Here is a 54,468-nt window from a genome sequence, read left to right as displayed (position 1 = left end):
GAGCGCGCCTGCCACGCCCTGACGGCGGAAGAGGCGACGCCGGTCGCCCTGATCCTGCTGGAATGCGTCAACAACGCCCTGGAGCACGCCTTCCCCGGCCGCCCCGGCCGGATTGACATCCGTCTCTACGAGGTGGACGGCGAACGCCGGCTGGAGGTGCGCGACGACGGCGCCGGCCCGCCGCCCGCCTTCGACCCCGGCCAGAGCCGCAGCCTGGGCCTGCGGATCGTTCTGGGCCTGGCCGAACAGCTGCGCGGTCGGTTCAGTCTGGTCGACGGCGCGCCCGGCGCCCTGTGCCGCCTGACCTATCCGCGTCCCGCCGATCACTGATCGACCGGCCGCCGTTTCTGTGGACAGCCCAAAGCCCTGATCCGCAAAAGCGAATTTGATCCGTCCACCGATATTCACAGGCTTGTCCACCGCCGCCGGGCCGGTCATGCACATGGGGGCGAGTTCGGGCGCTTGCCTCATACCGGCTTTCGCGAGAACGTCAACAGGCCGAGGGACACGGCGGCGCGGAAAACGGGGGAGACCCCGGCTTCAAGCGGACCGGCCCGGCTCTCCGACCCGGCGTAACGGGCGATCTTCAGGATCGTAACGGGCGTCAGGCGGGATCCAGGCTTCCGGCCTTCGACGGTCTTTCAAGACCGGCGGACGCAGGGAGAACCGGATCGGGATCGACGGACGACGCGGACGCAATCCGCGGGACGCCTGAGACCAGGAGCGCGACAGGATACAGCCGACCGTCTTCGCGGGCTCCCGCCCCGACGACGCCCAGGCCGAGGTCCGAACCCGCCCGGCCAAGTCCAACCCGGACTTGGCGAGGGGACGAAGCACACGGGCTCCCCCGCACGCTTCGTCCCCTCGCTCAATTGGAGCGCTGCGCGGTCGCCGCCGTCGGATACGGCTTCATCGCTCCCCCGCCTTCCCAAGGCCGCCTTCCCCTCGTAAAGCAGGGCCATGATCCAGCGTGGGAATCGCCTGCTGAGCCGTCGCCGCGCCCTGCTCGCGGGCGGGGCGGCCGTGGTCGCGGGGGCGGCCCTGGGCTTGAGGGGCTGCGGCCGGTCCGAGGCGCCGGTGGACGAACAGGGCCGGGTGCGGCTGCGCTTCGCCACCGACTGGCGCGCCCAGGCCGAACAGGGCGGCTTCTATCAGGCCCTGGCGACCGGCGCCTATGAGAAGCGCGGGCTGAACGTCCAGATCGTCCAGGGCGGACCGGGCGTGAACGTGCCCCAGCTGCTGGCCTCCGGCGCCGTCGAACTGGGCATGGGGTCCAACAGCTTCATCCCGATGAATCTGGTCGCGGCCGGGGCGCCCGTTAAGGCCGTCGCCGCCTTCTTCCAGAAGGACCCCCAGGTCCTGATCGCCCACCCCGATCCGGCGCTTGAGACCATTGCCGATCTGAAGGGCCGGCCCTTCCTCCTGGCCGACGCCTCGATCAACGCCTTCTGGGTCTGGCTGAAGGCCAAATACGGCTTCACCGACGATCAGGTCCGCAAATACACCTTCAACCTGGCGCCTTTCCTGGCCGACGAGCGGGCGGTGCAGCAGGGCTATCTGACCAGCGAACCCTACACCATCGAACAGGAGGCGGGTTTCGAGCCCAAGGTCTTCCTGCTGGCCGACGAGGGCTATCCCTCCTACGCCGCCATGGTCCTGGCCCCCAACGCCTTTGCGCGAGACAACGCCACGGCCCTGCGCAGCTTCATCGCCGCCTCGGCGGAGGGGTGGCGCGACTATCTGCGGGGCGACCCGGCGCCGGGCGACGCCCTGATCCGCAAGGACAATCCGGAGATGACCCAGGCCATCCTGGACCAGGCCCGGCAGAAGCTGCGCGACAACGCCATCGTCGACGGGGGCGACGCCGCCCTCTACGGCCTGGGGGCCATGACCCCCGACCGCTGGCAGGCCTTCTTCGACGTGACCAGTCAGGCGGGCGTCTTCGATCCGGGCCTGAACTGGCGCGAGGCCTTCACCGACAACTATCTGCCGGGCCGTGGCTGAGCCCATCGCCGCCCTGCGCGGGGCGACGGTCGATCTGGCCGGGCGCGCGCCGCTCGGGCCGCTGGACCTGACCGTGGCGCGGGGCGAGATCGTGGCCCTGGTCGGCGCCTCGGGCGCGGGCAAGTCCACGACCTTGCGCCTGCTGGCCGGGCTCCAGTCGCCCAGCGCCGGAACCGTCACGCGCGCCGTCGGACCGGGCCGCACCGGCTTCGTCTTGCAGAGCCCGACCCTGACGCCCTGGTCCGACGCCCGGGCCAATGTCGCCCTGCCGCTGGAGCTGGCGGGACGACCCCGCGCCGAGGCGCGCGAGCGGGCGGCCGCCGCCCTGAGCGCCGTGGGTCTGGGCGACCGGCTGGACGCCCGGCCGTCGGAACTGTCGGGCGGCATGGCCATGCGCGTCGCCCTGGCCCGCGCCCTGGTGACGGGGCCCGAGCTTCTGCTGCTGGACGAGCCCTTCGCCGCCCTGGACAGCGTCACCCGCCGCCGTCTGATCGAGGATCTGCACGCCCTGTGGGCCGCGGCCGATCCCCGTCCCGCCGTCGTCTTCGTCACCCATGACGTCGAGGAGGCCGTCTATCTGGCGCAGCGGATCGTGGTGCTGGAGGCGGCGACCGGCCGGCCCGTCGCCGATCTGCCCACGCCGGGCGCCCCGCCGCGCCCCGTCCGCTGGCGCGCCGATCCCGCCTATCGTCAGGCCGTGGAGACGACGGCCGAGGCCCTGGAGGCGGCGATGACGTCTCAGACGGCGGAGACTGCGGCGTGAGGCGGTCGGCCGAGCTGATCCCGCCCCTGCTGCTGGGCGTCGTCCTGCTGGCGGCCTGGGAGGGGGCCTGCCGTCTTCTGGACCTGCCGCCCTATTTCCTGCCGCCGCCCAGCGCCGTGGCCGCCGCCCTGATCGAGGCGGGGCCGCGTCTGGCCGCCTCCGCCTGGATCACCTTCGTCATGGCGGTCCAGGCCCTGATCGTCGCGGGCTTGGTCGGGGGCGGCCTGGCGCTTATGGTGTCGCTGCACGCCTCGGCCGAGCGGGCGGTGCGGCCCCTGGCGGTGGCGCTTCAGGTCACGCCGGTGGTGGCCGTCGCCCCCCTGGTCCTGATCTGGGCCGGGCTGGACCACGCCGACCGGGCGGTGGTCGCCCTGGCCGCCCTGGTCGCCTTCTTTCCCCTGTTCTCGGGCGTCCTGACGGGGCTGAAGTCGGCCGATCCGGATCTGGAGCGGCTGTTCGACCTCTATGGCGCCACGCCCCTGCAGCGGCTGTGGCGGCTGCGCCTGCCCTCGGCCCTGCCCTTTGCGCTGGAAGGTTTGCGGGTCGCGGCGGGCCTCGCTGTCATCGGCGCCGTGGTGGCCGAGTTCGTCTCGGGCTCGGGCGCGACGCAAGGCTTGGCTTGGCGGCTGCTGGAGGCGGGAAACCGGCTGAGAACCGCCGAAATGCTGGCCGGGGTTCTGTGCCTGACCCTGCTGGGCCTGGCGCTGAACGCGGCCGTGGGATTGGTCGAGCGAATCGTGACGGTGCGAATCCGGGTCCGCCGTTAGCGGCGGATTAAGCGATGGCCGCCTAGGCTTGCCCGATGTCATTCGCCCGAGGCCGTTCCTTGCGCCCTGTCCTGCTCCTGTCCAGCGTCCTGTTCGCGGCCCTTATGGGCGCGGGCGCGGCTGCGGCCCAGGTCGCCACGACGTCCGAGGGGCTGCGCTATCTGTCCTGGCCCGGCAAGCCGCCGGTCGCCCGCGGCCCCGACGCCCGCGTCCCCGCCCGCGCCTCGTCCGCTCAGACGACCGCTCCGCGCGCGACTCTTGCCGCGCTTCCCCTGGCCCGGCTGGACGCCCCAGCCTCCACGGCCGTCGCTGCCCGGCGGGGCCTGACCCCCGCCAGCGACTGGCTCTCGCCCGCCGTCGCGTCCCAGCCGGTGTCGCAGCCCCGCCCCTATGAGGCGACGACGCCCCAGCCCGCTCCCGTTCAAGTCGCTTCTGCGCAGCCGGAACCTGTTCAAGCCCCAGTCGTCCAGCCCCCGGTCGTCAAGGCCCCAGTCGTCCAGGCCGCTGCGGACCGGAGCGCGCCAGCCCCCCAGAACGCGCTCCAACCAACGCCCCAGGCCGACGCCCCCGGCGATCCCATGGCGCCTCGCCGCGACGCCCCGATCTTCCGCCTGACGCAGACAGGCATGGCCGCCGCCGCCCCGGCCGCGACGCCGCCGGTTCAGACGGCCGCCGTTCAGGCCGAGGCGTCGCCGCTCGCCTCTGTCCCCTCGGCCGCTCCCCAGGGGGCTCGCTTCTATTCCGTCCATCGCCAGGCGGGTCATCGTCCCGACCCCATCCCCCAAGCGCAACCGGTCTATCTGGACGCCCTGCCGGTCGAGATGAGCCAGACGCCGTCCTCGGCGGACCTGGCTCAGCCCGACGGCCCGCCGGCCTTGATCCGCAATCGCGACGGCTCGGTGCGAGCCGCCCCGCCGTCGGCGGGCGGGTCCGACGCCGTGGACGAACGCTCATGAGCGAAGCCCTGCCCCCCGAAGACGCCGAGGCGATCAAGGCCTCGCGCCTGCCCCAGCTGATCGCCCTTGCGGAAGAGGCGTCCAGCGAGAAGCGCCGCCTGCTGCTGCGCGAACTGACCGACCAGTTCTTCGGCGACGTCGAGCACAGCGCGGCCGAGACCGACCTCTACGGCGCCGTGCTGGAAACCCTGTGCGAAGACATGGAGGTCGCGGTTCGGGCCGAGCTGGCCGCGCGGTTCGCCGTCGCGCCCGATGCGCCCCACAGCCTGATCAAACGGCTGGCCCATGATGCGATCGAGGTGGCCGAGCCGGTGCTGCGCGGCTCCACCGTCCTGACCGACGCCGATCTGATCGGCGTGGTCTCCAAACACGGCCAGGACCATCTGCGGGCCGTATCCGGCCGGGTCGAGGTGCCCGAGGCGGTGTCCGAAATCATCGTGGCGCGCGGCGACGACCACACCCTGGGCGCCCTGTTGCGCAACGACGGCGCCCGGCTGTCGCGCGCCGCCTCCGAGACGGCGGTCGAGCGGGCCAAGGTCAATCCGGCGCTTCACGCCCCCGCAGTCGAGCGCAAGGGCCTGCCGATCGACCTGCTGAACGAAATGTATTTCGTCGTGGAGGCCCGGCTGCGCCACCAGATCCTGGAGCAGAACGCCAGCCTGGACCCGGCCCTGCTGGAGGCGGCCCTGGCGGCCGGGCGCACCCGCGTCGCCACCAGCGACGGCGCCCTGCCCCCCGACTACGCCGAGAGCCAGGCCTATGTCGAAGAACTGCATGCAGCCGGCCAGCTGACGCCCCAGGTGCTGATCCGTTTCCTGCGGTCCAAGGGCCGGACCCCTTTCCTGGTCGCCCTGTCGCGCCTGGCCGACATCGACTTCCACACCGCGCGCGGCATCGTCGATCGCCGCGACCTGGACGCCCTGGCCGTGGTCTGCAAGGCGGCCGACATCGACCGGGCCATCTTCCTGACCTATGCGGTGTCGCTGCTGGGCGCGGATTCCAACCCGATGGGCAAGGCCGCCGCCTATGGCCGGATGTACGGCGAACTGACCACGGAGGCCGCCGGGCGCACCCTGCGCTTCTGGCGCATGCGCCGCGTCGCCCAGGCGGCCTGATTCCGACAGGTCGCTCTCCCTTTCCCTGCCGGGAGGGAGAGATGCGCCTCGTCCAAACAAAAACGCCCGCCTCTGGAAGGAGGCGGGCGTTCTATACCGATCAGTCCGGGCTTACTTCTTGGCGCGCGGCGCGCGGGCCGGCTTACGGCCGCCCTGGCCCAGGCCCATCTGCTTGGCCAGTTCGGAACGCGCCTTGGCGTAGTTCGGCGCGACCATGGGATAATCCTTCGGCAGGTTCCACTTGGCGCGGTATTCTTCCGGGCTCATGTCGTATTTGGTGCGCAGATGGCGCTTCAGCGACTTGAACTTGCGGCCGTCTTCCAGGCAGATCAGGAAATCGGGGTTGATCGACTTGCGAATCGGCACCGCCGGTTCCTTGGGTTCCGGCTCGGCCTCGACCGGACCGCTCGAAACACCCGACAAGGCGGCGTGAATATTAGCGATCAACGCCGGAAGGGCCTCAGCCGTGACGGTGTTGTTGCCGACATAGGCCGATACGATGTCGGCGGTCATCTCGAGCAGTTCGGGCTTTTCTTCCATGCCTTGCGTCGCTTTCTGATTCTATTCAACTCGACTGAAACGCCAGCCGCGTTTTCACACCAGTCTCATAGAGTTATTGGTCGGCAAAAGCAATCGCAGAAGGAAACGCCGATTTTCGGCGGAAAAGCTTCGCGGAAAGCTGACAGGGATCAGCGGCCGAAGTCTTCGGCCAAGGCCAGCATCGCCGCTCGTTCCGGGGCTGAATATTCATCCACCTGTTCATCATCCCCGGCGCGAATAGCCTGCAACAGCGCCGGTGTCAGGGCCGATGACAGCGACCAGTTCCAGTAACGCAATACCGTCTGGGCCCGATCAACCGCCAGCAGGTCATAGGTGATCTGAACCCTCTCCCAGTCGGGATGAACCGAGCCGTCAGGCTGAACCTCGGGGCGACGCATGGATCTCCACAAGTTGTGGACGTCGGTCTTGGACAGACCGGTCGCCTTACACAATATGGCCAGGGGTTCGCCCCCCGCGTCGCCCAGGATCTTGGCCCCCGTCAGGGGTTTGATCCCGGACAGATAGGCGATTTCACTGGCGATCTCGCGCGACAGGCCGTCGCGGGCGGCCGTGGCGACCGCCTGTTCCAGACTGTCGAAGGGGCTCTTTTCGATAGCGGCGCGGTTGCGCTGGCGCCGTTCGATGAACTGCAGGGCCTTGCGCGCGACCGGATCGGCCCAGCCCTCGCTCGCCGCCATGGGAAAGACGTCCTCAGCGACCTCCTGCATGACGTCGCGCGAGACGCCGAAGCGCTGGAGGATGGTGCGCCGATCATCGGCGCCGCACCACCAGAACATCACATAGGCCCCCGACGGCCGCAGCTCCGGCCGTTTCAGCAGGCCGCCGCACAGGCCCGGGTGGGTCCGGCTGAGGGCCACCACCGTCTCGATCCCGGCCTGGGACAGGCGGGCGGTCGAGTTGCGCAGCAAGGTCTCGATCACCTCCGGCTCGCCGAAACCGACCAGGGTCTCGCAGACGATCTCCGACAGGCCGCGCCGCGCGGCCATGACGCGCCGGTGCTCGGAACCCGCGTCGCGGGCGCAGGCGACGAGGTCGGCGTCGCTGAGGGCGGCGCACTGTTCGATCAGCACCTGGGCGATCTCGATCTCGTCGCGCAGCAGCAGCCGGGCCAGGGCGTCGGGCAGTTCGGCCAGGGCGGCCAGCCGCCCCGCCACCCGGCGACGCTCCTCCGGCGAGGCGAGGCGCAGCATGTCGACCAGCAGGTCCCCGACCACCGACCGTTCGAAGGCGTTGATCCGGCTGGCGGGCAGGGAGACCACGTCGGCCAGCCGTTTCAGCAGGGCCCGGCGCGCCCTCAACGGCGGCGGCCCGGCCTCCTCTTCCTCGATCAAGGTTGGCGGCTGGCTCATGGCGCCACCCTAAAACCTGGCGGGTTAAGCCGAAGTATCGCCGATCCTCACAGGCCTTCGAACAGGGCGGTCGACAGATAGCGTTCGGCGAAGGAGGGGATGACCACCACGATGGTCTGGCCCGCGCTCTCGGGCCGGGCCGCCAGACGGAAGGCGGCGACCAGGGCCGCGCCCGAGCTGATGCCGACCGGAATTCCCTCCAGCCGGGCCGCCTTGCGGGCCATGTCGAAGGCCTCGTCGTTCGACACCTGCTCCACCCCGTCCACCACCGACGGATCATAGATGGCCGGGACGAAGCCGGCGCCGATGCCCTGGATCTTGTGCGGGCCCGGCGCGCCGCCGGACAGGACGGGCGAGGCCTCGGGCTCGACCGCGATCATGCGGATCGAGGGCTTCTTGGCCTTCAGGGCCTGGCCCACGCCCGAAATGGTGCCGCCGGTGCCGACGCCGGCGACCACCACATCCACCGCCCCGTCGGTGTCGTTCCAGATCTCCTCGGCCGTGGTGGCGCGGTGGATGGCGGGATTGGCCAGGTTTTCGAACTGGGACGGGCTGACCGCGCCGGGCGTGGAGGCCAGCAGCTCCTCGGCCCGGGCGATGGCGCCCTTCATCCCCTTTTCAGCCGGGGTCAGCTCCAGCTGGGCGCCCAGCAGGGCCAGCATCTTGCGCCGTTCGATCGACATGCTCTCGGGCATGCACAGGATCAGCTTCAGCCCCTTGGCGGCGGCGACGAAGGCCAGGGCGATGCCGGTGTTGCCGCTGGTCGGTTCGATCAGGACGGTCTCGGGCGTGATCTTGCCCGCCGCCTCCAGCGCCTCGACCATGGCCACGCCGATCCGGTCCTTCACAGACGCGATCGGGTTGAAGAACTCCAGCTTGGCCAGGACCGTCGCCCCTTCGACCGGCGCCAGCTCGGCCGACAGGCGCGGCAGCCGCACCAGGGGGGTGTCGCCGATGGTGTCGACGATGGTGTCATAGACCTTGCCCCGGCCCTTCTTCACGTGACGGGACGCATCATAGTGGAAGTCGGACATGGGGCGGGCTCCGGGGTAGGGGACGGGTCGTTCAGGATGCGTAACAGATAGACGGCGCGTCCGATCCGCAAGGGGTCAGAGGCGATGATTTCTCTTGCCCGCGCTCAGTTCCGGCGCCGCCAGCCAGCCCTCGGCCCGCAAGGGGGCGACGCGGGCGCGTGAGACCGGGGCCGTCAGGCCGCCCTTCAGCTTCAGGACCAGATTGCGGCCGTCCTCCACCACCCCGACCACGGCGGCCGTCGCCACCCACCAGGACCGGTGGGTCTGACGCCCGTCCAGATCCGCCAGGCCTGCCATGGCCTGGGACAGGGACATCAGCACCAGTTCCGAACCCAGCGGGGTGTGGAGGCGGACATAATGGTCCTCCATCTGCAGGCACAGAACCTCGCGCCCCAGGCGGGCGGGCAGGCGGTCGCGGGGATCGGTCGAGGCGGGCGCCGGGCCGGACTCCCGCCGGACCTCCTGGTCTCGGATCGGCCGCCGGGCCAGCAGCCACAGGATCGCGCCCGTCGCCACGGCCCCGACGATCAGGCTTTGCCCATACCATTCCAACAGCCCGACCTCGAAGGTGCGGCCCCAGACGAGGCGCGCCAGTCCCCGGCTGATCAGGGTCATCGGCGCCGCCAGGCCGGCGACCGCCAGCGGCGCCCACAGCCAGGGCGAAAGACCTCGCCTGAACGCCCAGCGCGCGGTCAGGGGCAGGGCCAGGCCGAACAGAAGCCAGCCCGCCCACAGGCTGGCGGTCCAATAGACGATCCGCACCGGCGCGGGTCCGTTCATATAGGAGCCGAACGGGCCGATCAGGCCCAGCAGCACGCCCAGGGCCGTGGCGACGCCCAGCCCCAGCCGCGCCGCCCGCCAGACGTCCGTTCGCGAATCCCCGATCTTCATCCGTCTGTTCTAGCTCCGGAACGGCCTTGGCGGAATCGTCCGACCGCCTGCGCCCGTTCGCCCGGCGGCGAACCCGTTCGCCCATTGGCGCAAATCCGGATGCGGACCGCCCTCGCCCCCGGTCAGAAGGCGGACCGCAACCGCCGCAAACGAGGCTCCGACATGCTCCTGACCGCCGCCCTCCTGACCGCCGCCCTGACCCTTCAGGTCCAGCCGACGCCCCCGGTCCCACAGCCCCTGACGCCCGCCGCACCCCCGTCCGAGGCCGCCGTCGCCTTCGCCCGTTTGGAGATCCCGGACGGCGCCGGTCCGGCGATCGAGGCGGGGGTGTGGACGCCCGGCGCAGACGGCGGCGCCCGACGCCCCCTGATCGTCATTTCCCACGGCAACGGCGGCGATTTCCGCAGCCATGAGGCGACGGCGCGCGCCCTGGCCCAGGCGGGCTTCGTCGTCGCCGCCCTGACCCATACGGGCGACAACTGGCGCGACCAGAGCCGGGCGACCGACGTGGCCCAGCGCCCGCGCCAGCTTCGCGTCCTGGTCGACTATCTGCTGACGGACTGGACCGGCCGGACGGCGATCGACGCCGACCGCATCGGCGCCTTCGGCTTTTCCGCAGGCGGCTTCACCGTCCTGACCGCGGCGGGCGGCGAGCCCGACCTGGGCCGGATCGGCGACCACTGCATCGCCCACCCCGGCTTCTACGACTGCGGCCTGATCGCCGCCCGTGGCGCGCCGAAGACGGATCAGACCTGGGTGCACGACCGGCGGATCAAGGCCGTGGCCGCCGCCGCCCCCGCCCTGGGCTTCGCCTTCACCCGCCAGGGCCTGTCGGGGGTCGCCCAGCCGGTCCAGCTGTGGCGGGGCGAAAACGACCGGGTCCTGCCCAGCCCCTTCTACGCCGAACCGGTGCGCGACGCCCTGCCCCGTCCGCCGGAATACCGGTCGATCCCCTGCGCCGGCCATTTCGACTTCATGCCGCCCTGTTCGGCGCGCCTGGCCGAACTGGCGCCGGCCATCTGCGCCCCCACTCCCGGCTTCGACCGCGCCGCCTTCCAGCAGACCTTCAACCGCGACCTGATCGCCTTCTTCCGCCGCACCCTGACGGCGCCGGGCGGCGGGCGCTGAGATAAAAATGGCTGCGGACCGTGAAGTCCGCAGCCATAGAAGTCCTATAGACAATCTTTAAGACAACTTAGATTATGCTCAAAAAGGTGAAACGCATCGCGAGTTCCGTTCTTCTACACATTCAACCCACGCATCGGAACCACGAGGACCAGCGGAAATTTCGCAAAACCTAGCATTTCTTCGTAAACAAGTATAGTAATCGTCCCATTCGGGCGGGTAGCTACCGTCCCACGGGCTTTGCTGAACACCCACGAACGATTCGCTAACAATATTGAACCCGTCATCACTGCCGATAAAGGCGAAAACTGAGCAAAGAGCTGTCACAAATAGCAAACTTTTCTTCATATCGAACTCGTTAAATGCCAGTTGTACAAATTTTTACTATAAACTTACATTATTAATGTATATACATACTCTGCACGGCCGGCAACTGGAACTTCATATCGAAACCGTACTTGGCGCGACGACTGTTAGCTGCTGATCACGCCGTAGTTCTGGTTGGCCGAAACACCGCCTGTGGAGCCCATATTTGCGTCCCCATCTCTCAAGACGCTCACCCGCTCAGGAATGAATGCTCGGACCTCCACATGCAGGCTCAGGTGCTGCTCGAACGCTATGACAAGGTCGGCTTCAATGCATCAAAAATTACGCCGGCGTAATGTTAAAGACGTCGAGGTATCGCATGATTGCCACTTTTCAGCCTCAGTCGTTAGCGCAGCAAGCGAAATCGCTCCCATGCGGTGATGGGGGAGCCGCCCCGGCGATCTCGCGACGGCTTGGCGGCTGAGAGACGATTGTGGTCGGCTCGGATCTCTGACGGACGGATAAGCAGACGGTCGTCGATAGGGTGGAGCGGGAGCGACCCGCGTCGATGGAAGGACCGAGTCGCCTCAGAACGCCTCCCAGCCGTCCTCGTCCGGGGCGGCGGAGGGGGCGGGGGCGGCGCCGCCGCGGCCGACGCTCTTCAAGGCCGTGACGGCGGCCGAGGGGGACGGCGGGGGCGTGACCGCGACGGGCGCCGGGGTGGAAACGCGAGGCGCGGCGGCGCCGACCTTGAAGCGGGCGACGGCGGCGTGCAGGCCGTCGGCTTCCTGGGACAGGGCGTGGCTGGCGGCGGTGGACTGTTCGACCATGGCGGCGTTCTGCTGGGTCATCTGGTCCATCTGGTTGACGGCCGTATTGACCTCGGCCAGGCCGGTGGCCTGTTCGGCGGCCGAGGCGGAGATGTCGGTCACCAGGCTTTCGATCTGGGCGACATGGGCCACGATCCGGTCCAGGGCTGCGCCGGTCTCGGTCACCAGTTTGACGCCCGATCCGACCTGGGCGGTCGATTGGGTGATCAGCCCCTTGATCTCCTTGGCGGCGTCGGCCGAGCGTTCGGCCAGGGCGCGCACCTCGGAGGCCACCACGGCGAAGCCGCGGCCGCTTTCGCCGGCCCGCGCCGCCTCGACCCCGGCGTTCAGGGCCAGGAGATTGGTCTGGAAGGCGATCTCGTCGATGACGCCGATGATCTGGCTGATCTGGCTGGACGAGCGTTCGATCTCGCCCATGGCGGCGACGGCGTCGCGCACCACCGAGCCGCTCTTGTCGGCGTCGTCGCGGGCGGCCTGAACCGCGCCGGCGGCCTGGACCGCGCCTGAGGCGGTGGCGCGCACCGTGGCCGTGACCTGATCCAGGGCGGCGGCGGTCTCCTCCAGGCTGGCGGCCTGCTGTTCGGTGCGGCGCGACAGGTCGTCGGCGGCCTTGGCGATTTCGGCGGCGCCCGCATTGATGGCGCCCGTATTGGCGGCGATGGTGGCGATGGCCTGTTGCAGCCCGTCCACCGCCCCGTTGAAGTCGGTGCGCAGCCGTTCATAGGCCGCCGGGAAGGGATCGACGATGCGATAGGTCAGGTCGGCGCGCGCCAGGGCCTCCAGCCCGTGGCCCAGGCCGGCGACGATGGCGGCCTGTTCGCGGGCGGTCGCCTCGCGCATCGCCTCGTCGGCGCGGCGGCCCTCTTCGTCCTTCAGCCGCAGTTGTTCGGCCTGATCGGCCTCGGCCCGGACGCGGGCGGCGATCAGGGCCTGGATGTCGACCACGGCGCGGGCGATGTCGCCGATCTCGTCCTTGCGGGCGGCCTCGCCCAGCTTGACCTCGGTCCGGCCCTGGGCCAGGGCGCGCAGATCGTCGGTCAGGCGGCGGATCGGCGCCACCATGCCGCGCACCCCCGCCAGGATCAGGCCCGCGCTGATCAGGAGGGCGGCGATGACGGCCGCGATCATGACGATGCGGCTGACGGCGGCCGTCGCCTCGGCGGCGGCGGCGTCGGACTGGGCCTCGGCCTCGATCTTCTCGGCGGCGGCGCCCATGGCGGTTTCCAGCACGCCGAACTGTTCCTGGAACTCGCCCATGCGCCGCTGGGCGGCGGCGGGATCGGCTTCAGCCAGATCGACCATCTGGCCCGCAGCCTGGACATAGGTGCGAAGCGGCGCCTCCACCTCCTGAAGCGCAGCCTTCAGCTCGGGATCGGTGGCCAGCTGCGTGTTTTCGGCGACGGCGGCCTCGAACGTCTCGCGGTGCTCCTTCAACCCGGCCTTCATCTCGGCGGGATCGACGCCGTTGGCCGGGTCCGACGACAGCAGCGCCCCGAAGACGTCGGAGCGCAGGGCGTCGTGCATCATGTCGGCCTGCATATGGTTGCGCAGGATCGAGGCCGAGACCGTCGCCCTGTCCAGGGCGTCGCCCAGGTCGGCGTTCATCTTCAACCCCAGGCCGGCGGTGCCGACGGAGAGGACCAGGACCGCGATCCCGGTCGCCGTCACCTTCTTGCCGATCGTCCAGTTCATCGCGCGCGCTCCCACACAATTCCGAACGGGGTTACGGGAGTTTGGGTTAACGCGCCGTTGCCGGTCCGATACGGCTTGCCCCCAATGTAATGCGAAGGTCCGTGTTCACCTTCCGAAGCTAGGCTGGAGGTTCAACATCACGGACTTCCGGCCATGCAGAATGCTAAGCCCCGCTCCCTTCTCCGCCGTCTGGCGGCCCTGGCCGGTCTGGCCGCCGTCGCGGCGCCGACCTTCGCCCTGGCCCAGGCCGAGACGGAGATCGAACCGACCTGGGCCTTCGCGGCCGAGTACGCCGCCGACGTCACGGGCGTCGTCTCGGGCGGGGCCGCGCGGGCGGGCCGCTATCTGGACAATCTGAGCGTCAGCCTGGACGGGGATCTGGAACGGGCCTGGGGCTGGCGCGGCGCGCGGCTGCATCTGTCGGGCCTTTACAACGGCGGGGGCGAACCCAACGCCCTGGCCGGAACCCTGCAAGGGGTCGACAATATCGAGGTCTCCGCCCAGGGCGCACGACTGTACGAAGCCTGGATCGAACAGGACCTGGGCTGGGGAAGCCTGCTGGGCGGGCTGTATGACCTGAACAGCGAATTCTACGCCACCGAGGCCTCGGACCTGCTGCTGGCGCCGCCGTTCGGCATCGGCTCGGAACTGGCCTCCACCGGTCCGAATGGCCCGGCCATCTTCCCCTCCACCTCCCTGGCTGCGCGGCTGCGGATCGGGGACGTCGAGACCTTTTACGCTCAAGCCGCCGTGATCAACGCGGACGCCCGCACCATCGGGGACCGGGGCGGGGTGGCCACCACCCTGGATCACGGCGTCCTGGGGATCGTCGAGGTCGGGGGCCGCGTCAACGGGGCGGGCCGCTACGCCGTCGGCGTCTGGCGCTATGACCAGCATCAGGACGACATCCGCGACCTGACGCCCGAGGGCGAACCGGCCCAGAGCCTGGCGCGCGGCGCCTACGCCCTGGCCGAGGGGCGGGTCTATGGGACGGCGAACCCGGACGGACCCCAGGTCGATCTGTTCGGCCGGATCGGCGCCTCGGACGGGGACACCACCGATTTCGAAGGCGGCTGGCAGGCCGGCGTCCTGGTCAGCCAGGTCTGGGCGGGCCGCCCCGACAGCCAGGTCTCCTTGGGCGTCCATCAGGGCTGGCTGTCCGACAAGGGCCGCGCCAACATCGCCGACGCCGGCGACGACCCCGCCCATTACGAAGAGGGGCTGGAACTGACCTACGCCGACCGGATCGGCCGTTTCACCCTCCAGCCGGGCGTCCAGCTGATCCGCTACGCCGGGGGTCTGCGCGACGCCGACACGGTGGTGGTGGTCGCGCTGCGGATCACGACCGCCCTCTATTAATCCACCACGGCGCGGGCGGGGTCGAAGCCGACCACCTCGCGGATCACGATCATGCTGCGATAGCTGCGGACCCCCTTTTCCGGGACCAGTTCGCGGATGCCGAAGGCTTCGTAATCGGCCATGGTCGGGACGGCGACGGTCAGCAGATAGTCGGTCTCGCCCGTCACGTCCCAGGCGCCCTGGACCTCGGGACTGGCCTTCATCGCCTGCTGGAAGGCGGTGATGACCTTGCGATCCTGGGTGTTCATCTCGACCAGGACATGCAGGACGATGCGCGGCTTGATCCGGGCCGGATCGACCAGGGCGACGTCGGCGACGATGACCCCTTCGGCCCGGAGGCGGCGCATCCGTCGCAACACCGCCGATTCCGACAGGCCCACCGCCTGGGCCGTGACCCGCGCCGGCTCCTGATTGTCGCGCCGCGCCCGCGCCAGCAGCCGACGGTCGAACTCATCCAGGGTGACGAAATCCGTCATATCATGCTCTTTGGCGCCGTTTTTCGGCGCAAGGAGGCCGGAAATCGGCGAGATACGCAAGCGGCTTTGGGCTATCTCTCGTCCCATGACCGCGCCCAGCCTGAGCCCGAGCCTGCAGTCCCCGCTGATCGCGCGGCTGATCCCCTACGCCGCCCTGTTCGCGGGGATGATGATCCTGGCGGGGGGCACATCCTTCGCCAAGAGCCTGTTTCCGGTGATCGGGGCGCAAGGGGCCACCGCCTATCGCGTCGGGATCTCGGCCCTGCTGCTGGTTCTGGTGTTCCGGCCCTGGCGGTTCGCCCTGACCCGGGCCGATCTGAAGGCCGTCGTCCTGTACGGCGCCGTCCTGGGGGCCATGAATCTGAGCTTCTACATGGCGCTGCGCACCATTCCGCTGGGCGTGGCCATCGCCATCGAATTCATCGGGCCGCTCAGCCTGGCCCTGATCCATTCGCGCCGGCCGATCCATTTCGTCTGCGTCGGCTTTGCGGTGCTGGGCCTGGGCCTGCTGCTGCCGCTGAAGGGCGGGACAGGATCGCTGGACCCGGTCGGCGTGGCCCTGGCCGCCTTCGCGGGCCTGTGCTGGGCGCTGTACATCATCTTCGGCAAGCGGCTGACCCATCTGCATCCGGGCCAGTCGGTGGCCCTGGGCATGAGCGTGGCGGCGATGGTGGTCGTCCCCTTCGGCCTCGCCCACGCCGGGGCGGCCCTGTTCAACCCGGCCATCGTCGTCGCCGGCCTGGCCGTGGCGATCTTCTCCAGCGCCCTGCCCTATTCGCTGGAGATGGTGGCCCTGCGCGGCATTCCCAAACGCACCTTCGGCGTGGTGCTCAGCGCCGAACCCGCCATCGGCGCCCTGGCCGGCCTGATCGTCCTGCACGAACATCTGACCGGCCAGCAATGGATCGCCATCGCCGCCATCGTCATCGCCTCGGTCGGGGCCATTGCGACGACGCGGGAGACGCCGGTCGCAGGAGATCCGGTTTGACGGCGTGCTACAAAAGTCGCGTGAGCCTTCCACGTCACGAGTTGATGTTATTCTAGCCCTGCGTCCGCGTTTGACGCCGCCCGATCTTGAACCCAGGCCGACACTATGCATTTCTATACACAGGCAATGCCTAGAGGTTCACCGTATGGGGGCCGCGCGGAGGCCGGGATTAATCCCGGCCTTTGTCGTATCTAGATCACAGTCCGTCGAAGCAGTAATATTTAATTCCTTCGACCTTTGCCCGCTCTGCGCCGACATAATCATCTGCCCGACGCTCGGATTTACTGATCGCAGCATAGGTGGAAAAGTCGCTTTGGTACCGCCCCCTGGACAATGCAAGCGCAAAGGTGTCTGCAATTTGCATCAAGCCTGACCGCTTATCCTTTCTCTCAAGATCAATCAGAGTTGCAGCCAATTCATCAGGTGGAAAAGGATCGTACTTCGCCGAATTAATCGCGTTGAAGCCCAAACCGTCCCCCCTCTTCAGAAGCGCCCAGTAACTGCGAAGCGCAGCATCGGCCTTGGGATCGCTCCCCTCATATTTCACTCTGAGACGCCTCCCCTCACCGTAGGCGATCTTGGCGGATCGTTCGACAACGATGTTGAACGCGGTTCTGCAGAGGTTCCATTTTGCGTCTCCTTCTCGCGATCCATAACCACGATCCCGATAGCCTGGACGGTGCACTACGCAGCCCTGGCCGATCACAGGCAGGGCGCCTAACATCTGGTGGAATTCGCTCCAGAAGGCGCTTCTGTCGGCTAGGGACAACTCCTCCAGCCAAGCAAATCCCTTTCGACGACTGTGCATGTCTGTGAGATGAAGCGGTTGTGTCAACTTTGGCCAGCGTGCGACAAAACTCGCACGCATTTCCTTGCATTGGGCCTCGTCTTCCTCCCTCACCAGAACGCCCGCTAAGCTAAACCAGCGGGGATTGCTGTCCGCATCTACAGCGAGCCGGTCGAGAAACCGAGAACCGCTATCGTCGATGTAGAGATGGTAAACGGGCTTTGAGCGATTTTGAGGCGGTATGGCAGCGGTCATACCCTTGTTCTAGCGGAGAGGTTGCGCCTCGACCACCGCCCGAAACGCCCCCTTCACCCCCCGTTAACCATGATGGCGCAAACGGTTAACGCCTGTTTCTGGGGTTCGTCTTGCATAATCTCGTCGCCGCCGTCGAAGCGATCGACCCGCTGGTCGTCACCGGCAAGGTCGCGGGCGTCTCGGGCCTGCTGATCGAGGCGCGAGGGGGTCTGTCGCGGCTGGCGGTCGGGGCGCGGGCCGAGATCGGGCGGCGCGGGCTGGAGCCCTTGCCGGCCGAGGTGGTGGGGTTCCGCGACGCCAAGGCCCTGTTGATGCCGTTCGGCCCGGTCGAGGGGGTGGCGCCCGGCGCCGAGATCCGCATCGTCGATCAGGCGGCCAGCGTGCGCCCGACCACCGCCTGGCTGGGGCGGATCATCGACGCCTTCGGCAATCCGATCGACGGCCTGGGCCCCCTGCCCCAGGGACCGGCGCCCTATCCCCTGCGCACGCCCCCGCCCCCGGCCCATTCGCGCGGCCGGGTGGGCGAGCGGCTGGACCTGGGGGTGCGGGCCATGGACGTCTTCACCACCACCTGCCGGGGCCAGCGGCTGGGCATCTTCGCGGGTTCCGGCGTGGGCAAGTCGGTGCTTTTGTCCATGCTGGCCAAACAGGCCAGCTGCGACGCGGTCGTGGTCGGCCTGATCGGCGAACGGGGCCGCGAAGTGCGCGAGTTCGTTGAAGAGACCCTGGGCGAAGAGGGGCTGAGACGCGCCGTCGTCGTGGTCGCCACCAGTGACGAGCCGGCCCTGAAACGCCGCCAGTCGGCCTATATGACCATGGCCATCGCCGAATATCTGCGCGACCAGGATCTGGAGGTCCTGTGCCTGATGGACAGCGTCACCCGTTTCGCCATGGCCCAGCGCGAGATCGGCCTGGCGGCGGGCGAGCCGCCGACGACCAAGGGATACACCCCCACCGTCTTCACCGAACTGCCCAAGCTGCTGGAACGCGCCGGACCGGGACCGGTGCGGCCCGACGGCACGACCGCAGCCCCCATCACCGCCCTGTTCACCGTCCTGGTGGACGGGGGCGACCATGACGAGCCCATAGCCGACGCGGTTCGAGGCATTCTGGACGGCCATATCGTGATGGACCGCAAGATCGCCGAGCGTGGACGTTTCCCCGCCATCGACGTGCTGAAGTCGGTCAGCCGGACCATGCCCGCCTGCCAGACCCCGCCCGAGCGCGAGCTGAACAAGCGCGCCCGCCAGTGTCTGTCGGCCTATGGCAATATGGAGGAGCTGATCAAGATCGGCGCCTATCGCACCGGCGCAGACCCGATCGTGGACCGGGCCATCGCCCTGAACCCCGCGCTGGAAGAGTTTCTGAGCCAGGACAAGGACGACGTCACCCGTCTTTCCGATTCCTTTACCCGGCTGGAGACTATTCTGAACCAAGGCATGATCAGAGAGTGACGAAATGACCGCTTGGGCCCAATCCCTGATCCGCATCTCCAACTATGAGGTCGAAACCCTCCAGAAGCGCCTGGCCGAGGTCAGCGCGCGCCGGGCCACGGCCGAGATGCGGCTGGCGGTTCTGGACGCCGAGGTCGAGGTGGAGCGCGAGCGCGCGCGCCTGGACGCCGACGCCAATATGATGCTGGCCGCCTATCTGAACGGCTGGAAGGCCCGCCGCGCCGCCGCCGAAAGCGATCTGAGCGTCATCGACGCCGAAGAGGCCGGGGCCCGCGACGCCCTGACGGGCGCCTTCGAAGAGCTGAAGAAGTTCGAACACGTCGCCGAAACCACCCGGCTGAACAAGCTGATCGCCATCGCCAAGCGCGAAACCGCCGCCTTCGACGAGCTGGGCCTGCGGAAGCGTGCGGTCTGAGGACTCTCAGACCTTCCCCCGCTTGCGGGGGAAGTGTCAGCTCGTCGAGCGGAGCGAGACGGCTGACGATGGGGGAAGTCTTCTGTTGAGCAGCACTTCCCTCTCCGATCCTGGTTCGCTTCGCGAACGCCGGGCCACCTCTCCCGCAAGCGGGAGAGGGTTTGGTCTCTCTCGCCGCGCCGTGATCGCCTCGTCGCTGGCCCTGGCCGCCTGCGACCGCACCTCGGCCGAACCGACGCCGCCGAACCTTCCCGCGCTGAAGTCCGTCGCCCCCGCCCCGTTCGGCACGGCGATCAAGGCGATGCAGATCGACGACCCCGACTGGGTCGCCCTGGCCCGCGCCCAGGTCTCTCAACTCACGCCCGAGTGGGAGATGAAGATGGAATATGTCCTGGCCGACGGGCTGGACCGGCCCCGGTTCGACCGGTCGGACCGGATCGCCGCCTTCGCTGCCCGCAACGGCATGGCCCTGCACGGCCACACCCTGATCTGGTATTCGCAAGGGGCCGAGGCCTTTGCGGGCCTGTCCGGCGCGGCCTTCGACCGGGCCTTCGACGGCTATGTCGCCGCCGTGGCCGGCCGGTATCGCGGCAAGGTCCGCAGCTGGGACGTGGTCAATGAGCCGATTCTGGACGACGGCTCGGGCCCGCGCGACTGCCACTGGAGCGCCCGTTACGGCCACGACGGCTATATTCTGCGCGCCTTCGAACAGGCGCGGGCGGCCGATCCGGACGCCGTCCTGTTCCTCAACGAATACAATCAGGAAAGCGTGCCGGCCAAGGGCGTCCAGTTCCTGAAACTGGTCGAGCGGCTGTTGAAGGCGGGGTGTCCGCTTCAGGGGCTGGGCCTGCAATCGCATCTTTGGATCGACATCCCCGAGGGGGCGATCAGCACCTTCATGCGCGAGGCGGCCCAGTTCGGCCTGCCGATCCATGTGTCGGAGCTGGACTGCACCTTGCGGACCGAGAACCGGCTGGACCTGCGCGGCGCGGGTCAGCGCACGACCTTGCAGACGGCGCGGGTGCGGGAGTTGGCGGAGGCCTTTACAGCCCTGCCGGCGGCCCAGAGGTTCGCCTTCACCGTCTGGGGTCTGCGCGACACCGACAGCTGGTATCGTCAGGGCGACAAGGACGACGGGCGCGACCGGCCCCTGCCCTTCGACGGCGCGGCACGACCGGGGCCGATGGCGGCGGCCTTGGCCCAAGGGTTCGCTTAAAGTCGGATCGCCTCAAAAAAAGGCCGGCTTCGGGCGGTCGGCCGGGAGACCGCCCGAAGTCGGATCAGGGTCTCAGGACTTCTTCTTGGCCGTTTGAGCCGGGGTCTCGGCGCGCTGATGACGGCTGTGGCGGGCCGGACGCTGCGGACGGGCGGCCGAGGTCGTCGAATGGGCGGTCGAGGCGGTCGCGGCCGGGGCGCGGCCAGAGGCAGAGGCGGGGGCCGAGGCGGGGACGGTTCCGGCGAAGGCGGCGCCGCTGCTCAGGGCGACGACGGCCAGGGCGCCCAGGACGGCGGAGGTGCGGAAGGATTTCATCTGAAGTCTCTCTGTGTTGAGAACGTCCGTTCGTTTCGGACGACCCGTTTCTCGACGCCGGCTCCGGCGGGCGATGGGCGGTTCGGTGTCGGCCCGTGTCGGCGGGGCGGAGATTTGTGTCCGACTGTGTCGGCCGCCTTTTCGCCATCAGCCGGGCGGACAGAGACGACCGACCCGCCACGCTGAACCCGCCCCATGACCGCCGCCCCGCCCGTGCTTCTGGTCGTCGACGACGACCGCGATATCCGCACCCTTCTGGCCGATCATCTGGAGCAGCACGGCTTTCGCACCTTAAAGGCGGCCGACGGCCGGGCGGCCAAGGCGGCGCTGGAGGCCGGGCCGGTCGATCTGGTGGTGCTGGACCTCAATCTGCCGGACGAGGACGGCCTAAGCCTGTGCCGCGCCATCCGGGCGACGTCGCGGACCCCGGTCATCATGCTGACGGCGCGGGGCGATCCGATCGACCGGATCGTGGGGCTGGAGATGGGGGCCGACGACTATATGGCCAAGCCGTTCGAGCCGCGCGAACTGGTGGCGCGCATCCGCACCGTCCTGCGCCGCGCGCGCGCGGAGTCCGAGCCGGTCCAGGGGCGCTGCGCCCAGTTCGCCGGCTGGTCCCTGGACGTGGCCGCCCGCGCCCTGACGGCGCCGGACGGGCGGGTGGCGCCCTTGTCTGGGGCCGATTTCGACCTGCTTCACGCCTTGGTCCGAAACGGCGGGCGGCCCCTGTCGCGCGAGCGCATCCGCGCCCTGTCCACCGTCGCCGACGCCGACGACCGGGCGGTCGATCTGAGGGTCAGCCGCCTGCGCCAGAAGCTGGGCGACGACGCCAAGAACCCGGTCCTGATCCGCACGGTGCGCAGCCTGGGCTATATGTTGTCGGGGCCGGTGACGTGGCGCGCCTGAACCTTTGGATGCGGCGAGGCCTGGGCGGCGCCGTCGACGGATCGACGGTCCGGCTGTTCGCCCTGGTCCTGGTCGGGGCCTTGGCGGCGGCGGCGGTGACCTTTCTGGCGCTTCAGCTGGGCCGCCATCACTGGCTGAAACAGGCCCATGACTTCACCACGGCCGAGCGGATCGGCGACCTGGCCCAGGCCGACGACGATCCGGCCGCCGCCGTGGCCGTGGCCCTGACGCCGGCCGAGGGACAGCGGCGCGGGCCGCCCGACCCCGCCCTGACCCAGGCGGTGGCCCAGGCCCTGGCCCGGCGCGGCGTGACCGGGGTCAAGGTGCGGGCCTATGAGGCGGCCAAGGCCGCCTGCGGCGCCCAGGCGGACGCGGCCCTGCGCTGTCGCATCCTGACCCTGGACCCCCAGGACGGGACGGCCGTGGCCCCGGTGGCGGTCAGCCTGCCGCCCGCCCCGCGCCCGTGGAATCTGGGGCGGGACAGCGCCCTGCTGCTGGCCGTGGGTCTGGCGACGGTGGCGGCGACGGCCTGGCTGGCGTCACGCCGGGCGGCGGCGCCCCTGGCGCGGCTGTCGGCCGGGGCCGAGGCCCTGGGCCGCGACCTGGACGGCCCGCCCCTGGCGGTGGAGGGGACGCGCGAGGTGCGCCAGGCGGCCCTGGCGTTGAACGCCATGCAGACCCGGCTTCAGGCCCTGATCGCCGAGCGGGCCCGCGTCCTGGCCGCCGTGGCCCACGATCTTCAGACGCCCCTGACCCGGCTGAGGCTGCGGGTCGAAAAGGTGGCGGACGAGACCCTGCGCGCCCAGCTGATCGCGGATCTGGCGGCCATGCAGCATCTGGTCCGCGAGGGGCTGGACCTGGCGCGGCTGGAGACCCGGATCGAGCCGGTCGTCCCGGTCGATCTGGACGCCCTGCTGTCGGCCCTGTGCGAGGATGCGGCCGAGGCGGGACAGCCGGTCGTCTTCGTTAAGGGCTGCGGGGCGGTGCGGCCGACCCGGCCCCTGGCTCTGAGGCGGTGCCTGACCAATCTGATCGACAACGCCGTGCGCCACGGCGGCGATGCGGCGGTCCGGGCCGAGGTCGAGGGCGAGACGGTGCGTCTGATCGTCCGCGACCACGGGCCGGGCGTGCCCGAGGACCGGCTGGAGGCCCTGTTCGAGCCCTTCTACCGGCTGGATCCCTCGCGGTCGCGCGACAGCGGCGGCTCGGGCCTGGGCCTGACCATCGCCCGCCGCATGGCCGAGATCGCCGGCGGCCGCCTGACCCTGGCCAATGCGCCGGAGGGCGGGCTGGAGGCGACGGTGACCTTCGCGCCGGACGAAGAACGGGGCTGATCGACAGGTGTCGGCCAACCCTTGAGTTCCCATATTGGAAACTTCTCCTTGTTTCCAGATTGGAAACATGCGATACGAACCCATGAACGTGATCGCGAAATCAGCCCTGGTGAAGTTCTGGGAGGCCCAGCCGAAGGGCAAGCCCCAGGATACGGCGAAGGCGGCGATGATCGAGTGGCACACTGCCGCCTCGGACGCCGACTGGAGCAACTTCGCAGAGCTGAAGGCCACCTTCAGCAGCGCCGACTATGTGGTGGACGGCAAGATCGTCTTCGACGTGGGCGGCAACAAATACCGGATCGTCGGTCTGGTGGGGTTTCGGGCCAAGAGGATTTTCATCCTCTTCGTCGGGACTCACGCTGAATACGACAAGATCGATGTGGCGAAACTATAGGATTGGAGAGAGCGACGATGACGATGGACATAAGCACGATCCGCACCCTGGCTGACGAGGCCGAATACCAAGCGGCGCTGAAGGCGGTGCGGCCCTATTTCGAGAACGAACCTGCTGAAGGCTCCGAGGCGGCCGCCCATTACGACGCCCTGGTCCTGCTGATCGAGGACTATGAGCGCCGGCACTATCCAATCCCACGGGCCGAGCCGGTCGATGTGCTGAAGTTCGTCATGCAGGCGAACAACTATACGCAGTCAGATCTGACCGAGATCCTCGGCTCCAAGGCGCGCGCCTCCGAGCTGCTGAACGGCAAGCGGGAGATCAACCTCGATCAAATCCGAAAGATCAGCCGGGCTTGGCGGATTCCGGCCGGATCGCTTGTCGGCGACTTAGCCGCCTAACACGGTCAAGGGCGCCCATGTCCTCCACGCCAGGAACACAACTAGAAGCGACATCGGTCCTCCTCACCACCAGATCGCCCAGCTGCATCCGAACGCCCGGTTCGCAGCCTCTAAAGGCTTAAAGCCCTTTTCAGGAGACGCCCGTGCCCCTTTTCCTTCGCCTTCGTCGCGGCCGTCTCGCGGCCTCCGTCCTGGCCCTGGCTCTGGCCCCCGTCCTGGCGGCGGGCCCCCTCGCAGCCCAGGATCGGGCGCCGGACGTGGCCCGAATGGACCAGATCGTCCGGGCCTCCAGCGAGGCCGACGCCTTTTCCGGCGCCGTCCTGGTCGCGCGCGACGGGGAGATCCTGCTGGACCGGGGCTATGGTCTGGCGAACCGGGAATGGGGCGTCCCCAATGACGGCGACGTCAAATTCCGCCTGGGCTCGCTGAGCAAACAGTTCACGGCCGTCGCCGTCCTGCTGTTGAGCGAACAGGGCAAGGTCGATCTGGACGCCCCGATCAAGACCTGGCTGCCCGACGCCCCGGCCGCCTGGGACGCCGTCACCCCGCGCCGGCTTTTGAGCCACACCGCCGGCCTGCCCAACTTCACCACCTTTGCCGACTATGAGGCGCTGAAGACCCGGCCGGCCACGACGGCCCAGCTGATCGCCCGGTTCAGCGGGCGGCCCCTGGACTTCGCGCCGGGCGAAGGCTTCGCCTATTCCAACTCGGGCTATATCCTGCTGAGCGCGGTGATCGAAGCGGCCAGCGGTCAGACCTACGCCGACTTCATTCAACAGGCGCTGTTCACCCCGCTCGGCATGGCCGACAGCGGCTATGACCGGCACGACCGCATCCTGCCTCGACGCGCCTCGGGCTATACGAAGGAGGCGTCCGGCGTGGTCAACGCCGACTATGTGGACATGAGCATCCCCCTGGGCGCGGGCGCCCTGTACTCGACCACCCACGACCTCTTGAAATGGGAACAGGCCCTGTTCGGGGGCCGGGTCCTGAAGCCCCAGTCCCTGGCCGCCCTGACCACCCCGGTCAGGAACGGCTACGCCCTGGGTTTGGCCGCGACGCCGGACCGGAAGCTGGTCTGGCACAATGGGGCGATCGAGGGGTTCAACACCTATATGGCCTATGCGCCGGACGACCGGATCGCCGTCATCGTCCTGGCCAATCTGAACGGCCAGGCGCCCGACAAGCTGGGGCCGGACCTGATGACCCTGGCGCGCGGCGGGACCGTGACCCTGGCCTCGGAACGCCGCGTCGTGACCCTGCCGGCCGAGGCCCTGGCCGCCTATGTCGGGGTCTATTCCCTGTCGCCGACCTTCGCCCTGACGATCACCGCCGCAGAGGGCGGGCTGAAGGTCCAGGCCACCGGCCAGCCCGCCTTCGAGCTGAAGGCGCAAGGGGACGACGCCTTCTTCCTGACCGAGGTGGACGCCCAGATCACCTTCACCCGCGACGCCGAAGGCCGGGTCGACGGCCTGGTCCTGCACCAGGGCGGCCGCGACATGCCGGCGAAGCGGCAGTAGGCGCAAATAGAAAACGCCCGCCGGAGGGACCGGCGGGCGTTTTCAGGATCAGCACGGAGCGGCCGTTCAGGCGGCGACGCTGTTTCCGGCCTCGGCCGGGTCGCGCAGGACGTAGCCGCGGCCCCAGACGGTTTCGATATAGTGTTTGCCGTCGGCGGCGGTGGCCAGCTTCTTGCGCAGCTTGCAGATGAAGACGTCGATGATCTTCAGCTCGGGCTCGTCCATGCCGCCGTACAGGTGGTTCAGGAACATTTCCTTGGTCAGGGTCGTGCCCTTGCGGAGCGAGAGCAGCTCCAGCATCTGATATTCCTTGCCGGTCAGGTGGACGCGGTGACCGTTCACCTCCACCGTCTTGGCGTCCAGGTTCACGGCGATCTCGCCGGTGTGGATGATGGCCTGGGCGTGGCCCTTGGAGCGACGGACCACGGCGTGGGTGCGCGCGATCAGCTCGTCCTTGTGGAAGGGCTTGGTCAGATAGTCGTCGGCGCCGCCGCCGAAGGTCTTGACCTTGGTTTCGATCTCATGCGTGCCCGACAGGATCATGACCGGGGTGTTGATCTTGCCGACGCGCAGCTGACGCAGCACCTCAAGGCCGCTCATGTCCGGCAGGTTCAGGTCAAGCAGAATGAGGTCGTAGTCATAGATCTTGCCCAGATCGATGCCTTCTTCGCCCAGGTCGGTCGTATAGACATTGAAGCCTTCCGACTTCAGCATCAGCTCGATGCTCTGGGCGGTGGCGTGATCGTCTTCAATCAACAGGACGCGCATTCGTGCCCCTCCAGGCAAAAGCTTTGCGGTAATCACCCTGGCGCACGACCGGGTAACCTTGTTCGCAGGTTAAGACCCGAAAACCTTAAGAAGGGTTAACGGCGAGCTATGAGTCGTTCCTAAGCTGATTTGCGAATCGGCGTCGAGAGTCCCGAGTCAATGATTCGAAAATAATTAACCATGATGCGGACCGGACTCAGCCTGCGGCTCCCCGCGCAGAGCCGGTCGGAACGCGGATCCGCCCTGACGCAACCTCAAGTCCAATCCGGCGCCACGTCCGATTCTGACGCGGAGTAGGACGATATTCCTATCATGACGCCGCGCCCGCCTAGGATGGGGCGTCGAGGTTCGTGAACGGGAGTGAGGCATGGTTGAGGCATACAGGGCGCCGGTTCGGGAGGCGGACCGGTGCAAGGCGGGGCTGGCCCTGCATCTGGTGGCGGCGCGGACCGGGGCCAGCCCGGACCGGATGACGGCGGGACGGCGGATCGATCCGCTCAACGCCCGGTCGCGCTGGCTGGCCATGTATCTGGCCCACATCGCCTTCGGCTGGACGCTGGAGCGGGTCGGCCACGTCTTCGGGGTCAACCGCAGCACGGTGGGGGCGGCCTGCCGCTGGGTGGAGGACGAGCGCGACCGCCGGGCTGTGGACGAACTGCTGTCGCAGTTGGAGGCCTGTCTGACCACGGTCTACAGCGCGCCCCGCTGGGAGGCCGTGCAATGAGCCGGACGGTGGAGCGGGCGCGCTGTCTGCTAGCCCGGCCCGGCGCCTGGCTGGGCGCCGAACAGGGGGTCTATGCGCTGCGTCTGGGGCCGGACCGGCGGGGACGGATCAGCCTGACCCTGAGCGAGCCGGAGTTCCGCGCCCTGATCGAACGGCCGGGACTGAGGCGGCGGCCGCAGGGCGGATGGACCGTGCGCGCCGGGAGCGAGGCGGCCCCCGGCAAGGCCGAAACCCCGCCGCCCGGCCGCCCCGGCTTCATCGCGGGCGAGCGGGAGTTGATCGGGGCGGACGGGCGAATGGTCCGCCACGCCGCCAATCTGGGCGAAAGCCCGATCGCCTGGCTGGCGCGGCGCAAGGATGCGGCGGGCCGACCCTGGCTGAGCCCCGCCGAGGTCGCCGCCGGCGAACGGCTGAGGCGGGAGGTCGAACAGGCCGGCGCCGGCCCGGCCCTGACCATGGGCTGGGACGCCCTGCCCCGCGCCGGGTCGGGCGGAACGATGCAGGTCGAACCCGGCGACCGCGCCCTGTCGGCCGGACGACGGGTGGAGGCGGCCCTGTCCGCCGTCGGCCCGCGCCTAAGGCCGATGCTGACGCGGATCTGCGTCCACGGCGACAGTCTGAAACTGGCCGAGACCGGTCTGGGCCTGCGCCGCCGCCAGGGCAAGACGGTGCTGAAACAGGCGCTGGCCGCCCTGGCCGATCACTACGGCATCGGCTGAGGTCAGAGGTATTTCATCCAGGGCCGGTCGCTGGCGCGCTTGATCCGGGCGAACCAGCGGCAGGCGAACCAGCAGGGGACGGCGACCACGGCGGCCAGGGCCCACAGGGCGGCGACGCCCTGCACGCTGAAGCCTTGGCCTTGATTGGGACCGAACATGGCCAGGGCCGCCAGATTCAGCAGATGCAGGCCGTAGAGGTGGATCAGATAGAAGAACAGCGGCGCCCCCCCGAAGACCGCCAACAGACCGATCAGACGGTCCGAGGCCCGCTCCAGTCCCGCCAGGATCAGGGCCCCCAAGCCCAGGGTCAGCAGCAGAAAGTCGGCCGAGGGCGGATATTTGGTGACGTTCAGCACGCTCATCGCCGTCCGCAGCGGCGTGTCCTGCACGCTCCAGGGCGTCGGGTCGCCGTACAGATTGATAGACCTGAGCAGGGCGAACAGGGCCAGGGCGCCCAGGCCGGTGACGACCAGACGCCGCAGCCGCGCCCCCTGGGGCCCGACGAACCACGGCCCGATCGCATAGCCCAGGGCCGCCACCCCGATCCACGGCAGCAGGGGATAGGAGGTGCGAACCTGTCCGCCCCAGGGCAGGTCCATCAGGCTGCGGTCGTGCAGCACGGCCCACAGCACATGGGCCGGACCTTCGGCGAAGGCGATCGGGTCCAAGAGATTGTGGCCCAGGGCCAGGACCAGGCCGACGGCGATCAGCCAGGGGCGCGGTAGATGAGCCAGGCCCGCCAGGGCGATCATCGACAGCCCGATGACCCAGATCACCTGGAGATAGAGGATCGGCGGCGTCAGGGAGAAGCCCCAGGCGAAGTTGACCAGGGTCAGCTCCAGCACCACCAGGAACAGGCCCCGCTTCAGCAGAAAGGCCGAGGCCGCCCCGGCGGCGGACCCTCCGCTGACCTCGGCCGTCTTGTTTCCGTAGAGCCAGGCGCCCAGGCCCGTCAAAGCGACGAAGATCGGGGCGCACAGATGGGCCGACAGACGGGTGAAGAACAGGGCCGGATCGGTCGCCTGGACATTCATCGGGTCCGGGACCTGGGCGTGGAAATAGAAGAACTCGCGCGTGTGATCGACCAGCATCAGCAGGATGACCAGACCGCGCAGGGCGTCGATCGAACGAATGCGCGCGGCCGGGCGGACGGCCGGAACGGCGAGGGCGGAAACGGGAAGGGCGGCGGTTGACAGCATGAGGCGCGAACGGATAGCCGCTACAGTATAACGTTTCAACGGAGTTCGTCCTTGCCCCTCCTTTCGAGCTGCGCCGGCCTGTGTCTTATTGCCGCCGCAACCGCCGCGACCCCAGTCCTGGTCCCCGTTGATGCGGCTCAGGCCGAGCCCCACGCCCTGGGCGAGATCGTGGTCCTGGGCCGCCGGGGTTCGCCGCACGACCATACGCTGGGCGTCGGGGCGATCACGGAGCGGATGTCGCCGTCCAGCCGTTCCATCGAAAGCGACCTGCTGCGCGCCGTGGGCGCCACCCGCCTGTCCGACGCCCTGGAGCTGGTCAGCGGGATCAGCCAGCAGAACAATCGCGGCGGGGTGATGGACAATTTCGCCATCCGCGGCTTCCTGGGCACGCCCGACGGCGGGGCGGAATATTATGTGGACGGCTTCCTGGCGAACCGGGGCATGGCGCCGCCGCGCGACCCGGCCACGGCCGAGCGGATCGAGGTGCTGAAGGGGCCGGCCGGCGCCCTGTTCGGCGACATCGACCCGGCCGGCCGGATCAACATCGTCTCCAAGACCCCGCGTTTCACACCCGACGCCGTCTTCACCGGCACGGTCGGCTCCTTCGGCCTGAGGCGGGGGGAGTTGGACGTGACCGGCCCGATCTCCGAGACCCTGGCTGGGCGGCTGGTCCTGGCCGGCGAGACCAGCAACGGTTGGCGCGACCATGTCGGCCTGGACCGGACGGCGGTCGCCCCCTCCCTGACCTGGCGGCCCAATGAGGATCTGCGCCTGACCTATGTGGGCGAGCTCACCGTCTTTTCGACCCTGTTCGACCGGGGCATGCCCGCGATCAACGGCGACGCCCTGGCCCTGCCGGAATCCAACTACTACGGCGAGCCCGGCGACGGCCGGACCCGGTTCCGCAACGCGCGGCACCAGATCACCGGCGAATACCGCCTCAACGACGGCTGGAGCCTGAACGGAGGGGTCGCCTGGCGGGGCGGCTCGCTGAAGGGCCTGTCCAGCGACCAGTCCCGCCTGGTCGGCGATGCGCTGTGGCGCCAGCGCCGGGGCCGGGACTTCTCGGTCGAGGACCTGTCGGCGCGGCTGGAGCTGAACGGGGAGGTCCAGACCGGCCTGGGCGTCCACACCCTGGGCCTCGGCGTGAAAGCCTATCGGCTGACCTATGGCGAGAAGTGGCTGCGCATCAATCCGACGGCGGCCAGTCCCTATCCGATCTCGGTCTTCAACCCCGTCTATGGGGCGGTCGTCCCGCCGACGCCCCTGCCCTTCACCGACAATCTGGAGACGCGGGACGTCGTCACCCTGTACGCCCAGGACCTGTGGGAGGTGAACGACCGCCTCAGCCTGGTCGCGGGCCTTCGCTGGGACGACTACAGCCAGACCATCCGCAACAACCGCACCGGCGCCGTGGGCGAGACCAAGGACAGCCCGCTCGATTACCGGTTCGCCGCCCGTTATCGCCTGACCGACGGCCTGACCGCCCACGCCAGCTATGGCCGGTCCTTCGTGCTGAACTCGGGCACGGGGCGGACCGGGTCCGGCTTCGCCCCGGAAGAGGGCAAGGGCTATGAGATCGGCCTGTCCGGCGCCTGGCAGGGGATCGACCTGGCGGCCACCCTGTTCGATATCGAAAAGGCGAACATACTGACCACCGATCCCGTCGACCCCAACTATCTGGCGCCGGTCGGCAAGCTGACCTCGCGGGGAATCGAGCTGGACGGGTCGGTCCGGCTGGGCGAGGCGTGGCAGGTGGTGGCCAACTACGGCTGGACCGACGCCAAGGCCGACGACGACGCCTTCCCCACCGACCGGGTGCTGAACGTGCCCGAACATTCGGGCTCCCTGTTCGTGGTCGGCCGTTTCCCCACCCCGCACGGCACGGACTGGTCGATGACGGCGGGCGCCGCCTATGTCGGCGACCGGGCCGGCGGCCTTGCGCTCGGCGCGCCCGAACTGCCGGCCTATTGGAAGGCCAAGGCGGCGGTGGACTATGGCCTGACGCCCCAGGTCACGGCGCGGGTCGAGGTCGATAATCTGTTCGACGAACGCTACGCCGCCAGCTCCTACAGCGCCCTGTGGATCTTTCCCGGCGCGCCGCGCAGCGTGCGGGCTTCGCTGCGGATCGCCCTTTGACCTGCGCCTTGCCGCATCGAACGGTTGGCGCGCGAGCGGCGGTCCGATAACACCGGACAGGGATGGGGAGACCGAGATGGGCCTTGGGCGGCGGATCAGAGCATGGCTGGGCGCCAAAGGCGACGTCCAGGGCGGCGCAAGGCGCTCAGCCAAGGCGCGGCGGATCCGGACCCTGCCCGACCGGCGGGTGATGGCCGAAAGCTATGTGCCCGCCCTGTCGGCCCTGGGCGGGCGCATCCTGTGGGTCGGGTGCCGGGAATATACGCTGGACGACTACGCCGCCCTGGAGGCGGGCGGGGGCGAGGTCTGGACCACCGACATCGACCCCGGCGCCGCTCGCTGGGGCCGGGCGGGCCGCCACCGGACCGGAGACGTCTGTCAGGCCGACGCCCTGTTCGCCGACCTGACCTTCGATACGGTGGTGTGCAACGGGGTGCTGGGCTACGGCGTGGATCATCCCGAACAGCAGCGTCAGGCCCTGGCGGCCCTGGCGGCGGTGCTGCGGCCCGGCGGGCGGCTGCTGCTGGGATGGAACACCGACAAGGTCGAGGATCCGCTGGGGGCGGGCCTGATCGACCAGGCGTTCGAACCGGCGCCCCTGGGCGATCGGCCGCCCCGCGTGACCTTCGAGGCGGTCACCCACGTCTATGACAGTCTGATCCGAAAGGGCTGAGCGGCCCCTCCCCTCAAGCCCGGCCGAGCGGCGGCAGGCCCAGACGCGGCAGGCTGAAGCGCGGGCGCGGCGGCGCCTCCGCCCGCCGTCGGCGCGCCTGTTCGGTCCAGGCTTCGCGCAGCCGATCCAGCTGGGCCGCCCGCGCCTCGGGGACGTGGACCTCGGCCACGAAGGTTTGGCCGGACCGGGCCAGGGCCAGCCGTGTCTCCGGGTCCGTGATCAGCCGCTCCAGGGCGGCGGCGAGGGGGTCGGGTCCGTCTACCTCGACATAGAGGGCGTGGTCGCCACTGGCTTCGCGCAGACCCCCGCGACCGGAGGAGACCAGGGCGCAGCCTGCGGCGTGGGCCTCCAGAGCGGTCAGGCCCAGGGCCTCGCGCACCCGCGACGGGGTCGCCGCGATCGCCGCCCGCCGCGTGACCGCCCGCACCGCCTCCAGCGGGGCCGACTTCAGGATTTCGACCCGGTCGCCGAACCGGTCCAGCAGGCCCAGATAGGGATCGGCCCAGGCCTGGTGCCGCTCCCAGTCGCCCAGAACCAGGGCCCCGCGCCAGTCGGGATGGGCGTCAAGGGTCCGGGCCAGGGCGATGCAGAACAGGTCCAGCCCCTTGTCCGCCATGGCCCGGCCGCAGAACAGGATCAGCTTCTCCTTGTCGGCGGGATCGGCGCGCCAGGCCTCGACCGCAATGGGGTTGCACACCACGCTGACCCGGTCGGCCAGGGCCGGATAGTCGGCCGCGAACTCCTGCCCCGCCGCCTCGCTGACGAAGACCAGCCGGTCGAACCGCGCCAGCCGACGTCCGTAGCGCCAGGCGTCCAGCGGATGGCGGGGCGGCTTGATCCGGGTGTGGCGGTAAAGGACGTAGGTCGCCGGCGGCCCCTCGGCGGCCAGGTCCGAGGCCGACTTCAGCTGCTGGTGATATTCGACCACATCCGGCTGGAGGGTCTCCAACAGGGCCTTGATCCGCCGGTTTCGCGCCCGCCCGCCCAGGCCGGGAGGCACCGTCAGAAGCCGGGGATCGGGGGCGGTCGCCTGGTCCGCGTCGCAGATCAGGGTCACGGCCGACTGGGACCGGGCGTGGGCCGCCAGGGTCCGCACCACCGTCTCCATCGAATTGGCCCGGTCGGGGCGGAAGCCGCAACCGCGCGGCAGGACGACGGCGACACGCATGGTCAACTCTGAGACGCGGAGGGCGGAGAAAAGAGGGCCGGATAGACGTCCACGCCGGTCCGGCGCGAACCGTTCAGCCCCAGGGCGCGGCGCAGCTTGTACTGCGTCTTCAGCCAGGGCTCGGCGCGGTCGCGGCGCACCGACTTGAGGTCGAGGAAACTGACGCCGCCCGCGCCCGACAGGGTGTGCAGCCCGTCGGAAAAGCCCGCCGCCAGATCGCCCGGTTCGAACCGCCGCACCACCGTGGCGGCGAAGTTCTGGGGCGTCAGGACGTCGATCCGCAAGAGGTTGACCGCCGCCCCATAGGCGGGGGCGCAGTCCTGGACCGGCAGATGCAGGGCGCCGTCATGGACGAAGGCCGAGCCGCCCGGCCGCGAGGTCTGAAAGCCGCTCATCACCGGGCGACCGGCGTGAGGCGTCCAGGGCCCGGTCAGCCGCTCGGCCCAGGCCAGATGCAGTTCGCGCATGGCCCGGTCGTCCGGTCCCGGCAGGGCGTGGAACATCCACCATCGGCCGTCGTGGCGCACCACCGTCGCATCAATGGCCGGCGACGCGCCCAGCCGCGCCACCGCCTCCCAGTCATCGGGAAAACGACGGCAGCGATAAAGGATCAGGCCGCCGCTCTTATAGGCTTCGGGCAGCATATAGAGCTCGCCCCCGTCCTCGATCAGGGTCGGATAGGACAGGTGCCAGGGCTCGGCCAAGGCCACCCCCTGCCCGACCAGCCGGTCGTCGGCGTCATATTGGCAATAGTGGATATCGCCCCGCCGGACCCGATAGTCGAAGGCCTCGACAAAGACCGTCAGAACCCCGTCGCGTTCCAGGCCGAAGGGGTCGGCGTAAAAGGCGTGGGGGCCGCGGTCGGGCAGCCAGACGATCTCGTCGGGGCGAGGGGGCCGTTCCATGACCTCGGTCAGGGGACGCCTCAGATATCCGGACCGCCAGATGTCGAACATTCGGAACTGAAATCCTGGCCCGACGCGCGACGGCCGATGGGGAAGAGGGTGACCGACCAGCCGGGCGGACTTGATTGCAAGCCGGCCCATGACGCCGTTAAGCCGCGCTTGTGTCAACTAAGCGACATTACTCTAAAAGCGTGGCGCACTATGACCTTAGCAAGCGTCAGGCCGTCGCGAGGGCCGCCTCGCGGATGCGGCCGACCATGCTGTTCAGGCCGTTGGCGCGCTGGCGGGTCAGGGCCGAGGGCAGGCCCAGGCGGTCCAGGGCGGCCTTGGCGTCGAAGGCCAGGATCTCGGCCGGGGTCCGGCCCGAATAGAGTTTCAGCAGAAGGGCGATATTGCCCTTGGACAGGGCGCTGTCGCTGTCGGCGTCGAACCACAGCCGCCCCTCGGCCGGATGGACCGCCAGCCAGACCTGGGCGGCGCAGCCCGGCACCTTGTTGGCCTCCACCTGATCGGCCGCGTCCAGGGGCGCCAGCCCCTTGCCCAGTTCGATGACGTATTCGATCCGCTGCTCCCAGTCGCCCAGGAGGTCGAAATCCTCGGCGAGGTCGGCCAAGGTCTGGTCCAGGCTGTCGGCGGGCGGCGTGCGATCGGTCATGGCCGCCAGATAGGCCGCCCGGCCGTTAACGACAACCGGCCGGTTTGTCCCCCGAAATTCATGGTGAACGCGCGGTTGCAGATCGCCTGACACGGGAGGGGCCTCGCGCCGACTCGGCGCGGCGTTTAGTCTGGGGACGACCCATGATGGCGACGGCGCTTGCATAATCACCCTCCACAACCCGGGCTGGCGGTCCCGACCGCAGCGGCGTCGGCGGCTCAGCCGTCGGCGGCGCCGGCCGCCCTGTGGCATGCGGGCTGGGCGGCGGCGGTCGCCCTGACGGCCCTGGCGGCCCAGAGCTTCGCCCGGCTGGAGCCCACGGTCCTGGCGGCCCTGCTGCTGACGGCCGCGCCGGGCGTGGCGGGCGTGGCCCTGATGGTGCGCGACACGGCGGGTCTGAGGTTCAGCCTGATGGGCGGCTGGCTTCTGGCGACCGTGGCGGCGGCGGGCCTGACCGGCGGGGCCACCGGGGCGACGCCGGGGCTTCTGCTGCTGCCCCTGGCGGCCGGGCTGGTGCTTGACGATCCCAGGATCGGCGAAGACCGGCTGATCCGGCTGGGCACGGCGGGCCTGGCCCTGCCGCTGATCTCGGGCCTGATCTCGACCCTGCTGATCGGATCGACCGCCCAGCCGCCGGTCCTGGCGGCGGCGTCGGGCCTGTTGGCGGTTCTGGCCCTGGCCGGGGCGGCCCGTCTGTCGAGCAACCGCCGCATGGCCCGTCTGACTCGCGCCGAACAGGACGGCGCCCTGGTCCAGGCCGTGCTGAACGCCCAGCCGGGCCTGACCCTCCTGCTGGAGCCGACCGGCCGCGCCCTGGCCGCCTGGGGCACGCCCCCGCCGTCCGTCTCGGTCCCGGCCCTGATGGACCAGGGGCTGATCGCCGCCGTCCACGCCCCCGACCGCCCCGGCGTCGCCGGCGCCCTGCAACGCGCCGCCCAGGGCCAGCCGGCCGAGGTGATGTTCAGCCCCCGGATCGCCCTGGACCGCCGGGTGGTGCTGATCCTGCGCCGGTACGACGGCGAGACGGGGGCGGTGGCGGGGGCGCCGCGCCTGATCGCCCAGGCCTTCGACGGCACGGCCCAGTTCGCCCGCGAGCTGGGGCTGGAAAGCGCCCGGGTCGAGGCCGAGGCCCAGAGCGCGGGCAAGACCCGTTTCCTGGCCAATATGAGCCATGAGCTGCGCACCCCGCTGAACGCCGTGATCGGCTTCGCCGACATTATGCGCCAGCGCCTGTTCGGCCCCCTGCCCGACCGATACGCCGACTACGCCGAGTCCATCCATCAGGCGGGCGGCCATCTGCTGGACCTGATCAACGACGTTCTGGACCTGTCCAAGATCGAGGCCGAGCGGTACGAACTGGCCCTGGACCGGTTCGACGCCCGCGATCCCGTTTCGGCCGCCGTGGCCCTGATCCGGCCCCAGGCCGACGAAAAAGGGGTGCATCTGGCCCCCGTCCTGCCGCCCCATCCGCTGGAGGTCGAGGCCGACGCCCGCGCCCTGAAGCAGATGGCGCTGAACCTGTTGTCCAATGCGGTGAAATTCACCCCGGCGGGCGGGTCCGTGACCCTGACGCTGGACGGGATCGGCCCCTATCTGGAGCTGGTGGTGTCCGACACCGGCGTGGGGATCGCGCCCGAGGATCTGCAAAGGCTGGGCCGCCCGTTCGAACAGGCCGGCGGTGCCGATCAGAAGGCGCAAGGGACGGGGCTCGGCCTGTCGCTGGTAAGGTCCCTGGCGGAACTGCACGGCGGTCGGCTGACGATCGACAGCACCCTGGGCGAGGGCGTGGCGGCCATGGTGCGCCTGCCGGTCGCAACCCTGTCGCCCGCCATCGAAGCCGACGAAACGCCGGGCGCCGCCGTCGAGGCGTGAGACGATCCAGATCCTAGGTTTGGCCCATGGCCAGGAAGGCGCGGCCGGCGGCGAAGTCGCCCGCCTCGAAGACCGTGCGCGCCACGCTGCCGTCGCGGAAGACGAACTCCACCGTAAAGACCTCTCGCGGATCCAGGCCGGACAGGGCGTCGGCCGCCGCCAGGGGGAAGCGCCAGGCCTGACCCGCCGTGCGTCCCTGGACCAGCAGGCCGGGATCGGCCGTCGTCACGCCCGAGGCCCAGAAGACCCGGCGCTGGGCCGCAGGCGGCAGTTCGCGCGCCAGCCAGGGTCGGGGCGCCACCGTCGTGTCGCGCATGACCAGCCGCACCCCGGTCGGTCGCGACCGCCCCTGCCAGGAGACCACCGCCGTCAATTGATCCGCCCGATCCATCGCCCCGACCAGGCCGAACCGCACCGGCGAGGCGCCGACGGCGGTTCCCTGCATCAGCCGCCAGGTCGGCCGGCTGTAGGCGGCGCGGTCGGCGCTCCAGCCCGCCCGGTCGCCGGGAAAGTTCATTCGCGCCGTGCGCGACCAGCCGGCGAAGGCGGTCTTCACCCGACCGCTGACCGTCTTCATGTCGGCGGAATCGCAGGCGGCGGCGGCCGCCCGGGCGCGGGCGCGGGCGGCGGTTTCGGACAGTTGACGCGGATCGGCGCCGGCCCGCAGGGCCGCGCCCCGCGCCTGCCAGGTCGAGGCGTTCAGGGCCGCCGTCAGCTGGGGCTGAAACAGGCCGCACCGCTCATTGGCGGCCAGGACGAAGCTGCGCTCATAGAAGCGGTCGGCCGCCCCCGAGGCGGCCCCAGACGCGGCCTGGGCCGCGACCGGATCGCCCGCAATCACCACCGCCCCGACCACGGCCGCGCCGATCAGGGCCGCGCCGATAGGGACTTGGGTTCGCCGGGGATAAGGCCGTAAGATCATGGGCCGAGCCTAGCGGCCGGGCCTTTGAGTCTGGTTTCCTTACAGGGTTAGCGAATTGCTTCTGTCCAGCGACCTGTGGGTCGGCGCCCTGATCCGCCGCGCCGAGATCGAAGGCGCCCACGCCGTCGTGGTGAACAAGGGCGACCCCCGCGCTGGCGCCGTGATCGTCAAGGCCTATGACACCTCGACCCGCACGGCCCGCCTCTATGCCGAAGCCTTCGGCCCCGACGGCGAGCGGCTGTGGATCCAGCCCGTAACCAGCGACAGCGAAGCCGAACTGGACGCCTATATCGCCCGCCAGCGCCAATACGACCCCGACCTGTGGATCGTCGAAATCGAAGACCGCCACGGCCGGCATTTCCTGACGGAGAAGGTGCAGGGGTAGGGGGCGGAAGCGCAACCGAGACCTGTTCCCAGCCCCCTTTAAAGTCGTCTCCCATCCTGTTTCCGGCTAGGGTGATCCATGGCGTGCAGGCGCGGCTGGGGAGGATGCGGATGGACGATTTCGACAAGTTTGAAACGCAGCTTCGCGGCGACGCCCGCGACGTCCTGACCAAATATTCTGACCGGGTGCTGCATCTTGAGCGGTATCGGCCTTGGCTGATCGGCCTCGGCGCCCTGGGCGCCTTGATCGTGGCCCTGTCGCGACTGGATCCGACCGGCACGCCCGGTCTGGTCGCCCTGATCGCCGGTGTCATTCTGGCCTTCGTCAGCGCAGCGCTGGTAGGCGATCCTGATCCGGCACAACAACGAGGTCTGGGGCGTGGTGACGGCCACAAGCAATCGGCCGGGCGTGTTTGATCGCAGCGGTCCAGGGCTCCAGAACGTGGATGTCGTCCGCGACATCGCTCGGATCGCGGCCCTGCTCGCCGGGCTGAACGCCCCTGCGCCGCCCGGCCGCACCCGCGGCAAACCCGCAGCGGCCGATTGAAAATTGGGCTGGGATCGGCCATTGTCAGACCTGATCCCATGCCCCTCTCTAGGAGGCGAAAGTGCAAGACGACGAAACGCTCGAGCGGGAATATCGCATCCTGTCCGCAAAGGTGACCTATGCGGAGGTCGCCGGACAGAAGGTCGAGCCCGCCGATGAAAAGCGGCTGGAGGAGCTGGCCGAACTCAGGGTCAAAGCGGTGCAGCCCGACTTCCGCGATTACGCCGCCGCCTGATCCGGCCCAGACGGCGACGTCATCGGGCGGATCGGCCCCTCTTCACTTCCTCGCGTCGAACGCCGCCCGCGCGGCTTCGATGCGGTCGATATTGGCCTCGGCCCAGGTCCAGACGCCGCAGAAGGCCTCGGCCAGGGTGAAGCCCAGGTCGGTCAGGCGGTATTCGACCTTGGGCGGGATGACCGGATGGACCGTGCGCACCACCAGGCCGTCGCGCTCCATCTGGCGCAGGGTCTGGGTCAGCATCTTCTGGCTGATGCCGCCCACCAGTTCGCCCACGCGAGTGAACCGGGTCTCGCCGTGTTCGGCCAGGACCTCCAGGATCAGCATGGTCCATTTGTCCGCCACACGCCCGATCACCTCATTGACCAGGGCCTCGACGCGCGGATCGGCGACCTCGCCGGTTTCAGGATGCGAAATTCTTGCGGGCGGATAGGCCGTCATGTCCATTTCTTTCCTGCTAGTAAGTATGGCGGGTTTCGGTGCCTACTTTCCAGTGGAGAGCGACCGTCATAACTGAGTTTCCGCACTGACGCATCCCCTGAAGGAGAGCCCCATGAACATCAGCGGAAACACCATACTGATCACCGGCGGCGGCACGGGCATCGGCCGCGCCCTGGCCGAGGCCCTGCATGCGCGCGGCAATCAGATCGTCATCACGGGTCGCCGCGCGGACGTGCTGAAAGACGCCGCCGCCGCCAATCCCGGCATGGCCTGGGCGACGCTGGACGTCGCCGATCCCACAGCCGTCGCCGCCTTCGGCGAACAGGTGGTCAAGGACCACCCCGCCCTGAACGCGGTCATATTGAACGCCGGGATCATGAAGACCGAGGATTTGAAGGGCGAACCGTTCGACCTGGCGACGGTGGAGGCGACCATCGCCACCAACCTCCTGGGACCGATCCGGCTGACGGCGGCCCTCCTGCCCCATCTGACGGCCCAGCCCCAGGCCACGGTCATGACCGTCACCTCCGGCCTGGCCTTCATCCCCCTGACGGCCACCCCGACCTATAACGCCACCAAGGCGGCCCTCCACTCCTGGACCCAGTCCCTGCGCCATCAGCTGCGCGACACGGCGGTGGAAGTGCTGGAGCTGGCGCCGCCCGGCGTGGCCACCGACCTGATGCCCGGCCATGCCCAGAACCCCGCCTCCATGCCCCTGGCCGACTATACGGCCGAGGTGATGGACCTGATCGAGCGGGGCGAAACGCCGCGCGGCGAAATCCTGGTCGAACGGGTCAAGCCGCTGCGCTTCGCCGAGGCTGACGGCTATCAGGCCGTGTTCGAGGCCCTGAACGGAGCGGGGTGAACCCCAGCCGCGGCGGCGGCTCAGCCCTGCCGCCGCGCCAGGGCGTCGCGGATGGCCTGGGCCAAGGTTTCGATCAGGGCGGGGTCGGGCGTGCGGTCCTGGGCGAAGGCGTCGTCGCAGTCGCCGGCCGCTTCGCTGATCGCTGGGAAGCCGAAGACGGCGCCGGCGCCGGCGAGGCTGTGGACCAGGCGGCGCAATTCATCGGCGTCCCAGGCGCCCCGCGCGACGTGACGGTCGATCCGCGCCAGATCGCCGACGCACCGGTCCAGGAACCGGGTCCGCAGATCGGCCATGTCCGCCGTCACGGCCCCCTCACCCGGCCTGGGCCAGGATCGTCCGAATCTCCTCCACCAGGGTCATCGGGTCGAAGGGTTTGACGATGACGTCCAGGGCGCCCAGGGCGCGATAACGGCTGATCTCGCTCGACTGAGCCCGGGCGGTCATGAAGATGACCGGCGTCGTCTCATGTCCCGCCCGTTCGCGGATGCGCGCCAGGGCTGCGGGACCGTCCAGAACGGGCATCATCACATCCATCAGGACGACGTCGGGACGAAGCCCGCCGTCCAGCGCGGCCAGGGCCGCCTCGCCCGAGGCCACCGAGGTCACCGTAACCTGGGGGTCCAGCGTCAGGGCGAAGGCGGTCACGTCGCGAATGTCCTTGTCATCCTCGACGTGCAGGATGTGGAGAGCGGTCATGCAACACCTCGGGCGCGGGGGGCCAGGCGGCGCACGGTCCGCGCCAGCTGGGTCAGGGACATGCGGGACTTGATCAGGACCGCCTGAACGGCCGGGGCGGCCTCTCGGTCCATGTCCTGAGCCGAATAGATGATGACGGGAATGGTGCGGCCGTCCTCCTCGGTCAACAGCGGCAAAAGGTCCAGGCCGTTGCCGTCGGGCAGGCCCAGGTCCAGAATCACCAGGTCCGGTCGCCGCCGCGCCAGGGCCTCGCGCGCCGCGGCCAGGCTCTCGACCGGCACGACCTCGACCGTATCCAGGGCCTGGCGCGTCACCTCCAGAATGTCGCGGTCGTCGTCGACGTGCAGAACCACCGGCTTGTCGTCGGCGCTGAACAGGGCGCGGACGGCCTGGCGCAGCCGGTCCTGATCGACCGGCTTTTCGACCCAGTCGGCCACCTCCAGCGAGCGGCCGCGCACCCGGCCCCGGGCCACGTCGCCGGAGACGACCACCACCGGCATGGCGCGCGTCGCCTCATCGGCCTTCAGCTGCCGGATCAGGCTGACCCCGTCGGCGTCGGGCAGTTGAAGGTCGATGAGGGCGGCGGCGTAGGGCGCGCGGCGGGCCAGGGTCAGCGCCTCGCGCGCCGTGTCGGCCACATCGGCCTTGAACCCTTCATAGGACAGCATCTCGACCAGGATGCGCGCGGCGTCCGGATCGTCTTCACAGATCAGCAGCCGCACCGCCTCCTCGTCATGCGCCGCATCGGCCTGGTCCAGCGGCAGGTCCAGATGGAAGGTCGCCCCCTCGCCCTCGGCGGATTCGAACCACAGCCGCCCGCCGTGGCGTTCGGCGATCTCCTTGGCGATGGCCAGGCCCAGGCCCGTGCCGCCCTTTTCACGCGCATCGGTCGAATCCGCCTGGGCGAACTTGCCGAAGATGCGCGAGCGGAACTCGTCGGCTATGCCGGGGCCGCGGTCGGATACGCTGAGCCGGGCGATCCGGGTCTCGGGATTGACCGTCACCCGGACCTCGCCGCCGGACGGCGAGAACTTGACCGCGTTTGACAGAAGATTGGTCGCCACCTGGATCAGCCGATCGCCGTCGCCCCGCACCGGCGCCGGCGGGCCGTCGTTCAGGCTGACGCCCACGCCCAGCTGATCGGCGTAGCCCTGGATCCCCTCGACCGCTCGGGCGGCGACGTCGCGCAGGTCCAGCGGGGCCAGGGTCATCTTCAGCTGCCCGGCCTCCAGCTTCTCCACATCCAGGATGTCGTTGATCAGCCGCACCAGACGGCGGCTGTTGGCGTGGGCGATGTCGATCAGTCGGGCCGCCTTTTCCGGCAAGCGTCCGCCCGCCCCGGCCGCGACCAGGCCCAGGGAGCCGGCGATGGAGGTCAGGGGGGTGCGCAGTTCGTGGCTGACGGTCGAGACGAAGGCGTCCTTCATCTCGGCGATGCGGCGGCGTTCGGTGGCGTCGCGGATCACCGCCACCACATGGCGGCCCGTCGGCAGGTCCATGGCCGCAAGAGCGACGTCGACCGGGAAGCGCGCCCCGTCCCGGCGCTTGCCGGTCAGTTCGAGCAGAAGCCCCTGCTCCAGATCGCCGTGGCTGGCGTCCAGCCGGTCCAGAAAGGCGCCCTCTCCGTTTTCGGCCAGATCATCGACCAGAAGGCCGACGTCGCGGCGCTCGATCTCCGGCGCCGACCAGCCGAACAGCCGTTCCGCCGCCGGATTCAGCGTCTCGATGCTGCCGCTGGGGTTCAGGGTCACGATGGCGTCGAAGGCGCTGTCCAGGGTGGCGCTGTGGCGGGCGGCGGCGGCCTCAAGCCGCTCCAGCAGGGCGCTGCGGGTCGCCAGATAGCGCCAGACCAGGAAGGCGGTCCCCAAGGCGGTCAAGACCAGAACCTTGAACATCAGGGCCACCAGGAATTCGGTATGCCGGGTCCGTTCGCGCGCGTCGGCCGACAGCGCCGACAGCAGGTCGGCCTCACGCTGCGTCATCCGATCCACGATCTGGCGGATATCATCCATTGTCAGCTTGCCTCGCCCGCTGATCACGAGGCTGATGGCGGCGGACGCCTGGCCGGATTCGCGCAGCGCGATGGTCCGCTGCATCTCCAGCCGCTTCTGCCGGACCCGTTCCGACAGAAGACGCTGGTTCTCGGCCTGTGGCGGGTCCTTAGCCGAAAGACCCGCAAGCTTGTTCATCTGAGCGTCCAACCGGTCGAGGGCGCGATCATAAGGCTCAAGGAAGGTCTCGTCCCCGGTGATGATATAGCCGCGTTGGCCGGTCTCAGCGTCCTGAACCAATGAGAAGACGGACTGAATCTGCAGCCGGGTGTCATAGGATTGCTCGACCGCATCGCGCAGAGCGTCCGCGCTGGAGAATTCTCGTTGCAGCGTCACCCCAGTGGCCGCCAGAAGCAGGGTCACGACCGCGCCCGCCAAGGCGATGGCCAGTCGGAAACGCCGTCTTCCGAGTTGACGCAACATGGGATTCATCCGTTAGTTCCCCCTGATCGCATCTGGAGGTTGGGCGTGAAAGTCTGCGTGATCGAGGACGATTCGCTGGTTCTGCTTCATCTGGAGGAGATGCTGAAACGGCTGGGTTGCCAAGTCCTGACCGCAGCAACGGTCAACGAAGGGTTGCGGATCGTCGAGGACTGGTCGCCCGACGCCGTGCTGGTGGACATTCTGATGCCGGACCGCGACGGGCTGAACTTCATCATGGACACCCGGCATTTGAGGGACTCCCTGCGGGTCATCGCCATGAGCGGCGGGGGACGTCTGGCCTCGTCGTCCATACTGCAGATGGCGACCGGCCTGGGCGCCCACGCCGCCCTGACCAAGCCGATCACCGAAGAGGCGCTGAGGGCCGCTCTGGAGGGATGACCGGGGATGGTCGCGAGGGGGCGGCCGAAACCTCAGTCCCGGCCCAGCGGTCCCAGAACTGGAAATAGAGGCCGTAGTTTCCGTTGAACCGCTTGTGGTGGGCGTCGTGGTGGGTGGCGGTGATCAGCCAGCGAAGCGGCGCCCGCTCCAGCCAGGCGGCGGGCCAGACCTCGCGCCCCGCATGGTTCAGGGCGGCCGTCAGCGACATCAGCGTCAGCAGGGTCAGGGCCACGCCCCAGTGGATCGGCACGATCAGGGCCAGGGCGGGCAGGAACCAGGCGGTGGCCGCAGCCTCGGCCGGGTCGAAGGCGAAGGAGGCGAAGGCGCTGGGGTCGCGCGACCGGTGGTGTTCGGCATGGGCCCAGCCGAAGACGCGCGGGTGATGAAGGGCCCTGTGCACCCAGTAGTAGAAGGCGTCGTGCGCCAGCAGATAGACGATCAGACTGACCGGCAGCCACCACAGGGGCCAGGCGTCGGGATCGCTGTAGATCGCCGTCCCGCCCCGCTTCCACAGCTCCAGCACCAGGGCCGCCGGCAGGGCGTAGATGGGACAGGCGATCAGGGAGGCGACGATCTCGGCGCGGATGCGCTTGATCGCCGGCGGCCGCAGGTTCAGCGCCCGTCCCCGGACCGCCCCGGCCCACAGCAGCCCATGGGCCGCCGCGCCGACCAGCAGATAGCGCAGGCCGATGATCAGGCTCAGCGCCAGGGTGGTGATGAGCAGATCCCTCAACATGGGGGCACAGACGGTCAAATCCCTGCGGCGGTCAAGTCGTGGCGAAGGCGGATCAAACCGCCTATGCTGGGGCCATGGCCTGGCTGACGTGGATCGCGCTGTTCCTGACCGCCTTTTTGGGCATGGAGGCGTTCGCCTGGATCATGCACCGCTATGTGATGCACGGTTTCCTGTGGTCCTGGCACCGCAGCCATCATGAGCCGCACGATCACCCCCTGGAGAAGAACGACCTGTTCGCCGTGGTCTTCGCCGCCCCGGCCATCGTCATGGTGGCCGTGGGTCTGCACCTGTGGCCCTGGGCCCTGCCGGTCGGCCTGGGGATCACGGCCTATGGGATGGTCTATTTCTTCTTCCACGACGGCCTGGTGCACCGGCGGTTCCCGACGGGCTTTTCCGGGCGGTCCGGCTTCTGGACGCGGCGCATCCAGGCGCACCGTCTGCATCACGCCGTGCGCACGCGCGAAGGCTGCGTCTCCTTCGGCTTTCTATGGGTGCGGTCGGCGCGGGCGCTGAAGGCCGAACTGGCTCAGAAGCGGGGCTCTTCCAGCAGCGGCGCCTGAGCGAGGGCCGCCAGATCGGCGGAGCCCGTGCAGAAACAGGCGAGCCGCAGCTGGGCCGCCATCAGCTCGAAATGATCGACCACCGCCTGGGTCGAGGTCAGGGCCGCCTCCAGCACCCCGGCGGCCTGGCCGACCAGATCGGCCCCCAGACGGACGGCGCGGGCCGCATCCAGACCGTCCTTGATCCCGCCCGAGCCGATCAGCCCCAGGTCCGGGGCGGCCTGGGCGCAGTCGCGGAGGCTGCGGGCCGTCGGCACCCCCCAGTCGGCGAAGGGGGCGGCCAAGGCCTCGGCCCGCCCGCCGGTGGCCCGCGCCCCTTCGATCAGGCCCCAGTTGGTGCCGCCCGCCCCCGCCACGTCCAGGGCAGCGACGCCCATGTCGGCCAGGCGCCGGGCGACGGCGGCCGACAGGCCGGCGCCGGTCTCCTTGACCACCACCTGGCCCGGAAAGGCGGCGGCGATCCGCTCGATCCCCTGGGCCACGCCGCGCCAGTCGCGGTCGCCCTCGGGCTGGACGCCTTCCTGAAGCGGATTCAGATGCAGGATCAGGGCGTCGGCGCCGATCATCTCCATGGCCCGGCGCGCCTCGTCCACCCCATAGCCCAGGGCGAACTGCACCGCTCCCAGATTGGCCAGGATCAGGGCGTCGGGCGCCAGGCGGCGCAGATCCGGCCCCAAGCCCGAGCCGCCGGACCCGCCGGCCGTCTCCAGGGCGACGCGCTGGGAGCCGACCGCCAGGGCCACGCCCAGGGCCTGGGCCGCCTCGGCCAGCCGCGCATTGATCGCCTCGGCCCGCGACGGGCCGCCGGTCATCGAACTGATCAGGAAGGGCAGGTTCAGCCGCCGCCCCAGGAAACGGGCGGACAGGTCGATCTGGTCCAGGGCCAGGTCCGGCAAGGCGTCATGGACGAAACGCACCGCCTCCAGTCCCGAGGACGCGCCGCTGAGACCCCGTCCGGCCCGCACGTGGTCGATGTGTTCGTCCTTGCGTCGGATCAGGGCGTCGTCGGGGGTGGGCATCGCAAACGCTCCTAGCGGTTCCCTCCGAAACGATCATGCTCTGGCGGGTTGCATCCGACGCAGTCGTGATGCCGTATGTGATCATAATGCGTCAGCCCAGGGTCGCAACGCGACTGTCGAAGGACATCAGGAGACCCGTATGGCGATCGTCGGCTTAAGGCCCCAGCCCGTGTCGGACCCCGAACCTCAGTCGCCCGAGAATCTGCGTGGCCTGGTGCAGGACCGGCTGGCCGAGACGGCGCCCTCATCGGACGGTCTTTTAGCCCTCGCCGCGCGCGAGGCCCTGCTGGGACCGGGCAAGCGGGTCAGGCCGGTCGTGGCCATGTTGGCCGCCGCGCACGTCGGCGGGCGGGCCGAGGACGCCCTGGATTTCGGTTGCGCGGTCGAAATGGCCCACGCCGCCTCCCTGGTTCTGGACGACCTGCCCTGTATGGATGATGCGGCCTTGCGGCGCGGTCAGCCGACCCTGCACCGCCGCCACGGCGAGGATGCGGCCGTGCTGGCGGCCGTGGCCCTTTTGAACCAATCGACCCGGCTGATTCTGCAAAGCCGGGCGCCGGCGGAGGCGCGGCTGGGCGCCCTGGACGATTTGACGCAGGCGATCGGCTTCGACGGCCTGGCCGAGGGCCAGATGCGCGATCTGCGCGACGATCCCGTTCAGCGCGACGTGGTCGCCCTGCGTCGGATCAACGATCTGAAGACCGGCGCCCTGTTCGTCGCGGCCGCGCGGGGCGGCGGCCGGATGGGCGGCGGCGATGCGGACGACCTGGCGCGTCTCGCCGCCTTCGGCGAGGCGGTCGGCTTCGCCTTCCAGCTTTGCGACGACCTGATGGACGCCTGTTCGACGAGCGAGGCCCTGGGCAAGGACGTGGGTCAGGATCAGGGCGTGACCACCTTCGTGGACCTGTGGGGCGAAGGCCGGGTCCGCGCCGGGGTGCGCCAGTCCCTGGCCCGGGCGGCCGAGGCGGTCGGGCACGACAGCCCCCTGACGACCTATGTCCTTCATCTCTTCCGGCAGGCCGAACTTGGACGCTAGCGTCGCGCCGGCGCTGGTTCTGAAGGACGTCGAGGCGGGCTACGGCGAAGGGCCGGTGCTGCGCGATTTCAACCTGACCGTCGCGGCCGGAGAGGTTTACGCCCTGCTGGGTCCGAACGGGGCGGGCAAGTCCACGGCGGCTCGGGTGGCCTGCGGCCTGATCCCCGTCCGGCGCGGGCGGGCGACGGCCGGCGAAGGCGCGCCCCGTCGCGGACGCATCGGCCTGGCGCCTCAGGACTGCGCCCTCTTTCCCGCCCTGACGCCGCGCGAGAACGTCGCGACGGTCGCGGCCCTGTGCGGGGTTCCGCGTCCCGACCGCCCTGCGGCGGTGGAGCGGGCCCTGGCCCTGACCGGATGCGGCCCCAGGGCGGATCAGCCGGTTCATTCCCTGTCGGGCGGATGGCGTCGGCGCGCCAACCTCAGCGCCGCCCTGGTCGGGCGCCCGCGCCTGCTGATCGCCGACGAACCGACCGAGGGGGTGGACGCCGCCTCGCGCGTCGTCCTGTCGTCCGCCCTGCGCGAGACGGTCAAGGCGGGCGCCGGCTGTCTGCTGATCAGCCACGACGAGGCCTTCGTCTCCGAAACGGCCGATCGGATCGGCGTCCTGGCCCAGGGCCGGCTGCTGGCGGAAGGACCGCCCAAGGCCCTGCTGCGTCAGGCCTTCGGCTTGGCGCGGCTGCTGGTCGTCAAACTGCCGCGGCCCGCCTCGCGCCCGGCCGCGAGCCGGTTCGCCCAGTCGGGTCTGGCGCCCTCCAAGGACGGGCTGGAATGGCGGCTGCTGTGCGAGGACGCCCTGGGCGCGGCCCAGAGGGTTTCGCCCGAGGCGGACGCCGAGGGGGGCGAGGTCGCCGTGCGTCGTCCCGGCCTGGACGACCTGGTCGCCCATCTGTCGGACGCCTCGTCATGATGGCGGTGGCGGGCGCCTGGGCGCGCGGCTTCTGGCGGGACCGTTCGGGCATGGCCCTGACCCTGGTTTTGCCGCCCCTGGTCTATCTGCTGTTCGCCGCCGTCTTCGGCGCCGGGGCGCGTGGCGACATCGACGCCAGCGTGGCTCTGCACGATGCGGCGCGCACCCCGGCCACGGCCGCCGTCGGCGAGGCCCTGTCGCGGGACCTGGGGCCGCGCCTTCGCCGTCTGGACGACGCCCAGGCGGTGGAGCGGGCCGTGATCGACGGCCGCGCCGACGCCGGCGTTCTGATCACCCGCGATGACGCGGGCGCGCCCCAGGTGACGGTGGTGTCGGCGGCGGGTCGAGACGTGGCGGCGGCGGCGCTCCAGGCGCGGCTGGTTCCCATGGCGGCGGCCCTGGCCGGCCGGCCCGCGCCCCCGTCGCGCCCGATCCCGATCCGTCAGGTCGGGCCGCAGGGCGACGTCCAGGCCGCCTATTACGCCGGGGCGGTCAGCGTGATGTTCGTCTTTTTCGCCGCCATGCAAGGCGCCATGGGCGGGCTGGACGAGCGGCGCTCGGGCCTGCAGGCGCGGCTGGTCCTGGCGCGGGGCGGGACGGCGCCGATCCTGGCGGGGCGGGCGATCTGGCTGACGACGGTCGGCCTGATGCAGTCGGCGGCCGTCTTCCTGGCGGCCTGGCCTCGGCTGCCGGATCTTGCGTTTTGGCAGGCGGCGGCGGCGCTCCCGACCGCCGCCCTGGTCGCCCTGTGCGCGGCGGGGGTGGCCCTGGCCCTGACGGCGGCCTGCCGGTCGCGCGAACAGGCCCAGCCCCTGACCACCTTCGTCGCCCTGCTGCTGGCGGCCCTGGGCGGGTCGATGGCGCCGCGCTTCCTGATGCCCGAAGCCTTCCGCGCCCTCGGCTGGATCACCCCCCACGCCTGGGCCGTCGAAACCTATCAGGCCCTGATCTGGCGCGGCGATTTCAGCGCCGGGGTTCTGGCCGGCTGGGCGGCCCTGGGCGGCGTGGGTCTGGCCGGGCTCGCCCTGGCCGTGATGATGGAGCAGAGACGCGCCGCGCGCTGAGCGTCGTCAGATATGGGTCCAGAGGGCCGGGCGCGGCGGCGGTTCACGCCAGGCGTCCAGGGTCTTGCACCAAAGGGTGATCAGGGCCCCGCGCCCCACCAGGGCCAGCTTGCCCGCCTTGTCGACCGAGGTCCGGCCGTCCCAGGCCGTGGCGCCCGAGCGCGAGACGTGGCGGCCGATGGCGCGATAGACGCCCCGCGCCGTGGCGACGGCCCAGGCCGAGCGCGGATTGAGATCGCGCAAGCCCCAGCGCGCCGAGGCGTAATAGGGCTCCGCCGCCGCCACCAGCCGCTGGGCCGTATGGGCGACGGCCTGACGATGCCGGGGCTGATCGACCTGATCGCGCGGCACGCCCGCCTCGTCCAGCCACTGGCCGGGCAGATAGACCCGCCCGCCCTTGGCGTCCTCCACCACGTCTCGGGCGATGTTGGTCAGCTGAAAGGCCAGGCCCAGGTCCTGGGCGCGGCGCAGGGTCGGCGCGTCCTGAACCCCCATGATCCGCGCCATCATCACCCCGACCACCCCGGCGACGTGATAGGCGTAGTCCAGGGTGTCCTCCAGGGTGTCGTAGCGACGGCCCTCCACGTCCATCTCGAACCCCTGCAACAGGTCCATCGCCTCCTCGGCGGGAATGGCGTGGCGGGCGGCGACGCGCTGAAAGGCGGTGAAGACCGGATCGGTCTGGGGCTCACCGGCCAGGGCGGCGGCGGTGCGTTCACGCAGTTCGACCAGTTTGCGCCCCGCCAGGACCGGGTCGATGCCGACCGCCCCATGGCCCAGAACCTGGCCGTCAATCTCGTCGTCGCAATGGCGGCACCAGGCGTAGAACATCCAGGCGTCGTCCCGAATGGCCGCCGGAAACAGCCGGGCGGCGGCCGCAAAACTCTTGGAGCCCTGCTCCATCGACTGGCGGCTGTGGTCCAGGACGGCGTCGGTCATGCGGTCCGCCCCGCGTCTTCGATCATCAGGCCGGCGGTGGCCTTGGCCGAGCCCACCACCCCCGGCACGCCCGCGCCCGGATGGGTGCCGGCGCCGACGAAATAGAGGTTGGGGATCTGGTCGTCGCGATTATGGACCCGGAAATAAGCGCTCTGCGTCAGGATCGGCTCCAGCGAGAAGGCCGAGCCCTGGTGGGCGTTCAGCTGGTCGCGGAAATCCACGGGCGTGAAGATGCGGCAGGTGTCCAGATCGGCGGTCAGGCCGGGAATGTAGTGCTGCTCCAGATAGGCCAGGACCCGGTCGCGATAGCGCGGCCCCTCGACCGCCCAGTCGATGTCGGCCGAGGCCAGGTGCGGCACCGGCGCCAGCACATAGAAGGCGTCGCATCCCTCGGGCGCCAGGGACGGATCGGTGCGGGTCGGGGCGTGCAGATAGAGGGAAAAGTCCTCCGGCAGGTCCGGCCCCTTGAAGATTTCGCCGATCAGTTCGCGGTAGCGGGGGCCGAACAGCACCGTGTGGTGGCGCACCTCCGGGTGGACCCGCTTCAGGCCGAAATAGATGACGAACAGCGACATGGAATGCCGCTTGGCGGCCAGACGCGCCCCCTCCTTGCGGCCGCGCGGCTCCTGGCCCAGCAGGCGTTGATAGGTGTGGACCACGTCGGCGTTGGAGGCCACCATGTCGAAGGCCAGGGTCTGGCCGCCGACCACCACTCCGTCGGCGCGCCCGTTCGCCAGGGTGATCCGCTCGACCGGACTGTTCAGCCGGATTTCGCCGCCCAGGTCCCGAAACAGCCGCACCATGGCCTGGATCAGGGCGCCGGTGCCGCCGCGCGGGAACCAGACGCCCCAGCGCCGCTCCAGCGCGTGGATCAGGGCGTAGATCGATGAGGTGGCGAACGGGTTTCCGCCCACCAGCAGGGAGTGAAAGCTGAAGGCCTGACGCAGATGCTCGTCCTGGATATAGCCGGCGACCTTGTCATAGACCGACCGCCAGGCCTGGAGCCGCATCAACTCCGGCGCCGCCTTGACCATGCTGGCGAAGTCCAGAAAGGGCACGGCGCCCAGCTTCAGATAGCCTTCCTTCAGCAGGTCCTGGGAATAGGCCAGGAACCGGCGATAGCCCTGCTTGTCGGCCGGATTGCGCGCGACGATCTGACGGTCCAGTTCGTCCTGATCGTTGACGTAGTCGAAGACGTCGCCGTCTTCCCAGCACAGCCGATAGAAGGGGGCGACCGGCAGCAGTTCGACGTAGTCGGACAGCTTGCGCCCCGCGCCCTCGAACAGCTCCTCCAGCGCCGAAGGATCGGTAATGACGGTCGGCCCGGCGTCGAAGGTGTAGCCCTTGTCCTTATAGACATAGGCCCGGCCGCCCGGCAGGTCGCGCGCCTCGAAGACCGTGGTCTGAATCCCCGCCGTCTGCAGGCGGATGGCCAGCGACAGCCCCCCGAACCCCGACCCGATCACTGCTGCTCGCATTACGCACGTCCTCTTTCGACCAGACAGGTCAGGGCGGCGCCGATCGGCACCGGGGGTTTGCCGCTGAGGATCCGCGCCTTGTCGCCCAAGGTCGTCTCCCCCGCATAGAAGCGTTCGATCAGCGGCTGGGGCAGGCGGTAAAACCGCTCCAGCACCCTGTACCTCTGATCCGGCCGCGCGGCCCGAAACAGCATGCGGTTCAGCAGCCGATAAAAGCCTCTTTGCGCCCATACGTCGCGCGCATGGCGACGGATGACCTGGGCCAGGGCCGGGCCGTCCGGCGCCGCTTCGATACGCTCCGCCAGATGATCCGCCAGCCGCACCGCGTCCGGCAGGGAATAGCCGGTAGTCGGATGAAACAGACCGGCGCGCAGGCCGCTCAGCGCCGTCGGCCCCAGCCGCTTCAGATGGGCGGCGATGTCGCCGTCCAGGGCGACCGGCAGCACCCCCTCCTCCTCGCGCAGAACCGTCTCTATGACCCAGCCCCGCTGCGCGGCGTAGTCCCTGACGCCCGTTCGGAACAGGTCGTGATCCAGGTCGTCGCCGTCGGTGTAGCGGGTGTCCTCGATCAGCAGGGTCCGGTCGTCGAACGGCAGGACATAGAGGAAACGATAGCCCCCCGCCTGATCGACGCAGGCGTCCATGACGATCGGTTCCTTCAGCCCGTGGGGCGCGGTCAGCCGCACCTCCAGGCCGACGAATTTCTGAAACCCCAGGGCAAGGTCCGGCGCGGCGGTCGGGCCGCGCCCGTCGATCACCGCCCGGGCCGTCAGCCGCCGACCGTCGGCCAGAACCGCCTCGGTCGGCCCGGCCGATGCCACCGAGACGCCCGTCATGATCCGTCCCGGCAGGGCGCGGTCCAAGGCTTGGGCGAACCGCGCCGCCGTCACGCTGAAATATCCGGTCGCCAGACGCCGTTCGGCCTTGGGAAACCGCACGGAATAGCCGGGCCAGCTATGGGCGATCAGCGGCGCGATCCACGCCCGCTGCCTCGGCGTCAGATCGGGTTCGAAGAAGGACCAGGTGTGAACCCCGCCCAGCCGGTCGGCCGCCTCCACGATCCGCACGTCCAGTTCGGGCCGGACCTGGGACAGGCGCAGGGCCAGAAGGCCGTTGGCCAGACCGCCCCCCAGCAGCAAAAGGTCCGGCGCGGAACTGTCGGGGGCGGCGGCCTGCATCCGCGACAGGTGGCACGGGCGGACGTGACGGGCAAGCCGCCTGGATGCCTCCGACGCCGGCATAGGCTAGATTGAAGTCCATGACCGCCGCCGTCGCCGAGCCACGCATCGTCCCGCGCCAGACCTGGATCGGTCTGACCCTGGCGGGAATGATCGTGGCGGGATGGGGGAGCCTGCACGTCTACGGCGTCTATTTTCACCGCTGGGGCACCTCCAGTCTGGTGATCGTCCCGGCGATCGTAGCGGTCCAGACCTGGTTGTCGGTCGGCCTTTTCATCGTCGCCCATGACGCCATGCACGGCTCCCTGGCGCCGGGACGGCCGCGGCTGAACGCCGCAGTCGGCCGGCTGACCCTGGGGCTCTATGCGGGCTTCCGCTTCGATCGGCTGAAGACGGCGCACCACGCCCACCACGCCGCGCCCGGCACGGCCGACGACCCGGACTTTTACGCCCCGGCGCCCCGCGCCTTCCTTCCCTGGTTCCTGAACTTCTTTCGCACCTATTTCGGCTGGCGCGAGATGGCGGTCCTGACCGCCCTGGTCCTGATCGCCCTCTTCGGCCTGGGGGCGCGGCCGGCCAATCTCCTGACCTTCTGGGCCGCGCCGGCCCTGCTTTCAGCGCTTCAGCTCTTCACCTTCGGCACCTGGCTGCCGCACCGCCACACCGACCAGCCGTTCGCCGACGCCCACCACGCCCGCAGCAGCGGCTACGGCCCCGTTCTTTCCCTGCTCACCTGCTTCCACTTCGGCCGCCACCACGAACACCATCTGAGCCCCTGGCGGCCCTGGTGGCGTCTGTGGCGCGGCGAGTCTTGATCCAGGGCTGGGGCGCGGGCCGCGAAGACCTGTTCGGCGACCTTTGTATCGACGAAGGGAACACGGCCGCGTTCAGGGCCTTATAGGTGAGAAGGAACTCGCCCATGCCCCTCGCCCTGCTGTTCGCTCTTGCCGCCCTGAGTTCGACGCCGACGCCCGCCCCCGATCTGGCGAAGGCCCAGCCCAAGACGTCTGGCGGGATCAAGACGGCGGCCCAATCCTCAGCGCCCGTCTTGGACGACGTCAGCGTTCGACTGCGATGCATTGGGCGTGCCGACGGCCGGGTTTCGGATTGCGTGGTGCTGTCGGAGAGCCGGCCGGGCTATGGATTCGGCGAGGCGGCTGTGGCCCTGATGAACGGAACCGCGACGCCCCCCTCGCGCGACGGCGGCCGCCCGATCGACCGCCCGTTCGAACATACGATCCAGTTCACCCCTTGAGGCCGCTTGGCGTTCGGGTCCGGGATGGGGGTGCGGGCTTGGGGTTTCAGGCAGCAAAAAGCCGCTAGATCGTTGATCCAGCGGCTTGATTGTTTGGGTGCGGGAGCAGGATTTGAACCTGCGACCTTCAGGTTATGAGCCTGACGAGCTACCGGGCTGCTCCATCCCGCGGCAGGGGTGGTTTGTGGAGGAAGAAGCGGTTCGACAAGGATTTTTCATCATCGGCTGTCCGCCTGGTAGACCCGGCGGCGACCTACTCTCCCGCGCCTTGAGACGAAGTACCATTGGCTCTGGAGGGCTTAACGACCGAGTTTCCCGGCACCGGAGTGGGATCGCGTGGGGCTACCCCGATAGTACCTTTCCCCCTTCTCCGTTTCACAGCCAAGTTCGAGATGGATTGGCGTGGTTCCGAAGAAGCTAGGGCACCAGGAAAATACTTCTCTTTTAGAAACTTTAGTTTCTAAAAAGAGGAGTATTTTTTTTATTTTTTAAAGTCAAACTCTTTCGGCCTATTAGTGCATCTCAGCTCCAATCATTGCTGATCTTACACCTGATACCTATCAAACGGCTTGTCTTGCCGTGGCCTAATGGAGAGCACTCATCTTGGGGTGGGCTTCCTACTTAGATGCTTTCAGCAGTTATCCGCTCCGTACTTGGCTACCCAGCGTATCCTGTTGGCACAAGAACTGGTATACCAGTGGTGCGTCCTCCCAGGTCCTCTCGTACTATGGGAGGCTCCCCTCAATGCTCTACCGCCTGCACCGGATATGGACCGAACTGTCTCACGACGTTCTGAACCCAGCTCACGTACCGCTTTCATGGGCGAACAGCCCAACCCTTGGGACGTACTACCGCCCCAGGTTGCGATGAGCCGACATCGAGGTGCCAAACCTTCCCGTCGATGTGAACTCTTGGGGAAGATCAGCCTGTTATCCCTAGAGTAACTTTTATCCGTTGAGCGACGGCCCTTCCACGTGGTACCGTCGGATCACTAAGGCCGGCTTTCGCCCCTGCTCGACTTGTAAGTCTTGCAGTCAAGCTCCCTTCTGCCTTTGCACTCTACGGCTGATTTCCGTCCAGCCTGAGGGAACCTTTGCACGCCTCCGTTACCTTTTAGGAGGCGACCGCCCCAGTCAAACTGCCCACCTGAGACTGTCAAGTGTCCTGATCAAGGATATTAGAATTCTAGCTTCTCCAGAGTGGTCTCTCACTGATGGCTCTAATCCCCCCGGAAGGGAGTTTTCAACGCCTCCCACCTAGACTGCGCAAGAGAAGCCCAAACCCAATCTCAGGCT

General features: G+C 69.3%; 56 protein-coding genes, 1 tRNA gene and 2 rRNA genes (2 of these 59 running past the window's edge). 33 read left to right on the top strand and 26 right to left on the bottom strand.

The window, feature by feature from the left end:
- The 6 genes from BSP_RS05880 to BSP_RS05855 all read left to right on the top strand — a co-directional run.
- Window positions 1-330: the 3' end of a sensor histidine kinase gene (locus BSP_RS05880; RefSeq protein ID WP_054764880.1), read on the top strand. It extends 651 nt beyond the left edge of the window; 330 of the gene's 981 nt are visible here — the last part of the coding sequence; the start codon falls outside the window, past its left edge; the stop codon is at window positions 328-330.
- Between the two features lie 630 nt (window positions 331-960).
- Window positions 961-2,004: an ABC transporter substrate-binding protein gene (locus BSP_RS05875; protein WP_054764879.1), complete on the top strand. Its 1,044-nt coding sequence runs from the start codon at window positions 961-963 to the stop codon at window positions 2,002-2,004.
- Window positions 1,997-2,767: an ABC transporter ATP-binding protein gene (locus tag BSP_RS05870; protein ID WP_152949619.1), complete on the top strand. Its 771-nt coding sequence runs from the start codon at window positions 1,997-1,999 to the stop codon at window positions 2,765-2,767. The genes BSP_RS05875 and BSP_RS05870 overlap by 8 nt, the downstream gene beginning before the upstream one ends.
- Window positions 2,764-3,534 (top strand): ABC transporter permease, encoded by a 771-nt coding sequence (locus BSP_RS05865; RefSeq protein WP_054764877.1) that lies wholly within the window; start codon window positions 2,764-2,766, stop codon window positions 3,532-3,534. The genes BSP_RS05870 and BSP_RS05865 overlap by 4 nt, the downstream gene beginning before the upstream one ends.
- Window positions 3,535-3,593: 59 nt before the next feature.
- On the top strand, window positions 3,594-4,490 hold the full coding sequence (locus BSP_RS05860; protein WP_152949618.1) for a hypothetical protein: 897 nt from the start codon (window positions 3,594-3,596) through the stop codon (window positions 4,488-4,490).
- The gene (locus tag BSP_RS05855; protein WP_152949617.1) at window positions 4,487-5,605 is read left to right on the top strand and encodes a DUF2336 domain-containing protein; all 1,119 of its coding nucleotides are present in this window, start codon (window positions 4,487-4,489) and stop codon (window positions 5,603-5,605) included. The genes BSP_RS05860 and BSP_RS05855 overlap by 4 nt, the downstream gene beginning before the upstream one ends.
- Window positions 5,606-5,716: 111 nt before the next feature.
- Here BSP_RS05855 and BSP_RS05850 read toward each other — a convergent pair whose 3' ends face one another.
- The 4 genes from BSP_RS05850 to BSP_RS05835 form a co-directional block, all read right to left on the bottom strand.
- Window positions 5,717-6,145, bottom strand: a complete 429-nt coding sequence (locus BSP_RS05850) for a MucR family transcriptional regulator (protein WP_054764874.1) — start codon at window positions 6,143-6,145, stop codon at window positions 5,717-5,719.
- A gap of 149 nt (window positions 6,146-6,294) precedes the next feature.
- Window positions 6,295-7,515 carry a DUF2336 domain-containing protein gene (locus BSP_RS05845; RefSeq protein ID WP_152949616.1) on the bottom strand — a complete coding sequence of 407 codons (1,221 nt, stop codon included), beginning with the start codon at window positions 7,513-7,515 and terminating at the stop codon, window positions 6,295-6,297.
- 47 nt (window positions 7,516-7,562) lie between these two features.
- The gene (cysK, locus tag BSP_RS05840; protein WP_054764872.1) at window positions 7,563-8,549 is read right to left on the bottom strand and encodes a cysteine synthase A; all 987 of its coding nucleotides are present in this window, start codon (window positions 8,547-8,549) and stop codon (window positions 7,563-7,565) included.
- Between the two features lie 75 nt (window positions 8,550-8,624).
- Window positions 8,625-9,440 (bottom strand): LytTR family DNA-binding domain-containing protein, encoded by an 816-nt coding sequence (locus BSP_RS05835; protein ID WP_152949615.1) that lies wholly within the window; start codon window positions 9,438-9,440, stop codon window positions 8,625-8,627.
- A 99-nt stretch (window positions 9,441-9,539) separates the two neighbouring features.
- Here BSP_RS05835 and BSP_RS05830 point away from each other — a divergent pair, with 99 nt between their 5' ends.
- Window positions 9,540-10,568 (top strand): prolyl oligopeptidase family serine peptidase, encoded by a 1,029-nt coding sequence (locus BSP_RS05830; protein ID WP_227976054.1) that lies wholly within the window; start codon window positions 9,540-9,542, stop codon window positions 10,566-10,568.
- Window positions 10,569-11,458: 890 nt separating this feature from the next.
- On the opposite strand, the gene BSP_RS05825 is transcribed toward BSP_RS05830, so the two are convergent.
- Entirely contained in the window at window positions 11,459-13,393 is a 1,935-nt protein-coding gene (locus BSP_RS05825) for a methyl-accepting chemotaxis protein (protein WP_152949614.1), read from the bottom strand.
- A 153-nt stretch (window positions 13,394-13,546) separates the two neighbouring features.
- Here BSP_RS05825 and BSP_RS05820 point away from each other — a divergent pair, with 153 nt between their 5' ends.
- A complete protein-coding gene (locus tag BSP_RS05820) occupies window positions 13,547-14,752 on the top strand; it encodes a carbohydrate porin (RefSeq protein ID WP_152949613.1) in 1,206 nt (401 codons plus the stop codon).
- On the opposite strand, the gene BSP_RS05815 is transcribed toward BSP_RS05820, so the two are convergent.
- Window positions 14,749-15,228 (bottom strand): Lrp/AsnC family transcriptional regulator, encoded by a 480-nt coding sequence (locus tag BSP_RS05815; RefSeq protein WP_054764869.1) that lies wholly within the window; start codon window positions 15,226-15,228, stop codon window positions 14,749-14,751. The genes BSP_RS05820 and BSP_RS05815 overlap by 4 nt on opposite strands.
- An 85-nt stretch (window positions 15,229-15,313) precedes the next feature.
- On the opposite strand from BSP_RS05815, the gene BSP_RS05810 reads away from it, so the two are divergent.
- The gene (locus BSP_RS05810) at window positions 15,314-16,216 is read left to right on the top strand and encodes a DMT family transporter (RefSeq protein ID WP_152949612.1); all 903 of its coding nucleotides are present in this window, start codon (window positions 15,314-15,316) and stop codon (window positions 16,214-16,216) included.
- 196 nt (window positions 16,217-16,412) lie between these two features.
- On the opposite strand, the gene BSP_RS05805 is transcribed toward BSP_RS05810, so the two are convergent.
- Window positions 16,413-17,258: a DUF3800 domain-containing protein gene (locus BSP_RS05805; RefSeq protein ID WP_082382616.1), complete on the bottom strand. Its 846-nt coding sequence runs from the start codon at window positions 17,256-17,258 to the stop codon at window positions 16,413-16,415.
- Window positions 17,259-17,368: 110 nt separating this feature from the next.
- Between BSP_RS05805 and fliI the strand changes: the two genes are divergently transcribed.
- The 3 genes from fliI to BSP_RS05790 all read left to right on the top strand — a co-directional run bounded on the left by fliI (window position 17,369) and on the right by BSP_RS05790 (window position 20,343).
- Window positions 17,369-18,712: a flagellar protein export ATPase FliI gene (gene fliI, locus BSP_RS05800; RefSeq protein WP_152949611.1), complete on the top strand. Its 1,344-nt coding sequence runs from the start codon at window positions 17,369-17,371 to the stop codon at window positions 18,710-18,712.
- Window positions 18,713-18,716: 4 nt separating this feature from the next.
- A complete protein-coding gene (locus BSP_RS05795; protein ID WP_054764866.1) occupies window positions 18,717-19,127 on the top strand; it encodes a hypothetical protein in 411 nt (136 codons plus the stop codon).
- Window positions 19,128-19,308: 181 nt separating this feature from the next.
- Window positions 19,309-20,343, top strand: a complete 1,035-nt coding sequence (locus tag BSP_RS05790; protein ID WP_227976053.1) for an endo-1,4-beta-xylanase — start codon at window positions 19,309-19,311, stop codon at window positions 20,341-20,343.
- 72 nt (window positions 20,344-20,415) lie between these two features.
- Here the strand turns inward: BSP_RS05790 and BSP_RS05785 are convergent, their stop codons facing one another.
- Window positions 20,416-20,658 carry a hypothetical protein gene (locus tag BSP_RS05785; protein ID WP_054764864.1) on the bottom strand — a complete coding sequence of 81 codons (243 nt, stop codon included), beginning with the start codon at window positions 20,656-20,658 and terminating at the stop codon, window positions 20,416-20,418.
- 195 nt (window positions 20,659-20,853) lie between these two features.
- On the opposite strand from BSP_RS05785, the gene BSP_RS05780 reads away from it, so the two are divergent.
- The 5 genes from BSP_RS05780 to BSP_RS05760 all read left to right on the top strand — a co-directional run bounded on the left by BSP_RS05780 (window position 20,854) and on the right by BSP_RS05760 (window position 25,213).
- The gene (locus tag BSP_RS05780; RefSeq protein ID WP_152949609.1) at window positions 20,854-21,564 is read left to right on the top strand and encodes a response regulator; all 711 of its coding nucleotides are present in this window, start codon (window positions 20,854-20,856) and stop codon (window positions 21,562-21,564) included.
- Window positions 21,552-22,898: an ATP-binding protein gene (locus BSP_RS05775; protein WP_152949608.1), complete on the top strand. Its 1,347-nt coding sequence runs from the start codon at window positions 21,552-21,554 to the stop codon at window positions 22,896-22,898. Before BSP_RS05780 ends, BSP_RS05775 begins: the two co-directional genes overlap by 13 nt.
- 82 nt (window positions 22,899-22,980) lie before the next feature.
- Entirely contained in the window at window positions 22,981-23,292 is a 312-nt protein-coding gene (locus tag BSP_RS05770; protein ID WP_152949607.1) for a type II toxin-antitoxin system HigB family toxin, read from the top strand.
- Window positions 23,293-23,309: 17 nt separating this feature from the next.
- Window positions 23,310-23,693, top strand: a complete 384-nt coding sequence (locus BSP_RS05765; RefSeq protein WP_152949606.1) for a type II toxin-antitoxin system HigA family antitoxin — start codon at window positions 23,310-23,312, stop codon at window positions 23,691-23,693.
- A gap of 143 nt (window positions 23,694-23,836) precedes the next feature.
- Window positions 23,837-25,213: a serine hydrolase gene (locus BSP_RS05760; protein WP_201464092.1), complete on the top strand. Its 1,377-nt coding sequence runs from the start codon at window positions 23,837-23,839 to the stop codon at window positions 25,211-25,213.
- A 66-nt stretch (window positions 25,214-25,279) separates the two neighbouring features.
- Here the strand turns inward: BSP_RS05760 and ctrA are convergent, their stop codons facing one another.
- The gene (gene ctrA / locus BSP_RS05755; protein WP_054764860.1) at window positions 25,280-25,981 is read right to left on the bottom strand and encodes a response regulator transcription factor CtrA; all 702 of its coding nucleotides are present in this window, start codon (window positions 25,979-25,981) and stop codon (window positions 25,280-25,282) included.
- A gap of 367 nt (window positions 25,982-26,348) precedes the next feature.
- On the opposite strand from ctrA, the gene BSP_RS05750 reads away from it, so the two are divergent.
- Both BSP_RS05750 and BSP_RS05745 read left to right on the top strand, forming a co-directional pair.
- Window positions 26,349-26,705: a chromosomal replication initiator DnaA gene (locus BSP_RS05750; protein WP_152949605.1), complete on the top strand. Its 357-nt coding sequence runs from the start codon at window positions 26,349-26,351 to the stop codon at window positions 26,703-26,705.
- Complete coding sequence (locus BSP_RS05745) at window positions 26,702-27,424, top strand: DUF6456 domain-containing protein (RefSeq protein ID WP_152949604.1); 723 nt, start codon at window positions 26,702-26,704, stop codon at window positions 27,422-27,424. Before BSP_RS05750 ends, BSP_RS05745 begins: the two co-directional genes overlap by 4 nt.
- 2 nt (window positions 27,425-27,426) lie before the next feature.
- On the opposite strand, the gene BSP_RS05740 is transcribed toward BSP_RS05745, so the two are convergent.
- Entirely contained in the window at window positions 27,427-28,623 is a 1,197-nt protein-coding gene (locus BSP_RS05740) for a DUF1624 domain-containing protein (protein WP_152949603.1), read from the bottom strand.
- Window positions 28,624-28,674: 51 nt separating this feature from the next.
- On the opposite strand from BSP_RS05740, the gene BSP_RS05735 reads away from it, so the two are divergent.
- Window positions 28,675-30,762, top strand: a complete 2,088-nt coding sequence (locus tag BSP_RS05735; RefSeq protein WP_152949602.1) for a TonB-dependent siderophore receptor — start codon at window positions 28,675-28,677, stop codon at window positions 30,760-30,762.
- 76 nt (window positions 30,763-30,838) lie between these two features.
- Entirely contained in the window at window positions 30,839-31,435 is a 597-nt protein-coding gene (locus BSP_RS05730) for a methyltransferase domain-containing protein (protein WP_082382613.1), read from the top strand.
- A gap of 13 nt (window positions 31,436-31,448) precedes the next feature.
- On the opposite strand, the gene BSP_RS05725 is transcribed toward BSP_RS05730, so the two are convergent.
- From BSP_RS05725 to BSP_RS05715, 3 genes are all read right to left on the bottom strand, one after another.
- Complete coding sequence (locus BSP_RS05725; protein ID WP_152949601.1) at window positions 31,449-32,603, bottom strand: glycosyltransferase family 4 protein; 1,155 nt, start codon at window positions 32,601-32,603, stop codon at window positions 31,449-31,451.
- A gap of 2 nt (window positions 32,604-32,605) precedes the next feature.
- Window positions 32,606-33,559, bottom strand: a complete 954-nt coding sequence (locus BSP_RS05720) for a hypothetical protein (RefSeq protein ID WP_152949600.1) — start codon at window positions 33,557-33,559, stop codon at window positions 32,606-32,608.
- Between the two features lie 166 nt (window positions 33,560-33,725).
- A complete protein-coding gene (locus BSP_RS05715; RefSeq protein ID WP_152949599.1) occupies window positions 33,726-34,163 on the bottom strand; it encodes a SufE family protein in 438 nt (145 codons plus the stop codon).
- Window positions 34,164-34,322: 159 nt separating this feature from the next.
- Between BSP_RS05715 and BSP_RS16515 the strand changes: the two genes are divergently transcribed.
- Window positions 34,323-36,035 carry a HAMP domain-containing sensor histidine kinase gene (locus tag BSP_RS16515; RefSeq protein ID WP_304488810.1) on the top strand — a complete coding sequence of 571 codons (1,713 nt, stop codon included), beginning with the start codon at window positions 34,323-34,325 and terminating at the stop codon, window positions 36,033-36,035.
- Between the two features lie 13 nt (window positions 36,036-36,048).
- Here BSP_RS16515 and BSP_RS05705 read toward each other — a convergent pair whose 3' ends face one another.
- Window positions 36,049-36,957, bottom strand: coding sequence for a hypothetical protein (locus BSP_RS05705; RefSeq protein ID WP_227976052.1), 909 nt, complete (start codon window positions 36,955-36,957; stop codon window positions 36,049-36,051).
- A gap of 55 nt (window positions 36,958-37,012) precedes the next feature.
- On the opposite strand from BSP_RS05705, the gene BSP_RS05700 reads away from it, so the two are divergent.
- From BSP_RS05700 to BSP_RS05690, 3 genes are all read left to right on the top strand, one after another.
- Window positions 37,013-37,342: a DUF1491 family protein gene (locus BSP_RS05700; RefSeq protein WP_152949598.1), complete on the top strand. Its 330-nt coding sequence runs from the start codon at window positions 37,013-37,015 to the stop codon at window positions 37,340-37,342.
- Window positions 37,343-37,452: 110 nt separating this feature from the next.
- On the top strand, window positions 37,453-37,758 hold the full coding sequence (locus BSP_RS05695) for a hypothetical protein (RefSeq protein ID WP_152949597.1): 306 nt from the start codon (window positions 37,453-37,455) through the stop codon (window positions 37,756-37,758).
- Window positions 37,759-37,949: 191 nt separating this feature from the next.
- The gene (locus BSP_RS05690; RefSeq protein ID WP_152949596.1) at window positions 37,950-38,123 is read left to right on the top strand and encodes a hypothetical protein; all 174 of its coding nucleotides are present in this window, start codon (window positions 37,950-37,952) and stop codon (window positions 38,121-38,123) included.
- A gap of 42 nt (window positions 38,124-38,165) precedes the next feature.
- Here the strand turns inward: BSP_RS05690 and BSP_RS05685 are convergent, their stop codons facing one another.
- A complete protein-coding gene (locus BSP_RS05685; RefSeq protein ID WP_224761268.1) occupies window positions 38,166-38,567 on the bottom strand; it encodes a helix-turn-helix domain-containing protein in 402 nt (133 codons plus the stop codon).
- Between the two features lie 112 nt (window positions 38,568-38,679).
- On the opposite strand from BSP_RS05685, the gene BSP_RS05680 reads away from it, so the two are divergent.
- Entirely contained in the window at window positions 38,680-39,432 is a 753-nt protein-coding gene (locus BSP_RS05680) for an SDR family oxidoreductase (RefSeq protein WP_152949595.1), read from the top strand.
- A 20-nt stretch (window positions 39,433-39,452) separates the two neighbouring features.
- Here BSP_RS05680 and BSP_RS05675 read toward each other — a convergent pair whose 3' ends face one another.
- The 3 genes from BSP_RS05675 to BSP_RS05665 are packed head-to-tail and all read right to left on the bottom strand — an operon-like array spanning window position 39,453 to window position 42,602.
- Window positions 39,453-39,725: an Hpt domain-containing protein gene (locus tag BSP_RS05675; protein WP_227976051.1), complete on the bottom strand. Its 273-nt coding sequence runs from the start codon at window positions 39,723-39,725 to the stop codon at window positions 39,453-39,455.
- Window positions 39,726-39,744: 19 nt separating this feature from the next.
- Window positions 39,745-40,128: a response regulator gene (locus tag BSP_RS05670; RefSeq protein ID WP_054764848.1), complete on the bottom strand. Its 384-nt coding sequence runs from the start codon at window positions 40,126-40,128 to the stop codon at window positions 39,745-39,747.
- A complete protein-coding gene (locus BSP_RS05665) occupies window positions 40,125-42,602 on the bottom strand; it encodes a CHASE3 domain-containing protein (protein WP_194167009.1) in 2,478 nt (825 codons plus the stop codon). Before BSP_RS05665 ends, BSP_RS05670 begins: the two co-directional genes overlap by 4 nt.
- Window positions 42,603-42,647: 45 nt before the next feature.
- Between BSP_RS05665 and BSP_RS16185 the strand changes: the two genes are divergently transcribed.
- Entirely contained in the window at window positions 42,648-43,001 is a 354-nt protein-coding gene (locus tag BSP_RS16185) for a response regulator (RefSeq protein ID WP_054764846.1), read from the top strand.
- On the opposite strand, the gene BSP_RS05655 is transcribed toward BSP_RS16185, so the two are convergent.
- Window positions 42,964-43,737 (bottom strand): sterol desaturase family protein, encoded by a 774-nt coding sequence (locus BSP_RS05655; RefSeq protein ID WP_152949591.1) that lies wholly within the window; start codon window positions 43,735-43,737, stop codon window positions 42,964-42,966. The genes BSP_RS16185 and BSP_RS05655 overlap by 38 nt on opposite strands.
- 38 nt (window positions 43,738-43,775) lie before the next feature.
- Between BSP_RS05655 and BSP_RS05650 the strand changes: the two genes are divergently transcribed.
- The gene (locus BSP_RS05650) at window positions 43,776-44,297 is read left to right on the top strand and encodes a sterol desaturase family protein (protein WP_227976050.1); all 522 of its coding nucleotides are present in this window, start codon (window positions 43,776-43,778) and stop codon (window positions 44,295-44,297) included.
- Here the strand turns inward: BSP_RS05650 and fni are convergent.
- Entirely contained in the window at window positions 44,264-45,316 is a 1,053-nt protein-coding gene (fni, locus tag BSP_RS05645; RefSeq protein WP_054764843.1) for a type 2 isopentenyl-diphosphate Delta-isomerase, read from the bottom strand. The genes BSP_RS05650 and fni overlap by 34 nt on opposite strands.
- Before the next feature lie 139 nt (window positions 45,317-45,455).
- Between fni and BSP_RS05640 the strand changes: the two genes are divergently transcribed.
- From BSP_RS05640 to BSP_RS05630, 3 genes are read left to right on the top strand one after another with little or no spacing between them, the layout of a single operon-like run.
- Window positions 45,456-46,352, top strand: coding sequence for a polyprenyl synthetase family protein (locus BSP_RS05640; RefSeq protein WP_182714371.1), 897 nt, complete (start codon window positions 45,456-45,458; stop codon window positions 46,350-46,352).
- Window positions 46,342-47,259 (top strand): ABC transporter ATP-binding protein, encoded by a 918-nt coding sequence (locus BSP_RS05635; protein ID WP_194167008.1) that lies wholly within the window; start codon window positions 46,342-46,344, stop codon window positions 47,257-47,259. The genes BSP_RS05640 and BSP_RS05635 overlap by 11 nt, the downstream gene beginning before the upstream one ends.
- Entirely contained in the window at window positions 47,256-48,323 is a 1,068-nt protein-coding gene (locus tag BSP_RS05630) for an ABC transporter permease (RefSeq protein WP_152949588.1), read from the top strand. Before BSP_RS05635 ends, BSP_RS05630 begins: the two co-directional genes overlap by 4 nt.
- 6 nt (window positions 48,324-48,329) lie before the next feature.
- Here the strand turns inward: BSP_RS05630 and BSP_RS05625 are convergent, their stop codons facing one another.
- The 3 genes from BSP_RS05625 to crtY are packed head-to-tail and all read right to left on the bottom strand — an operon-like array spanning window position 48,330 to window position 51,918.
- Entirely contained in the window at window positions 48,330-49,262 is a 933-nt protein-coding gene (locus BSP_RS05625; RefSeq protein WP_152949587.1) for a phytoene/squalene synthase family protein, read from the bottom strand.
- The gene (locus BSP_RS05620) at window positions 49,259-50,740 is read right to left on the bottom strand and encodes a phytoene desaturase (protein WP_152949586.1); all 1,482 of its coding nucleotides are present in this window, start codon (window positions 50,738-50,740) and stop codon (window positions 49,259-49,261) included. The genes BSP_RS05625 and BSP_RS05620 overlap by 4 nt, the downstream gene beginning before the upstream one ends.
- Window positions 50,740-51,918, bottom strand: a complete 1,179-nt coding sequence (crtY, locus tag BSP_RS05615) for a lycopene beta-cyclase CrtY (RefSeq protein WP_152949585.1) — start codon at window positions 51,916-51,918, stop codon at window positions 50,740-50,742. The genes BSP_RS05620 and crtY overlap by 1 nt, the downstream gene beginning before the upstream one ends.
- Window positions 51,919-51,998: 80 nt before the next feature.
- On the opposite strand from crtY, the gene BSP_RS05610 reads away from it, so the two are divergent.
- Complete coding sequence (locus BSP_RS05610) at window positions 51,999-52,733, top strand: fatty acid desaturase (protein ID WP_152949584.1); 735 nt, start codon at window positions 51,999-52,001, stop codon at window positions 52,731-52,733.
- Between the two features lie 104 nt (window positions 52,734-52,837).
- Window positions 52,838-53,173, top strand: a complete 336-nt coding sequence (locus tag BSP_RS05605; protein ID WP_152949583.1) for a hypothetical protein — start codon at window positions 52,838-52,840, stop codon at window positions 53,171-53,173.
- A 94-nt stretch (window positions 53,174-53,267) separates the two neighbouring features.
- Here the strand turns inward: BSP_RS05605 and BSP_RS05600 are convergent.
- The 3 genes from BSP_RS05600 to BSP_RS05590 form a co-directional block, all read right to left on the bottom strand.
- Window positions 53,268-53,344, bottom strand: a tRNA-Met gene (locus tag BSP_RS05600).
- A 142-nt stretch (window positions 53,345-53,486) separates the two neighbouring features.
- Window positions 53,487-53,603, bottom strand: a 5S ribosomal RNA gene (gene rrf / locus BSP_RS05595).
- Between the two features lie 60 nt (window positions 53,604-53,663).
- Window positions 53,664-54,468, bottom strand: a 23S ribosomal RNA gene (locus BSP_RS05590) (it continues 2,076 nt past the right edge of the window).

Source organism: Brevundimonas sp. Bb-A (assembly GCF_009394735.1).
Classification (GTDB): Bacteria; Pseudomonadota; Alphaproteobacteria; order Caulobacterales; family Caulobacteraceae; genus Brevundimonas; species Brevundimonas aurantiaca.
The sequence above is the reverse complement of the archived record's forward strand: the minus strand, read 5'-3'. Positions and strand labels throughout refer to the sequence as shown.

What these genes read in the sequence shown, in the direction of transcription:
- BSP_RS05730 (WP_082382613.1), top strand. Translation starts at nt 30,839, where the DNA reads ATGGGCCTTGGGCGGCGGATCAGAGCATGGCTGGGCGCCAAAGGCGAC.
- BSP_RS05685 (WP_224761268.1), bottom strand. Translation starts at nt 38,567, where the DNA reads ATGACGGCCTATCCGCCCGCAAGAATTTCGCATCCTGAAACCGGCGAG.
- BSP_RS05805 (WP_082382616.1), bottom strand. Translation starts at nt 17,258, where the DNA reads ATGACCGCTGCCATACCGCCTCAAAATCGCTCAAAGCCCGTTTACCAT.
- BSP_RS05605 (WP_152949583.1), top strand. Translation starts at nt 52,838, where the DNA reads ATGCCCCTCGCCCTGCTGTTCGCTCTTGCCGCCCTGAGTTCGACGCCG.
- BSP_RS05680 (WP_152949595.1), top strand. Translation starts at nt 38,680, where the DNA reads ATGAACATCAGCGGAAACACCATACTGATCACCGGCGGCGGCACGGGC.
- BSP_RS05665 (WP_194167009.1), bottom strand. Translation starts at nt 42,602, where the DNA reads ATGTTGCGTCAACTCGGAAGACGGCGTTTCCGACTGGCCATCGCCTTG.
- BSP_RS05855 (WP_152949617.1), top strand. Translation starts at nt 4,487, where the DNA reads ATGAGCGAAGCCCTGCCCCCCGAAGACGCCGAGGCGATCAAGGCCTCG.
- BSP_RS05675 (WP_227976051.1), bottom strand. Translation starts at nt 39,725, where the DNA reads ATGGCCGATCTGCGGACCCGGTTCCTGGACCGGTGCGTCGGCGATCTG.
- BSP_RS05780 (WP_152949609.1), top strand. Translation starts at nt 20,854, where the DNA reads ATGACCGCCGCCCCGCCCGTGCTTCTGGTCGTCGACGACGACCGCGAT.
- BSP_RS05820 (WP_152949613.1), top strand. Translation starts at nt 13,547, where the DNA reads ATGCAGAATGCTAAGCCCCGCTCCCTTCTCCGCCGTCTGGCGGCCCTG.
- BSP_RS05620 (WP_152949586.1), bottom strand. Translation starts at nt 50,740, where the DNA reads ATGCGAGCAGCAGTGATCGGGTCGGGGTTCGGGGGGCTGTCGCTGGCC.
- cysK (WP_054764872.1), bottom strand. Translation starts at nt 8,549, where the DNA reads ATGTCCGACTTCCACTATGATGCGTCCCGTCACGTGAAGAAGGGCCGG.
- BSP_RS05815 (WP_054764869.1), bottom strand. Translation starts at nt 15,228, where the DNA reads ATGACGGATTTCGTCACCCTGGATGAGTTCGACCGTCGGCTGCTGGCG.
- BSP_RS05715 (WP_152949599.1), bottom strand. Translation starts at nt 34,163, where the DNA reads ATGACCGATCGCACGCCGCCCGCCGACAGCCTGGACCAGACCTTGGCC.
- BSP_RS05795 (WP_054764866.1), top strand. Translation starts at nt 18,717, where the DNA reads ATGACCGCTTGGGCCCAATCCCTGATCCGCATCTCCAACTATGAGGTC.
- BSP_RS05720 (WP_152949600.1), bottom strand. Translation starts at nt 33,559, where the DNA reads ATGTTCGACATCTGGCGGTCCGGATATCTGAGGCGTCCCCTGACCGAG.
- ctrA (WP_054764860.1), bottom strand. Translation starts at nt 25,981, where the DNA reads ATGCGCGTCCTGTTGATTGAAGACGATCACGCCACCGCCCAGAGCATC.
- BSP_RS05630 (WP_152949588.1), top strand. Translation starts at nt 47,256, where the DNA reads ATGATGGCGGTGGCGGGCGCCTGGGCGCGCGGCTTCTGGCGGGACCGT.
- BSP_RS05640 (WP_182714371.1), top strand. Translation starts at nt 45,456, where the DNA reads ATGGCGATCGTCGGCTTAAGGCCCCAGCCCGTGTCGGACCCCGAACCT.
- BSP_RS05810 (WP_152949612.1), top strand. Translation starts at nt 15,314, where the DNA reads ATGACCGCGCCCAGCCTGAGCCCGAGCCTGCAGTCCCCGCTGATCGCG.
- BSP_RS05835 (WP_152949615.1), bottom strand. Translation starts at nt 9,440, where the DNA reads ATGAAGATCGGGGATTCGCGAACGGACGTCTGGCGGGCGGCGCGGCTG.
- BSP_RS05750 (WP_152949605.1), top strand. Translation starts at nt 26,349, where the DNA reads ATGGTTGAGGCATACAGGGCGCCGGTTCGGGAGGCGGACCGGTGCAAG.
- BSP_RS05625 (WP_152949587.1), bottom strand. Translation starts at nt 49,262, where the DNA reads ATGACCGACGCCGTCCTGGACCACAGCCGCCAGTCGATGGAGCAGGGC.
- BSP_RS05845 (WP_152949616.1), bottom strand. Translation starts at nt 7,515, where the DNA reads ATGAGCCAGCCGCCAACCTTGATCGAGGAAGAGGAGGCCGGGCCGCCG.
- BSP_RS05725 (WP_152949601.1), bottom strand. Translation starts at nt 32,603, where the DNA reads ATGCGTGTCGCCGTCGTCCTGCCGCGCGGTTGCGGCTTCCGCCCCGAC.
- BSP_RS05670 (WP_054764848.1), bottom strand. Translation starts at nt 40,128, where the DNA reads ATGACCGCTCTCCACATCCTGCACGTCGAGGATGACAAGGACATTCGC.
- BSP_RS05825 (WP_152949614.1), bottom strand. Translation starts at nt 13,393, where the DNA reads ATGAACTGGACGATCGGCAAGAAGGTGACGGCGACCGGGATCGCGGTC.
- BSP_RS05610 (WP_152949584.1), top strand. Translation starts at nt 51,999, where the DNA reads ATGACCGCCGCCGTCGCCGAGCCACGCATCGTCCCGCGCCAGACCTGG.
- fni (WP_054764843.1), bottom strand. Translation starts at nt 45,316, where the DNA reads ATGCCCACCCCCGACGACGCCCTGATCCGACGCAAGGACGAACACATC.
- BSP_RS05655 (WP_152949591.1), bottom strand. Translation starts at nt 43,737, where the DNA reads ATGTTGAGGGATCTGCTCATCACCACCCTGGCGCTGAGCCTGATCATC.
- BSP_RS05830 (WP_227976054.1), top strand. Translation starts at nt 9,540, where the DNA reads ATGCGGACCGCCCTCGCCCCCGGTCAGAAGGCGGACCGCAACCGCCGC.
- BSP_RS05745 (WP_152949604.1), top strand. Translation starts at nt 26,702, where the DNA reads ATGAGCCGGACGGTGGAGCGGGCGCGCTGTCTGCTAGCCCGGCCCGGC.
- BSP_RS05850 (WP_054764874.1), bottom strand. Translation starts at nt 6,145, where the DNA reads ATGGAAGAAAAGCCCGAACTGCTCGAGATGACCGCCGACATCGTATCG.
- BSP_RS05765 (WP_152949606.1), top strand. Translation starts at nt 23,310, where the DNA reads ATGACGATGGACATAAGCACGATCCGCACCCTGGCTGACGAGGCCGAA.
- BSP_RS05785 (WP_054764864.1), bottom strand. Translation starts at nt 20,658, where the DNA reads ATGAAATCCTTCCGCACCTCCGCCGTCCTGGGCGCCCTGGCCGTCGTC.
- BSP_RS05695 (WP_152949597.1), top strand. Translation starts at nt 37,453, where the DNA reads ATGGACGATTTCGACAAGTTTGAAACGCAGCTTCGCGGCGACGCCCGC.
- BSP_RS05740 (WP_152949603.1), bottom strand. Translation starts at nt 28,623, where the DNA reads ATGCTGTCAACCGCCGCCCTTCCCGTTTCCGCCCTCGCCGTTCCGGCC.
- BSP_RS05770 (WP_152949607.1), top strand. Translation starts at nt 22,981, where the DNA reads ATGAACGTGATCGCGAAATCAGCCCTGGTGAAGTTCTGGGAGGCCCAG.
- crtY (WP_152949585.1), bottom strand. Translation starts at nt 51,918, where the DNA reads ATGCAGGCCGCCGCCCCCGACAGTTCCGCGCCGGACCTTTTGCTGCTG.
- BSP_RS05875 (WP_054764879.1), top strand. Translation starts at nt 961, where the DNA reads ATGATCCAGCGTGGGAATCGCCTGCTGAGCCGTCGCCGCGCCCTGCTC.
- BSP_RS05705 (WP_227976052.1), bottom strand. Translation starts at nt 36,957, where the DNA reads ATGATCTTACGGCCTTATCCCCGGCGAACCCAAGTCCCTATCGGCGCG.